At 66.3% G+C, this 57,671-nt stretch carries 49 protein-coding genes and 1 pseudogene; 19 read left to right on the forward strand and 31 right to left on the reverse strand.

Annotated elements, in window-relative coordinates:
- On the reverse strand, positions 1 to 907 hold a 907-nt coding region (locus NFW05_RS17245; protein WP_295309833.1), incomplete at its 3' end, for a ribonuclease E/G.
- A gap of 74 nt (positions 908 to 981) precedes the next feature.
- Between NFW05_RS17245 and yegQ the strand changes: the two genes are divergently transcribed.
- The 5 genes from yegQ to murB all read left to right on the forward strand — a co-directional run bounded on the left by yegQ (position 982) and on the right by murB (position 11,345).
- Positions 982 to 2,295, forward strand: a complete 1,314-nt coding sequence (gene yegQ / locus NFW05_RS17250; RefSeq protein ID WP_295309834.1) for a tRNA 5-hydroxyuridine modification protein YegQ — start codon at positions 982 to 984, stop codon at positions 2,293 to 2,295.
- 6 nt (positions 2,296 to 2,301) lie between these two features.
- Positions 2,302 to 3,435 carry a hypothetical protein gene (locus NFW05_RS17255; RefSeq protein WP_295309836.1) on the forward strand — a complete coding sequence of 378 codons (1,134 nt, stop codon included), beginning with the start codon at positions 2,302 to 2,304 and terminating at the stop codon, positions 3,433 to 3,435.
- A 226-nt stretch (positions 3,436 to 3,661) separates the two neighbouring features.
- Positions 3,662 to 6,514 carry a tetratricopeptide repeat protein gene (locus NFW05_RS17260; RefSeq protein WP_295309838.1) on the forward strand — a complete coding sequence of 951 codons (2,853 nt, stop codon included), beginning with the start codon at positions 3,662 to 3,664 and terminating at the stop codon, positions 6,512 to 6,514.
- A 64-nt stretch (positions 6,515 to 6,578) separates the two neighbouring features.
- Positions 6,579 to 10,286, forward strand: a complete 3,708-nt coding sequence (metH, locus tag NFW05_RS17265) for a methionine synthase (RefSeq protein WP_295309840.1) — start codon at positions 6,579 to 6,581, stop codon at positions 10,284 to 10,286.
- 21 nt (positions 10,287 to 10,307) lie between these two features.
- Entirely contained in the window at positions 10,308 to 11,345 is a 1,038-nt protein-coding gene (murB, locus tag NFW05_RS17270; protein WP_295309842.1) for a UDP-N-acetylmuramate dehydrogenase, read from the forward strand.
- Between the two features lie 25 nt (positions 11,346 to 11,370).
- On the opposite strand, the gene NFW05_RS17275 is transcribed toward murB, so the two are convergent.
- Both NFW05_RS17275 and NFW05_RS17280 read right to left on the reverse strand, forming a co-directional pair.
- The gene (locus NFW05_RS17275) at positions 11,371 to 12,318 is read right to left on the reverse strand and encodes a pseudouridine synthase (protein ID WP_366918274.1); all 948 of its coding nucleotides are present in this window, start codon (positions 12,316 to 12,318) and stop codon (positions 11,371 to 11,373) included.
- Positions 12,319 to 12,321: 3 nt separating this feature from the next.
- Positions 12,322 to 12,666: an FKBP-type peptidyl-prolyl cis-trans isomerase gene (locus NFW05_RS17280; RefSeq protein ID WP_295309843.1), complete on the reverse strand. Its 345-nt coding sequence runs from the start codon at positions 12,664 to 12,666 to the stop codon at positions 12,322 to 12,324.
- A gap of 265 nt (positions 12,667 to 12,931) precedes the next feature.
- Between NFW05_RS17280 and carA the strand changes: the two genes are divergently transcribed.
- From carA to NFW05_RS17300, 4 genes are all read left to right on the forward strand, one after another.
- A complete protein-coding gene (gene carA / locus NFW05_RS17285) occupies positions 12,932 to 14,089 on the forward strand; it encodes a glutamine-hydrolyzing carbamoyl-phosphate synthase small subunit (RefSeq protein ID WP_295309845.1) in 1,158 nt (385 codons plus the stop codon).
- A complete protein-coding gene (gene carB, locus NFW05_RS17290; protein ID WP_295309847.1) occupies positions 14,073 to 17,279 on the forward strand; it encodes a carbamoyl-phosphate synthase large subunit in 3,207 nt (1,068 codons plus the stop codon). Before carA ends, carB begins: the two co-directional genes overlap by 17 nt.
- 62 nt (positions 17,280 to 17,341) lie before the next feature.
- The gene (greA, locus tag NFW05_RS17295; protein ID WP_295309848.1) at positions 17,342 to 17,818 is read left to right on the forward strand and encodes a transcription elongation factor GreA; all 477 of its coding nucleotides are present in this window, start codon (positions 17,342 to 17,344) and stop codon (positions 17,816 to 17,818) included.
- A gap of 10 nt (positions 17,819 to 17,828) precedes the next feature.
- A complete protein-coding gene (locus tag NFW05_RS17300) occupies positions 17,829 to 18,290 on the forward strand; it encodes a DUF4149 domain-containing protein (protein WP_295309850.1) in 462 nt (153 codons plus the stop codon).
- Positions 18,291 to 18,344: 54 nt separating this feature from the next.
- Here the strand turns inward: NFW05_RS17300 and NFW05_RS17305 are convergent, their stop codons facing one another.
- Positions 18,345 to 18,731 carry a YhbY family RNA-binding protein gene (locus tag NFW05_RS17305; protein ID WP_295309851.1) on the reverse strand — a complete coding sequence of 129 codons (387 nt, stop codon included), beginning with the start codon at positions 18,729 to 18,731 and terminating at the stop codon, positions 18,345 to 18,347.
- Positions 18,732 to 18,752: 21 nt separating this feature from the next.
- Here NFW05_RS17305 and NFW05_RS17310 point away from each other — a divergent pair, with 21 nt between their 5' ends.
- The 4 genes from NFW05_RS17310 to glmM all read left to right on the forward strand — a co-directional run bounded on the left by NFW05_RS17310 (position 18,753) and on the right by glmM (position 23,756).
- On the forward strand, positions 18,753 to 19,373 hold the full coding sequence (locus NFW05_RS17310) for an RlmE family RNA methyltransferase (protein ID WP_295309853.1): 621 nt from the start codon (positions 18,753 to 18,755) through the stop codon (positions 19,371 to 19,373).
- 117 nt (positions 19,374 to 19,490) lie between these two features.
- Positions 19,491 to 21,374, forward strand: a complete 1,884-nt coding sequence (ftsH, locus tag NFW05_RS17315; RefSeq protein ID WP_295309854.1) for an ATP-dependent zinc metalloprotease FtsH — start codon at positions 19,491 to 19,493, stop codon at positions 21,372 to 21,374.
- Positions 21,375 to 21,441: 67 nt separating this feature from the next.
- Positions 21,442 to 22,284 (forward strand): dihydropteroate synthase, encoded by an 843-nt coding sequence (gene folP, locus NFW05_RS17320; RefSeq protein ID WP_295309855.1) that lies wholly within the window; start codon positions 21,442 to 21,444, stop codon positions 22,282 to 22,284.
- A gap of 104 nt (positions 22,285 to 22,388) precedes the next feature.
- Entirely contained in the window at positions 22,389 to 23,756 is a 1,368-nt protein-coding gene (gene glmM, locus NFW05_RS17325) for a phosphoglucosamine mutase (RefSeq protein WP_295309856.1), read from the forward strand.
- A 287-nt stretch (positions 23,757 to 24,043) separates the two neighbouring features.
- Here glmM and NFW05_RS17330 read toward each other — a convergent pair whose 3' ends face one another.
- The 3 genes from NFW05_RS17330 to NFW05_RS17340 all read right to left on the reverse strand — a co-directional run bounded on the left by NFW05_RS17330 (position 24,044) and on the right by NFW05_RS17340 (position 27,024).
- Positions 24,044 to 25,255: a DUF1343 domain-containing protein gene (locus tag NFW05_RS17330; protein ID WP_295309858.1), complete on the reverse strand. Its 1,212-nt coding sequence runs from the start codon at positions 25,253 to 25,255 to the stop codon at positions 24,044 to 24,046.
- A gap of 12 nt (positions 25,256 to 25,267) precedes the next feature.
- Positions 25,268 to 25,849: a DOMON-like domain-containing protein gene (locus NFW05_RS17335; protein ID WP_295309860.1), complete on the reverse strand. Its 582-nt coding sequence runs from the start codon at positions 25,847 to 25,849 to the stop codon at positions 25,268 to 25,270.
- An 83-nt stretch (positions 25,850 to 25,932) separates the two neighbouring features.
- On the reverse strand, positions 25,933 to 27,024 hold the full coding sequence (locus tag NFW05_RS17340; protein WP_295309862.1) for a GTP-binding protein: 1,092 nt from the start codon (positions 27,022 to 27,024) through the stop codon (positions 25,933 to 25,935).
- A 447-nt stretch (positions 27,025 to 27,471) separates the two neighbouring features.
- Between NFW05_RS17340 and msrB the strand changes: the two genes are divergently transcribed.
- Together msrB and msrA are read left to right on the forward strand one after the other, a co-directional pair.
- Positions 27,472 to 27,981: a peptide-methionine (R)-S-oxide reductase MsrB gene (gene msrB / locus NFW05_RS17345; RefSeq protein WP_295309863.1), complete on the forward strand. Its 510-nt coding sequence runs from the start codon at positions 27,472 to 27,474 to the stop codon at positions 27,979 to 27,981.
- A 23-nt stretch (positions 27,982 to 28,004) separates the two neighbouring features.
- Complete coding sequence (msrA, locus tag NFW05_RS17350) at positions 28,005 to 28,595, forward strand: peptide-methionine (S)-S-oxide reductase MsrA (RefSeq protein ID WP_295309864.1); 591 nt, start codon at positions 28,005 to 28,007, stop codon at positions 28,593 to 28,595.
- A gap of 116 nt (positions 28,596 to 28,711) precedes the next feature.
- Here the strand turns inward: msrA and NFW05_RS17355 are convergent, their stop codons facing one another.
- From NFW05_RS17355 to NFW05_RS18595, 3 genes and pseudogenes are all read right to left on the reverse strand, one after another.
- On the reverse strand, positions 28,712 to 29,902 hold the full coding sequence (locus tag NFW05_RS17355) for a class I SAM-dependent methyltransferase (protein ID WP_295309866.1): 1,191 nt from the start codon (positions 29,900 to 29,902) through the stop codon (positions 28,712 to 28,714).
- Between the two features lie 392 nt (positions 29,903 to 30,294).
- Entirely contained in the window at positions 30,295 to 30,996 is a 702-nt protein-coding gene (locus tag NFW05_RS17360; RefSeq protein WP_311104686.1) for an inorganic phosphate transporter, read from the reverse strand.
- A 58-nt stretch (positions 30,997 to 31,054) separates the two neighbouring features.
- Positions 31,055 to 31,495, reverse strand: a pseudogene (locus NFW05_RS18595) (inorganic phosphate transporter); the annotation flags it as partial.
- A 72-nt stretch (positions 31,496 to 31,567) separates the two neighbouring features.
- On the opposite strand from NFW05_RS18595, the gene NFW05_RS17365 reads away from it, so the two are divergent.
- The 3 genes from NFW05_RS17365 (at position 31,568) to NFW05_RS17375 (ending at position 33,652) form a co-directional block, all read left to right on the forward strand.
- Entirely contained in the window at positions 31,568 to 32,425 is an 858-nt protein-coding gene (locus NFW05_RS17365) for a neutral zinc metallopeptidase (RefSeq protein ID WP_295309868.1), read from the forward strand.
- 15 nt (positions 32,426 to 32,440) lie between these two features.
- On the forward strand, positions 32,441 to 33,298 hold the full coding sequence (locus NFW05_RS17370) for a peptidoglycan DD-metalloendopeptidase family protein (RefSeq protein WP_295309869.1): 858 nt from the start codon (positions 32,441 to 32,443) through the stop codon (positions 33,296 to 33,298).
- A 63-nt stretch (positions 33,299 to 33,361) separates the two neighbouring features.
- Complete coding sequence (locus NFW05_RS17375; RefSeq protein ID WP_295309871.1) at positions 33,362 to 33,652, forward strand: hypothetical protein; 291 nt, start codon at positions 33,362 to 33,364, stop codon at positions 33,650 to 33,652.
- Positions 33,653 to 33,672: 20 nt separating this feature from the next.
- On the opposite strand, the gene NFW05_RS17380 is transcribed toward NFW05_RS17375, so the two are convergent.
- From NFW05_RS17380 to aroC, 20 genes are all read right to left on the reverse strand, one after another.
- The gene (locus NFW05_RS17380) at positions 33,673 to 34,854 is read right to left on the reverse strand and encodes an O-succinylhomoserine sulfhydrylase (protein ID WP_295309873.1); all 1,182 of its coding nucleotides are present in this window, start codon (positions 34,852 to 34,854) and stop codon (positions 33,673 to 33,675) included.
- Positions 34,855 to 34,859: 5 nt separating this feature from the next.
- The gene (gene purF / locus NFW05_RS17385) at positions 34,860 to 36,386 is read right to left on the reverse strand and encodes an amidophosphoribosyltransferase (RefSeq protein WP_295309875.1); all 1,527 of its coding nucleotides are present in this window, start codon (positions 36,384 to 36,386) and stop codon (positions 34,860 to 34,862) included.
- A gap of 10 nt (positions 36,387 to 36,396) precedes the next feature.
- The gene (locus NFW05_RS17390) at positions 36,397 to 36,885 is read right to left on the reverse strand and encodes a CvpA family protein (RefSeq protein ID WP_295309877.1); all 489 of its coding nucleotides are present in this window, start codon (positions 36,883 to 36,885) and stop codon (positions 36,397 to 36,399) included.
- A complete protein-coding gene (locus tag NFW05_RS17395) occupies positions 36,882 to 37,916 on the reverse strand; it encodes an SPOR domain-containing protein (RefSeq protein ID WP_295309879.1) in 1,035 nt (344 codons plus the stop codon). The genes NFW05_RS17390 and NFW05_RS17395 overlap by 4 nt, the downstream gene beginning before the upstream one ends.
- Entirely contained in the window at positions 37,913 to 39,283 is a 1,371-nt protein-coding gene (gene folC / locus NFW05_RS17400; protein WP_295309880.1) for a bifunctional tetrahydrofolate synthase/dihydrofolate synthase, read from the reverse strand. The genes NFW05_RS17395 and folC overlap by 4 nt, the downstream gene beginning before the upstream one ends.
- 10 nt (positions 39,284 to 39,293) lie before the next feature.
- Positions 39,294 to 40,166 carry an acetyl-CoA carboxylase, carboxyltransferase subunit beta gene (gene accD, locus NFW05_RS17405; protein ID WP_295309882.1) on the reverse strand — a complete coding sequence of 291 codons (873 nt, stop codon included), beginning with the start codon at positions 40,164 to 40,166 and terminating at the stop codon, positions 39,294 to 39,296.
- Positions 40,154 to 40,987, reverse strand: a complete 834-nt coding sequence (gene trpA / locus NFW05_RS17410; protein ID WP_295309884.1) for a tryptophan synthase subunit alpha — start codon at positions 40,985 to 40,987, stop codon at positions 40,154 to 40,156. The genes accD and trpA overlap by 13 nt, the downstream gene beginning before the upstream one ends.
- 1 nt (position 40,988) lies before the next feature.
- The gene (gene trpB, locus NFW05_RS17415; protein WP_295309886.1) at positions 40,989 to 42,194 is read right to left on the reverse strand and encodes a tryptophan synthase subunit beta; all 1,206 of its coding nucleotides are present in this window, start codon (positions 42,192 to 42,194) and stop codon (positions 40,989 to 40,991) included.
- A 165-nt stretch (positions 42,195 to 42,359) separates the two neighbouring features.
- Positions 42,360 to 42,995 (reverse strand): phosphoribosylanthranilate isomerase, encoded by a 636-nt coding sequence (locus NFW05_RS17420; protein WP_295309888.1) that lies wholly within the window; start codon positions 42,993 to 42,995, stop codon positions 42,360 to 42,362.
- Positions 42,992 to 43,810 carry a tRNA pseudouridine(38-40) synthase TruA gene (truA, locus tag NFW05_RS17425; protein WP_295309890.1) on the reverse strand — a complete coding sequence of 273 codons (819 nt, stop codon included), beginning with the start codon at positions 43,808 to 43,810 and terminating at the stop codon, positions 42,992 to 42,994. Before truA ends, NFW05_RS17420 begins: the two co-directional genes overlap by 4 nt.
- Positions 43,807 to 44,409 carry a hypothetical protein gene (locus NFW05_RS17430; protein ID WP_295309892.1) on the reverse strand — a complete coding sequence of 201 codons (603 nt, stop codon included), beginning with the start codon at positions 44,407 to 44,409 and terminating at the stop codon, positions 43,807 to 43,809. Before NFW05_RS17430 ends, truA begins: the two co-directional genes overlap by 4 nt.
- An 88-nt stretch (positions 44,410 to 44,497) precedes the next feature.
- Positions 44,498 to 47,443, reverse strand: a complete 2,946-nt coding sequence (locus tag NFW05_RS17435; protein ID WP_295309893.1) for a FimV/HubP family polar landmark protein — start codon at positions 47,441 to 47,443, stop codon at positions 44,498 to 44,500.
- A 254-nt stretch (positions 47,444 to 47,697) separates the two neighbouring features.
- Complete coding sequence (asd, locus tag NFW05_RS17440; protein ID WP_295309895.1) at positions 47,698 to 48,828, reverse strand: aspartate-semialdehyde dehydrogenase; 1,131 nt, start codon at positions 48,826 to 48,828, stop codon at positions 47,698 to 47,700.
- Positions 48,829 to 48,990: 162 nt separating this feature from the next.
- Positions 48,991 to 49,629 carry a 3-isopropylmalate dehydratase small subunit gene (leuD, locus tag NFW05_RS17445; RefSeq protein ID WP_295309897.1) on the reverse strand — a complete coding sequence of 213 codons (639 nt, stop codon included), beginning with the start codon at positions 49,627 to 49,629 and terminating at the stop codon, positions 48,991 to 48,993.
- A gap of 20 nt (positions 49,630 to 49,649) precedes the next feature.
- A complete protein-coding gene (locus NFW05_RS17450) occupies positions 49,650 to 49,781 on the reverse strand; it encodes an entericidin A/B family lipoprotein (RefSeq protein WP_295309899.1) in 132 nt (43 codons plus the stop codon).
- On the reverse strand, positions 49,781 to 51,199 hold the full coding sequence (gene leuC, locus NFW05_RS17455) for a 3-isopropylmalate dehydratase large subunit (protein ID WP_295309900.1): 1,419 nt from the start codon (positions 51,197 to 51,199) through the stop codon (positions 49,781 to 49,783). The genes NFW05_RS17450 and leuC overlap by 1 nt, the downstream gene beginning before the upstream one ends.
- Positions 51,200 to 51,295: 96 nt before the next feature.
- A complete protein-coding gene (locus NFW05_RS17460) occupies positions 51,296 to 52,144 on the reverse strand; it encodes a M48 family metallopeptidase (RefSeq protein ID WP_295309902.1) in 849 nt (282 codons plus the stop codon).
- Positions 52,134 to 53,354: an MFS transporter gene (locus NFW05_RS17465; protein ID WP_295309904.1), complete on the reverse strand. Its 1,221-nt coding sequence runs from the start codon at positions 53,352 to 53,354 to the stop codon at positions 52,134 to 52,136. Before NFW05_RS17465 ends, NFW05_RS17460 begins: the two co-directional genes overlap by 11 nt.
- 48 nt (positions 53,355 to 53,402) lie before the next feature.
- Entirely contained in the window at positions 53,403 to 53,654 is a 252-nt protein-coding gene (locus NFW05_RS17470; RefSeq protein WP_295309906.1) for a DUF465 domain-containing protein, read from the reverse strand.
- A gap of 79 nt (positions 53,655 to 53,733) precedes the next feature.
- Positions 53,734 to 54,837 (reverse strand): chorismate synthase, encoded by a 1,104-nt coding sequence (gene aroC / locus NFW05_RS17475; protein WP_295309907.1) that lies wholly within the window; start codon positions 54,835 to 54,837, stop codon positions 53,734 to 53,736.
- Positions 54,838 to 55,375: 538 nt separating this feature from the next.
- Here aroC and NFW05_RS17480 point away from each other — a divergent pair.
- Entirely contained in the window at positions 55,376 to 56,236 is an 861-nt protein-coding gene (locus NFW05_RS17480; protein WP_295309909.1) for an alpha/beta hydrolase, read from the forward strand.
- Between the two features lie 91 nt (positions 56,237 to 56,327).
- Here NFW05_RS17480 and NFW05_RS17485 read toward each other — a convergent pair whose 3' ends face one another.
- Positions 56,328 to 57,554: a tetratricopeptide repeat protein gene (locus tag NFW05_RS17485; RefSeq protein WP_295309911.1), complete on the reverse strand. Its 1,227-nt coding sequence runs from the start codon at positions 57,552 to 57,554 to the stop codon at positions 56,328 to 56,330.
- Between the last annotated feature and the right edge of the window lie 117 nt (positions 57,555 to 57,671).

Below are 57,671 nucleotides of genomic sequence, written 5' to 3' on the forward strand. Positions count from 1 at the left end.
CGGTATTGACGTCGATCGTCGTCATCGCCTCGGTCTGGTCGATGATCAGGTAGCCCCCGGATTTCAGATCGACCCGGCGCGCCAGCGCCTTCTGCAGTTCGTCCTCGACGCTGTACAGGTCGAAGAGCGGCCGCTCGCCGACGTAGTGCTCGAGCAGCGGGGCGACCGTCGGCGTGTACTCGGCGGCAAAGGCCGTCAGCCTCTGGAAGTTCTCGCGGGAGTCGATGACGATGCGCGCCGTTTCGGGATTGACGAAATCGCGCAGGACTCGCTGGGCCAGCGACAGCTCCTGGTAGAGCAGCGCCGGAGGAGCTGCGGTCGTCGCCTGCTGCCGGATGTCGTGCCAGAGCTTGCGCAGATACTCGACGTCCTTGGCCAGTTCGGCTTCACTCGCCGTCTCGGCCATCGTCCGGACGATGAAGCCGCCGCACTCGTCGGCCGGTACGAGACGGCCGAGCTTTTCGCGCAGCGCTTCGCGTTCCGATTCGCGCTCGATCCGTTGCGAGATGCCGATATGCTTGTCCTGCGGCAGATAGACGAGCATCCGGCCGGCGACCGAGACCTGGGTGGACAGCCGCGCGCCCTTGCTGCCCATCGGGTCCTTGATCACCTGGACGAGGATGCTCTGTCCCTCGGCGAGCAGCCGTTCGATCGGCCGCACCGGCTCGTCGCTCGGCCGCGGCTCGCGGATGTCGGCGACGTGCAGGAAGGCCGTCCGCCCGAGGCCGATGTCGATGAACGCCGACTGCATTCCGGGAAGGATGCGCACGATCCGCCCGACATAGACGTTGCCGACGAAGCCACGGCTGGCACTGCGCTCGATGTGCAGTTCCTGGACGACGCCCTGGTGGATCACCGCGACGCGCGTTTCCTGCGGTGTGAAGTTGATCAGAATCTCTTCGGACATGGCGAAGCCGCCTGTTGAATGGGTTTAGAATCCCGCGTTGCCGCATTCTACCCCGTCGCCTGCCGTCGCTCCGCATGTCCCCCCGCCCGGTCATTCGTTCGCCCGAGCTGCTCGCTCCCGCCGGCTCGCTGGCCATGCTCCGTACCGCGCTGGCCTTCGGCGCCGATGCGATCTACGGCGGCCAGCCGCGCTACAGTCTGCGCGTGCGCAACAATGACTTCGGGGCCCTCGCCACGCTGCGCCGGGCGATCGACGAAGCACACGACGCCGGCCGCAAGTTCTACCTGGTCAGCAACGTCCTGCCACACAACGCCAAGGTGCGCAGCTACCTCACGGACATGGCGCCGGCGCTGGCGCTCGGCCCCGACGCGCTGATCATGGCCGACCCGGGGTTGATCGACCTCGCCCGCGGGAAGTGGCCGGACGTGCCGATCCATCTCTCGGTGCAGGCGAACACGGTGAACTTCGCCGCGGTGCGCTTCTGGCAGAAACTCGGGCTCGCGCGGGTGATCCTTTCGCGCGAGCTGTCGCTCGACGAGATCGCCGAGATCCGTCAGGAGTGTCCGGACGTCGAACTCGAGGTCTTCGTCCACGGCGCGCTGTGCATCGCCCATTCGGGCCGCTGCCTGCTCTCCGGCTACTTCAATCATCGCGAAGCCAACCAGGGCGCGTGCACCAACTCGTGCCGCTGGGATTATCGCCTGCACCGCGCCGAGGTCGACGACAGCGGCGACCTCCGACCGGTCGGCGCGTCTGCCGGCTGCGTGGTGGACGGGCAATGGCTCGTAGAGGAAGGACAGCGACCCGGCCAGCTGATGCCGATCGAGGAGGACAGACACGGCACCTACCTGCTGAACTCGAAGGATCTGCGAGCCGTCGAGCACGTCCGCCGGCTCACCGAGATCGGCGTCGATTCGCTGAAGATCGAAGGGCGAACGAAATCGGCGTACTACGTCGCGCGAACGACCCAGGTCTACCGCCGGGCGGTGGACGACGCCGTCGCCGGTCGTCCCTTCGACGCCGCGCTGCTCGGCGAACTCGACGGACTCGCCAACCGCGGCTATACCTCGGGCTTCTACCAGCGCCACCAGCCGCAGGACACCCAGAACTACCAGCGGGGCCACTCGGAATCCGGGCGCAGCCTCTACGTCGGCGAGGTCGTCGGCTGGGATCACGGGCAAAGCCTGGCGCTCGTCGAGGTGAAGAATCGTCTTGCGCTCGGCGACCGAATCGAGCTGATCCACCCCTCGGGAAACCGGCAGCTGTCGATCGACCGGATGCTCGATCTCGACGGCCACGAGACGCGGGTCGCGCCGGGCAGCGGCCACTGCGTGTGGATTCCGCTGCCCGCCGAGTTCCCCGGGGCGATGCTCGCCCGCTTCCTCTGACTGCCAATGGCCGGCGCGCACCTCTTCGTCGACATCTCGGCACACGGCTTCGGGCATCTCGCTCAGGCCGCGCCGGTGCTCAACACGCTGTCGAAGCGCCTGCCGTCGCTGCGCATCAGCGTGCGCAGCGGGCTGCCGGCGGAACGGCTGGCGACGCGCATCTCGGCCGGCTTCGTGCACATCGCCGGAACCACCGACTTCGGCTACGTGATGCACGACGCGACGCGCGTCGACCTCGCCGCTTCGGCGAGGGCCTACCGCGAGCAGCACGCGGACTGGGACGCGCGCGTCGAACGCGAAGCGCGCTTTCTCGGCGCACAGCGCCCGACTCTCGTCCTCACCGACGTCGCCTACCTGCCGCTGGCCGGGGCACAGCGAGCCGGAATTCCGTCGGTAGCCATGTGCTCGCTGAACTGGGCCGAGCTGTTTGCGCATTTCTACGGCCGGGAAAGCTGGGCGCCGGTGATCCATCGACAGATGCACGCCGCCTACGACGGCGCCGAGCGCTTCCTCCGCCTGACCCCGGGGATGGCGATGACCGGCCTGACGAACGTGCAGGAGATCGGACCGGTGGCCGCACTGGGCACCGATCGGCGGAGCGAGATCGCCGGACGACTGGGCAGCGCGAGGGACGAACGGCTCGTGCTCGTCGCCTTCGGCGGCATCGACAAGCCCCTGCCCGTCGCCGACTGGCCAGCCGCGCCGGGCATTCGCTGGCTGATCCCGGAGGCCTGGAAGATACGCCACGCCCGGGCGAGCACGATCGAAGGGCTGCAGCTGTCGATGCTCGATCTGCTCGGTTCGGTCGACGCGGTGATCGCCAAGCCCGGCTACGGCACCTTTGCCGAAGCGGCCTGCAACGGCACGCCGCTGCTCTACCTCCGCCGCGAGAACTGGCCCGAGCAGGACTGCCTGATCGACTGGCTGCAGCGCAACGACCGCTGTGCCGAGATCGGTGAGGAAGATCTGTACGCCGGAAGGCTGGTCGCCGCGCTCGATCGGCTATGGCGGCAGGCGCCCCCGCCCGTTCCGCATCCGTCGGGGGCGATCGAGGCGGCCGAGACCCTGCTCGGGTGGCTCGAATCGGCGACCGGGTCGGCCAGGGGTCGGGTCGCGGGCGATCCGGAAGCCCGGCGATAGATCCCGCACACCTCCGCAGGTCGGGCAGCCCAATTGCGCATTCCTTCACTGGAGGTGTCGGCGTCACTGCTTGACAATCGTGGCGTCCCGATCGTTCATTTCCGGAGCGGACGATCGGCTGACGAACCGCCCGGTGATCGACGGACTACCGTGCGGCCCGAAGCGCGAGGCACCGGATCCCGCCGGAGCCCAGACATCGATCTGAGCAAACCACATGCGCCGACACTTGAAAAAGGAGCCAGTTGGGCCAGGCACACTGGGCGTTCCCGAAGCGATCAAAGTGGCGCTGGCCCATCACCAGGCCGGACGGTTCGCTGAAGCCGACCTAGCCTATCAACGCCTGGTCCGCTCCCGCCCCGAGGATCCCGACGCCTGGCATCTCTGGGGCGTGCTGGCGGCCGAGAACGGGCAGTACGCGGTGGCCGTCGAGAGAATCCAGCGGGCGCTGGAACTGAGTCCGCGGCAAGCCGCCTTTCTCGGCAATCTGGGCCATGCTTTCCTGCAGCTCGCGCAAGCGGCGCAAGCGATCGCTTGCTATCGGGAGGTCGTCGAGCTCCAACCCGACGACAGCGAGTTCCGGGATCGGCTGAACCGGATATGCGAACGCCAACTCGATCTCGGCATCGAGCATCAGAAGGCCGGCCGGCTGACCGAGGCCGAGGACTGCTATCAGGATGTTTTGCGAGGCCAGCCGGAGCGAGCCGACGCCTGGCACCTGAAGGGCCTTATCGAAATGGAGCGCGGGCACCACGCCGCAGCGCTAGAGCACGTCTGTCGGGCCATCGACCGGGCTCCGGATACGGCCAGCTTCCACAACAGCCTCGCTAGCGTCCACGAACGGCTGCAACATTTCGAAGCAGCGATCGCGTGCTATCGCCATGCCATCACCCTGCGTCCCGACTACCCAGAGGCCCACCATAACCTCGGGAATCTCCTGTATCGACGCCGGCAACTCGGCGAAGCACTGGCCTGCTTCGAGCGGGTGTTGGCACTTGACCCCGACCACGCGTTTGCGCAGGGGATGGCCGCTGACTGCCGCGCCAGAATGGGACTGTGGGCAGACCACGAATCGACACGACAGCGCCTGGCGGAACGCGTGCGCGAGAACGCGCCTGTTGTTGAGCCCTTCATCTTCCTGAATTTCTGCGACGATCCCTCGGCGCAGCGCCAGTGCGCCGAACTGTTTGTCAGCAGCGAGCGTCGGGTTCGGAGTGCTCAAGCGTCTGCGACTGCACCGTTCTCCCACGAGCGAATCCGTCTCGCCTACATCTCGCCGGATTTCGGCGATCACCCCGTCGCCTACCTGATCGCCGACCTGATCGAGCAACACGACCGCCGCCGCTTCGAGGTATTCGGTGTGGCGATCGGCCGGCAAAGACAGGGCTCCAGGCACGAGCGGCTCAAGCGCGCCTTCGACCGTTTCCTGGACCTGCGCAGCGCATCGGACGCAGCCGCCGCGCAGCAGCTCGTCGATCTGGAAGTCGACATCGCCATCGACCTCGCCGGGTACACTGGCTCAAGCCGGCCAGGGATCTTTGCCGCCCGGGCCGCGCCGATCCAGGTCAACTACCTCGGTTTTCCCGGAACGATGGGCGCCGAGTCCATCGACTACATCCTGGCCGACCGTTTCGTGATCCCCGAGGCGCACGAGCCATTCTACGCGGAGAAGGTGGTTCGGCTGCCGGACACCTTCCAGTGCTGCCCGCCTCGGCCTGTTGCGGACGCAACCCCGGCGCGCCGCGAAGCGGGGTTGCCGGAGAAAGGGTTTGTCTTCTGCTGCTTCAACAACTCCTACAAGATCAACCCGCAGATGTTCGACATCTGGATGCGGCTGCTCAAACAGGTCGAGGGAAGCGTGCTTTGGCTGTCGAAGGCCAATCAGGAGGTTGTTGGGAACCTGCGTCGCGAAGCGCAGGGTCGCGGCGTAGACGCTGATCGCCTCGTGTTTGCCAGCCGGGTGACCGGTCTCGATGAACACCTGGCACGCCAGCGCCTGGCGGACCTGTTCCTCGACACCTTGCCCTACAACGCCCACACCACAGCGGGCGACGCGCTGTGGGCAGGCCTTCCGGTGCTGACCTGCCTGGGCAATGCCTTCGCCGGACGGGTGGCCGCCAGCCTGCTCCACGCCGTGGGCCTGCCCGAACTGGTCACCGACAGCCTCGCCGACTACGAGGCGCTCGCCCAGCGCCTCGCCACCCGGCCCGACGATTACGCGGCGATCCGCGAGAAGCTCGAGCGCAACCGGCTCAGCGCACCGCTCTTCGACGTCGATCGCTTCCGCCGGCACATCGAGGCGGCGTACCAGCGCATGTGGGAGATCGCCCAGCGCGGCGAAGCGCCCACGGCGTTTTCGATCGCCCCGATCGAGGAGGACGCGAGGCCCGCACCCTCACCGCTCGCGGCAACTCCCCGAGACGACTCGCCGGCGAGGAGCGCAGCCCGAGCATCGGAACCCGGCACCGCCAAGGAAAGACCGCCTCGGCAGAAAGTCCTCCACGTCGGCTGCGGGCCGGCCAACCCCGAGAAGCTGCCGGCGTTGTTCCGCACCGACCCGTGGCAGGAGGTCCGCCTGGACATCGATCCGGCCTGCCAGCCGGACATCGTCGGCAGCATCACCGCGATGTCCGCCGTCGACACGGGATCGTGCGCGGCGATCTTCTCGTCGCACAACCTCGAACACCTCTATCCGCACGAGGTGCCGCTGGCGCTCAAGGAATTCGTCCGCGTCCTCGCCCCCGACGGCTTCGCCTTCGTCACCCTCCCGGACCTCCAGCAGGTCGCCGGACTCGTCGCCGAGGACCGGCTCGACGACCCCGCGTACCATTCTCCGGCCGGACCGATCGCCCCGCTCGACATGCTCTACGGACACCGGCCCTCGCTCGCCCGCGGCAACCTGTTCATGGCCCATCGCACCGGCTTTACGGCGAAGACCCTGAGCAGAGCGCTGCTCGAGGCCGGCTTCGTCCAGGTCGGTGTCAGACGCGACAGGCGCTTCGGCCTCTGGGCGATCGCCTATCGCCAGACGCGGACCGCAGAGCAACTCGCCGAGATGGAACGGGCGCTGTTTCCATCCTGAGGCGATTTCGGTACAGTCCCGCCCTTGGCTCAACCCGAGCGCCCCGCGCAGATACCAGGGACCCATGACGCAAGCCGATCGCAGCTCCGAAATCCGGGCGCTCCTCGAAGAGCGCATTCTCGTCCTCGACGGCGCGATGGGGACGATGATCCAGCGCCTCGGGTTGAGGGAAGCCGACTACCGGGGGCGACGCTTCGCTGCCCATCCGTACGACCTCAAGGGCAACAACGACCTGCTGCTGCTGACCCGTCCCGAGGCCATCCGCGAAATCCATGCGCAGTACCTCGACGCCGGTGCGGACATCATTGAAACGAACACTTTCAACTCGACGCGCGTCTCGCAGGCCGACTACCACCTCGAGGCGATCGTTTACGAACTCAACTTCGCCGGCGCGCAACTCGCGCGCAGCGTCTGCGACGAATTCACCGTCCGCAATCCGGCGAAGCCGCGTTTCGTCGCCGGCGTCCTCGGTCCGACCTCGCGCACCGCGTCGATCTCGCCCGACGTCAATGACCCCGGCTATCGGAATACGAGCTTCGACGAACTCGTCGACGCCTACACGGAAGCGGTTCGCGGCCTCTGCGAGGGGGGCGCCGACCTGCTGCTCGTCGAGACGGTCTTCGACACGCTGAACGCCAAGGCGGCGCTGTTCGCGATCTCGCGGCATTTCGACGAGACCGGTCGCCGCTGGCCGGTGATGATCTCCGGGACGATCACCGACGCTTCGGGACGCACGCTGTCGGGGCAGACGGCCGAAGCCTTCTGGAATTCGCTGAGACACATCGGCCCGCTGAGCTTTGGCCTCAACTGTGCGCTCGGGGCAGCGGAGTTGCGCCAGCACGTCGAAGAACTGTCGCGGCTGTGCGACTGCTTCGTCTCGGCGCATCCGAACGCCGGACTGCCCAACGCGCTCGGCGGCTACGATGAAACCCCGGCGCAACTCGCGGCGGAGATCGGCGACTGGGCCACCATGGGTTTGGTCAACATCGTCGGCGGGTGCTGCGGGACGACACCCGAGCACATCGCGGCGATCGCGCGGAGCGTTGCCACAACGAGACCGCGCCCCATCCCGCAGATCGAGACGAAGCTCCGGCTGTCCGGCCTCGAAGCGCTCAACGTCGGCCGCGACTCGCTGTTCGTCAATGTCGGCGAACGAACCAACGTCACCGGTTCGCGGGCCTTTGCGCGGATGATCCTCGAAGGCCGCTTCGACGACGCGCTGGCCGTCGCCCGCCAGCAGGTCGACAACGGCGCGCAGGTGATCGACGTCAACATGGACGAAGCGATGCTCGATTCCCGCGCGGCGATGGAGCGCTTTCTCAAGCTGATCGCCAGCGAGCCGGACATTTCGCGCGTCCCGGTGATGATCGACTCGTCGAAATGGGAGGTCATCGAGGCCGGCCTCAAGTGCATCCAGGGCAAGGGCGTGGTCAACTCGATCTCGATGAAGGAGGGCGAGACCGAGTTCCTGCGCCAGGCGCGGCTTGCCCGGCGCTACGGCGCCGCGGTCGTGGTCATGGCTTTCGACGAAAGCGGACAGGCCGACAGCCATTCGCGCCGGATCGCCGTCTGCGAGCGTGCCTACCGCCTGCTTACCGAACAGGCCGACTTTCCGCCCGAAGACATCATCTTCGATCCGAACGTTTTCGCCATCGGCACCGGAATCGACCAGCACAACGACTACGCCGTCGACTTCATCCGGGCGACCGGGTGGATTCGCGCGCACCTGCCCGGCGTGCAGGTCTCCGGCGGCATTTCGAACGTCTCGTTCTCGTTCCGTGGCAACGACGCGGTCCGCGAGGCGATCCACACGGTCTTCCTGTACCACGCGATCCGCGCCGGACTGTCGATGGGCATCGTCAATGCCGGGATGCTCGGTGTCTACGACGAACTCGACCCGCTGCTCCGCGAGAAGGTCGAAGACGTCGTCCTCAATCGCCGGCCGGACGCCGGCGAAGCGCTCGTCGAATTCGCCCAGACGATCCGCGAAGGCAAGGCCCGCGAGTCGGGCACCGACCTCGCCTGGCGTGACCTGCCCGTCGAAGAGCGCCTGAGCCACGCTCTGGTCAAGGGGATCAACGACTTCGTCGTCGCCGACACCGAGGAGTGCCGGGCGGCGCTCGCCGCCGCCGGCAAGCCACCGCTGGCGGTCATCGAGGGACCGCTGATGAACGGCATGAACGTCGTCGGCGACCTCTTCGGCGCCGGGAAGATGTTCCTGCCGCAGGTCGTCAAATCGGCACGGGTGATGAAGCAGGCGGTCGCGCACCTGATCCCGTTCATCGAGGCCGAGAAGCAGAGGACCGGAGCAGGCAGCAAGGGCAGAATCGTCGTCGCTACGGTCAAGGGCGACGTGCACGACATCGGCAAGAACATCGTCGGCGTCGTCCTCGGCTGCAACGGCTACGAGGTGATCGACCTCGGCGTGATGGTCCCGTGCGAGCGCATCCTCCACGCCGCGCGCGAGCATGGCGCGCAGGTGGTCGGTCTGTCGGGGCTGATCACCCCGTCGCTCGAGGAAATGAGCCATGTCGCCGCCGAAATGGAGCGTCTCGGCTTCGCCGGAGGCGGCGACACGGCGGCGGTGCCGCTGCTCATCGGCGGCGCGACGACGAGCCGCACGCACACGGCGATCCGCATTGCCCCGAAGTATTCGGGACCGGTGGTCTATGTTCCCGACGCCTCGCGCGCCGTCGGCGTCGTGACCCGCCTGCTCTCGGCCGATCAGGCGGCCGGATTCAGTGCCGAAGTCGCCGCGGACTACGCCCGGATCCGCAGGCAGCATGCGGCGAAGACCGGGATCCGGCTGGTCGGTCTCGACGTCGCGCGCGGCAACCGCTTTGCCTGGAACGCCGACCCCGCATACCGTCCCGAAGCGCCGCGCCGGCCCGGACTGCACGTGTTGCCGGAGGTCGATCTGCGCGCGCTCGTCCGCTACATCGACTGGGGCCCCTTCTTCCAGACCTGGGATCTCGCCGGCAGCTACCCGGCGATCCTCGACGACGCGGTCGTCGGCAGCACGGCGCGCGCCGTTTTCGCCGACGCCCGGACGATGCTCGCGACAATCGTCAGCGAAAACTGGCTGCGCGCCCGCGCGGTCTTCGGGCTGTTCCCGGCGAACTCGATCGGCGACGACATCGAAATCTACGCCGACGAATCGCGCAGCCGGAACCTGATGACCTGGCACAACCTGCGCCAGCAACACGAGCGCCCGCCAGGCAAGCCGCACTACTGCCTCAGCGACTTCGTCGCCGAGCGCGGGACCGACGACTGGATCGGCGCCTTCGCCGTCGGCGCCGGCTTCGGCATCGAGGAGCGGCTGGCGCACTTCGCCGAGACGCACGACGACTATCACGCGATCCTGCTCAAGGCGCTCGCCGATCGCCTCGCCGAGGCCTGCGCCGAATGGCTGCACGAGCAGGTGAGACGCGACTACTGGGGTTACGCGGCCGGCGAGAATCTCGACGCGGACGAACTGATCGGCGAAGCCTACCGCGGAATCCGGCCGGCTCCGGGCTACCCGGCGTGTCCCGACCACACCGCCAAGGGCGCCCTGTTCCGCCTGCTCGAGGCGCCGGCCCACGCGGGAATGGCGCTGACCGAATCGTTCGCGATGATCCCGGCGGCTTCGGTCTCGGGCTTCTATCTGGCTCACCCGCAAGCGCGCTACTTCGCGGTCAGCCGAATTGGCCGCGATCAGCTCGAGGACTGGGCGCGGCGCGCCGGGTTCAGCGTGGCCGAAGCCGAGCGCTGGCTCGCCCCGGTGCTCTGAACGGCAGCGCGAAACCGGTCGATGACCCCGGCAGGATTGCCCGAGTTCGTCCGGCACGACGTCGACCTCAGCCGGCACACGACGCTCGCGTTGCCCGGGAGAGCCGCGCTGTTCGCCGAGATCCGGCAGGTCGAACAGCTGGCCCGGCTTGCCGGCAGCCGACTTGCGCGTCGCTTCGTGCTCGGAGGCGGAAGCAACGTCGTGTTCAGCGGCGACTTCGACGGACTCGTGCTGCACATCGCCATCCGCGGCCGGGAACTGATCGGCGAGGATCAGGACTCGTGGATCGTCCGCGCCGGCGCCGGCGAAGGCTGGCACGAGTTCGTCGGCTGGACGCTGGAAAATGGCTGGCCGGGGCTCGAGAACCTGGCGCTGATCCCGGGAACCGTCGGAGCGGCGCCGATCCAGAACATCGGCGCCTACGGGATCGAAGTCGCCGAGCGCTTCCTCGCGCTCGAGGCCTTCGACCTGCGCAGCGGAACGATCCGGCGGCTCGACCACGCGGCCTGCCGCTTTGGCTATCGCGACAGCGTGTTCAAGCAGCAGGGGTGGCACCGCGAAGGCCGGCTGGCGATCACTCATGTGAGCTTTCGTCTGCCCAAGGCGTGGCGTGCGCGAACGGCCTACGCGGACCTGGCCGCCGAACTCGCCGGACGGCGCATCGTTGCGCCGACGGCCAGCGAAGTCGCTGATGCGGTCGTCGCCGTTCGCCGGCGCAAACTGCCCGACCCGGGAGTCCTGCCGAACGCCGGCAGCTTCTTCGAGAACCCGGTGGTCAGCGCGGCCCTCGCCGACCGGCTCGGCCGCGAGCATCCGGACCTGCCGACCTACCCGCAGACCGACGGGCGAGTCAAGCTGGCCGCCGGCTGGCTGATCGAGCACAGCGGCTGGAAAGGCCGCGATCTCGGCCGGGCCGGGATGTACGAGAACCAGGCGCTGGTCCTGGTCAACCGCGGTGGAGCGAGCGGCAGCGAGGTGCTCGCGCTGGCGCGTGCGGTTCAGGCCGACGTCCGCGAGCGCTTCGCGGTCGAGCTGTCGCCCGAACCGGTCATCGTCTGAACGTCCGCGGCGACGCTCCGGGAGTTCAGAAGGTCTCGTGCGGGCGCAGGAAGCGCCATCGACCGAGCGGCAGGTCGCCGAGGCGAACCGCGCCGATGCGCACGCGCTTGAGCCCGCTGACGCGCAGGCCGACGAGTTCGCACATCCGCCGGATCTGCCGCTTCCTGCCCTCGCGCAGGACGAAGCGAAGCTGATCGTCGTTGATCCACTCGACGCGCGCTGGCCTGAGCCGGCGGCCGTCGAGACTCAGACCGTCGTTGAGTAGCGCCAGACCGCGCGCATCGAGGCGCCCATCGACGCGCACGAGATACTCCTTCTCGATCGTCGATTCGTCGCCGATCAGTTGCCGAGCGATTCGCCCATCCTGGGTGAGGACGAGCAGACCGCTCGAATCGATGTCCAGGCGGCCGGCCGGCGCAAGCCCCTGCAGGCACGACGCAGCAAAGACCGGAGTATCCGGCGTGCGCACCTGGTTCTCGGGGCGGATCAGCGTCACCGCGGCGACGAAGCCGGGCTCGGGCTGGCCCGATACGTAGCCGACCGGCTTGTGCAGCAGGATCGTCCGCTGGCTCTGCTGCTCGTCCCGGGCGCGGCGGTCGAGGACGATCAGCGCATCGGGCCGGGCGCGTGTCCCGAGTTGGCTGATCCGCTGGCCATCGACGAAAACCCAGCCGCGCGCGATGTAGGCATCGGCGTCGCGTCGGGAGCACAGACCGCGCTCGGCCATCAGTCGCGAAACGCGAATGCCCTCGGCGGGGATCTCCGGCTCGACCGGATCGCCTGAGGAGCGGTCCGACTGCCGGCCCGGCTGACGCCGGGCCGTCCCCGATGGCGGAACCGCCCCGGGAGTCTCGCGCGCTAGACCCTCGGCCAGCCGAGGGATTCTGCGAACGAGGCGAGGATGGCGCTCGTCGCTTTCGGCCGCGCGCGCCCCGGATTGCGCGATCAGGGACTTGCGCGGGCGATCGGGCATGGATCAGGCGATATCGAGCAGTTCGATCTCGAAGACGAGCTTGGCGTTTGGCGGAATCATCTTGCCCGCTCCGCGTGCGCCGTAGCCGAGTTCGGGCGGGATGGTCAGGCGGCGAACTCCACCGACGCTCATTCCGGGCACGCCCTCTTCCCAACCGGCGATGACGTGGCGGCCGTCGAGCGGAAAGCGGAAGGGCTCGTTGCGGTCGACGCTCGAGTCGAACTTCTTGCCATCGGCGAGCCAGCCCGTGTAATGGACAATGACGTGCTGGCCAGAGCAGGCTGTCGGGCCGCTGCCCACGATGATGTCTTCGATCTGCAGTCCGCTGGGGGTGGTGACCTTGGGCATATGGTTTCCTCTCCAAAATGAAGCCGCAAGTTTAGCCCAGCAGGGCCACGCGCGGCGAGAGGAAGCGCGACTGAGGCTCGATGCCGGCGAGCTTCCCCGCGGCGCGCCCCGACGGCAGTCCGCATGTCGAAAATGTGCCCCTTCTCCGGTATAATCCCGCCGATGGCAAGGATCCGAGCGGGAGGGCTGAATGTCCATCCCGCTTTTGCGTATCTGCAGCCGGTGCCCCGGCGACATTCCAGGGCAGTCTCGAGGGGAGTCTTTCGTGTCCTTGTTACCCGCACTTCCGCCCGCCATCCTGGCTCTCGCCGATGGCACGATCTTCCGAGGCCTGGCGGCAGGGGCCGGAGGCATCACCAGCGGCGAGGTGGTCTTCAACACCGCGATGACCGGGTATCAGGAGATCCTTACCGACCCCTCGTACAGCCGGCAGATCGTCACGCTGACCTATCCGCACATCGGCAACGTCGGCTGCAACGACGAGGACTTCGAGTCGCGGGGCAATCATGCCGCCGGGCTGGTCATCCGCGATCTGCCCGTCCGGGCGGAGAACTGGCGACTGCAGGAATCGCTCGGCGACTACCTGCGCCGACACGGGATCGTCGCCATCGCCGGCATCGACACGCGCCGGCTGACGCGCATCCTGCGCGAAAAGGGCGCCCAGTCGGGCTGCATCCTCGCCGGTGAGGTCGAAGAGTCGCGCGCTCTGGCCGAAGCGCGCGCGTTCCCGGGGCTGGCGGGAATGGATCTGGCAAAGGTGGTCAGCGTCAAGGCGCCCTACGACTGGTCGGAAGGGCAATGGAGCCTGAGCGGCTACCGGCCGGGCCCGGCAGGCCGCTACCACGTCGTGGCCTACGATTTCGGAATCAAGCACAACATCCTGCGCATGCTCGCGACACGTGGCTGCCGGCTGACCGTCGTTCCCGCGGAGACGCCCGCGGCCAGGGTCTTCGATCTCCGGCCGGACGGTGTCCTGCTGTCGAACGGACCCGGTGACCCCGAGCCGTGTGACTACGCGATTGCGGCGATCCGCGAGATTCTCGACAGGAAGCTGCCGACTCTCGGCATCTGCCTTGGTCACCAGCTGCTCGCGCTGGCCTCGGGCGCGAAGACCGTCAAGATGAAGTTCGGGCATCACGGGGCCAATCACCCGGTCAAGGATCTGCACACCGGTCAGGTTCTGATCACCAGCCAGAATCATGGCTTTGCCGTCGATGTCGAGACTCTGCCCGAAAATCTCCAGGCCACCCACGTGTCGCTGTTCGATGGCTCGCTGCAGGGAATCGCGCGCACGGACGTGCCGGCCTTCTCCTTCCAGGGGCACCCGGAGGCCAGCCCCGGCCCGCACGACATCGGATACCTTTTCGACCGCTTCGTCAGGATGATGCACGACCGGAATTTCCAAGATGCCCAAGCGCACTGACCTGAAGAGCATTCTGATCATCGGTGCGGGACCGATCGTCATCGGTCAGGCGTGCGAGTTCGACTATTCCGGCGCACAGGCCTGCAAGGCACTGCGCGAGGAAGGCTATCGGGTCATCCTGGTCAACTCGAATCCGGCGACGATCATGACCGACCCGGAGATGGCCGACGTCACGTACATCGAGCCGATCACCTGGAGGGTGCTCGAAAAGATCATTCTCCGCGAACGGCCCGACGCCCTGCTGCCGACGATGGGCGGGCAGACGGCTCTGAACTGCGCACTCGACCTCGCCCGGCACGGCGTTCTCGAACGGTACGGCGTGGAAATGATCGGCGCGACGCGCGACGCGATCGACAAGGCCGAGGATCGCGAGAAGTTCAAGGCGGCGATGACCCGGATCGGCCTCGGATCGGCCCGTTCAGCCGTCGCCCATTCGATCGAGGAAGCCCTGCAGGTGCAGGCGATGATCGGCTATCCGGCGATCATCAGGCCGTCGTTCACGATGGGCGGCTCGGGCGGCGGGATCGCCTACAACCACGAGGAATTCGTCGAAATCTGCAAGCGCGGCCTCGAGGCGAGCCCGACGCGCGAACTGCTGATCGAGGAATCGCTGATCGGCTGGAAAGAATTCGAGATGGAGGTCGTTCGCGACCGCAACGACAACTGCATCATCGTCTGCTCGATCGAGAACTTCGATCCGATGGGCGTGCATACCGGCGACTCGATCACCGTCGCGCCGGTGCAGACGCTGACCGACAAGGAGTACCAGATCATGCGCGATGCCGCGGTGGCGGTGCTGCGCGAGATCGGCGTCGATACCGGCGGTTCGAATGTCCAGTTCGCGATCAACCCCCACGACGGGCGGATGATCGTCATCGAGATGAATCCGCGCGTCTCGCGCTCGTCGGCACTGGCCTCGAAGGCAACCGGCTTTCCAATCGCCAAGGTTGCGGCGAAACTGGCCGTCGGCTACACGCTCGACGAACTGGCCAACGAGATCACCGGGGGCCGGACGCCCGCGTCGTTCGAGCCGTCGATCGACTACGTGGTCACCAAGGTTCCGCGCTTCGCCTTCGAGAAGTTTCCCGAAGCCGATTCCCGCCTGACGACGCAGATGAAGTCGGTCGGTGAAGTGATGGCCATCGGGCGCACCTTTCAGGAGTCTCTGCACAAGGCGTTGCGTGGACTCGAAGTCGGCGTCGATGGCTTCGACGAGAAAAGTGCCGATCGCGAGGAAATCGAGATGGCGCTCAGCGAGGCGCGGCCAGAGCGCATCTGGTACCTCGCCGACGCCTTCCGGATCGGCCTGTCGATCGAGGACGTCCACCGCCTGACGGCGATCGACCGCTGGTTCCTCGCCCAGATCAAGGACCTCCATCAGAAGGCCGAGCGGGTTCGCGGCCGACCGCTCGAATCGTTGTCCAGAGACGAACTCTGGCAACTCAAACGTGCCGGATTCTCGGACAAGCGCCTCGCCGTGCTGATGCGCTCATCGCAGAGCGAAGTGCGCCAGTTGCGGCACACGCTCGGCATCCGTCCCGTGTACAAGCGCGTCGATACCTGCGCCGCTGAATTCGCCACCGACACGGCGTACATGTACTCGACCTACGAGGAGGAGTGCGAAGCGAACCCGAGCGATCGGCGGAAGATCATCGTCCTCGGCGGCGGACCCAACCGGATCGGTCAGGGAATCGAGTTTGACTACTGCTGCGTACACGCGGCACTCGCCCTGCGTGAAGACGGTTACGAGACGATCATGGTCAACTGCAATCCGGAAACCGTGTCGACCGACTACGACACCTCGGATCGCCTTTACTTCGAGCCGCTGACGCTCGAAGACGTACTCGAGATCGTCGCCGTCGAGAAACCCTTTGGGGTGATCGTCCAGTACGGCGGACAGACCCCGCTCAAGCTGGCGCGCGACCTGGCGGCCAACGGCGTGCCGATCATCGGTACGAGCCCGGACATGATCGACGCCGCCGAGGACCGCGAGCGCTTTCAGAGACTGCTCCACGACCTCGGCCTCAGACAGCCGTCGAACCGCACCGCCCGAAACGAAAGCGAAGCGCTGCGCATGGCCGCGGAGATCGGCTACCCGCTGGTCGTCCGCCCCTCGTACGTGCTCGGCGGTCGGGCGATGGAGATCGTCCATGAGGAGCGCGACCTCGAGCGCTACATGCGCGAGGCCGTCAAGGTGTCGAATGATTCCCCGGTCCTCCTCGACCGCTTCCTCAACGACGCCTGTGAAGTCGATGTCGATGCACTGAGTGATGGCGAACAGGTGTTCATCGGGGGGGTGATGGAGCACATCGAACAGGCCGGGGTCCACTCGGGCGACTCGGCGTGCTCGCTGCCTCCCTACTCGCTGTCCGCGGACATCCAGGACGAACTCCGCCGGCAGACGCGTCTGATGGCTCGTGGCCTGAAGGTCTGCGGGTTGATGAACGTCCAGTTCGCGATCCAGAACGGTGTCGTCTTCGTGCTCGAGGTCAACCCGCGGGCCTCGCGCACCGTGCCCTTCGTGTCCAAGGCGACGGGCCTGCCGCTGGCCAAGATCGCCGCGCGCTGCATGGTCGGCAAGTCGCTGGCCAGCCAGGGAATCACCCACGAGGTGATCCCGACCTACTATTCGGTCAAGGAGGCGGTTTTTCCGTTCATCAAGTTCCGCGGCGTGGACACCATCCTCGGCCCCGAGATGAAGTCCACCGGCGAAGTGATGGGCGTCGGGCGGAGCTTTTCGGAAGCCTTCGTCAAGAGCCAGATGGCCGCCAGCGTGCGGCTGCCGACGTCAGGACAGGTTTTCGTCAGCGTCAAGGAGTCGGACAAGCAGAGGGCTGTCGGCATCGCGCGCCAGCTCGAAGCTGCGGGCTTCACGATCCTCGCCACCCGAGGAACCGCGGCGGCGATCGCTGCGGCTGGCGTGGCGGTCACCACCGTCAACAAGGTGACCGAGGGCCGCCCACACGTCGTCGACATGATCAAGAACAACGAGATCGTCCTGATCATCAACACCGTCGACGAGAAGCGCAAGGCAATCAACGACTCGCGGTCGATCCGGACGTCCGGTCTCGCCGCACGGGTGACCATCTACACGACCATCTGGGGTGCAGAGGCGGCCACAGCCGGGATCAGGAATCGCGGCGAGCTGGTCGTCTATCCGCTCCAGGACTTGCACGCGCAGCTGAACTAGTCAACACCGTCGAACCGGTCCCCTGGCAGGCATCGGCGGCTTTTTTCGCGGCAGCAGACGATATGAGCAAGGTACCTGTGACCGTCAGGGGCGCCGAGAAGCTTCGCGCCGAACTGCATCATCTGAAGACGATCGAGCGGCCGCAAGCGATTGCGGCGATTGCCGAAGCGCGTTCGCACGGCGATCTGTCGGAGAACGCCGAGTACGATGCCGCCAAGGAAAGGCAGGGCTTCATCGAGGGACGAATCAAGGACATGGAGAACAAGCTGGCCAACGCGCAGATCATCGACCCGAAGCTGCTCGACGCCGACGGCCGCTGTGTCTTCGGAGCGACCATCGAACTCGAAGACCAGGAGAGCGGCGCCCGCGTAAGCTACCAGATCGTCGGCGAGGATGAGGCGGACATCAAGGCCGGAAAGATCTCGATCAATTCGCCGATGGCCCGGGCGTTGATCGGCAAGTTTGCCGGGGACATCGCCGAGGTCCAGGCCCCGGGCGGACTGCGCGAGTACGAAGTCATCGAAGTCCGCTACGAGTAGGGATGTGTTCATGCGACGCGTTGCCGATGCGCTGTGTGATGTCGCGCTGACGCTGTGGATCGGCGGCCTGTGGACGACCGGGCTGGTGGTCGCACCCGCCCTGTTTGCCGAACTGCGCGGCAACCGGCCGCTCGCCGGGACTCTGGCCGGCGCGATATTCGAACTTGCTGGCTGGGTGGGACTGGCCTGCGCGACTTACCTGGTTGCCTTCCTGATCTACCGCTGGCGTGGCGCCGCCCTGCGCCGCGGCAGTTTCTGGCTGATTCTGGTCATGCTGCTGCTCACCGCGGTGAGCCTGTTCGGCATTCAGCCGCTGCTTGCGCAGCTCAAGGCCGACGCCCTGCCTCGCGAAGTCATGGAGAGCGTCCTGCGTGACCGCTTTTCTGCCTGGCACGGCATCTCGAGCCTGCTCTACGTCGTTCAGAGCCTGCTCGGTCTGCTGCTCGTGACCACCTTCCGTGGCGCGCGCTGAACCACCCGGTCGCCGAACTGGCCCGCGCCAGGCGGCAAGACACGGCTCGGCCGATCAGCGGCCCGTTCCACTCCCCTGGAAGCTGCGCTTGCTGCGCCGCCCTTCGTCGCGCCGCGCTGCCGGCGTCGCCGATCCGGAATGCTGGTCGGTCTGCGGGCGCCAGATGATCAGCAGTTTGCCGATGTGTTGGACCGGCGCAGCCTCGAGTTTCTCGCACAGTGTCACGAGCAAACCTTCGCGCGCCTCGCGGTCATCGCTATCGACGCGGATCTTGATCAATCCGTGACTCGCCAGGCTGACGGCAATCTCCCTGAGCACCGAGTCGCTGAGGCCGTTGTGACTGATCGCGACGACCGGACTCAGCGGATGAGCCCGGGCGCGCAACCGGCATCGCTCTGCGGAAGTGATCGCCAGCATGCTGGTTACCTCTCGTGAAAACACGATTCTAACGGCTTTCAGCTGATGAAACGAAGCCGGTCGAGCAACGCCTGGTTGCGCGAGCACATGAGCGACAGCTACGTGCGGCGCGCACAGATCGAGGGCTACCGCTCGCGCGCCGCCTACAAGCTCGCCGAGATCGACGACCGGGACCATCTGATCCGCCCTGGCAGTCTGATCATCGACCTCGGCGCGGCGCCGGGCGGCTGGTCGCAGCTTGCCAGCGAGCGGCTCAAGGGCCACGGGAGGATCATCGCCGTCGACCTCCTCGACATGCCGCCGCTGCCTGAGGTGCTCTTCGTGCGCGGCGACTTCGCCGATCCGGGTGTCCTCCGCCAGATCGAAACGCTGCTCGCCGGACAGCGTGTGGACCTTGTCCTTTCGGACATGTCGCCCAATATCTCGGGTATAGCAATCCGCGACCAGGCGCTCGCCGCTGATCTCGCCGCCCGCGCTCTCGATTTCGCGCGACGCTGGCTGAAACCCGACGGTGCTTTGCTGGTCAAAGTTTTTCAGGGTTGTGAATTCGCGAAATTGCTCACCGAAATGCGCAAGGGCTTCGGCGCCGTTCTGACGCGCAAGCCGGGTGCGTCGCGCGACCGGAGTGCTGAGCTCTATCTGCTGGGCAGGATGCCGAAAAGCTGATCCGTGGCACCGGCCGGTTTGCTTTGCTGACTGCGAATCAGTTTAGAATGTGGTTTGATCGTCGGGTGAAGTTACCAAAGCGCATCCGGCACCGGACGAGAGGGAAAAGGTGACAGGTTGAATAACATGTTCAAGAATCTGGCGATCTGGCTGGTCATCGGACTCGTGCTGATGACCGTATTCAACCAGTTCAACAATCGCCAGGTCGCCCAGTCTTCGATGGAGTACTCGCAATTCATCGAGGAAGTCGGCAAGGGGACGATCGCCAAGGTGGTCATCGAAGGCCGGGTGCTCAAGGCAACGACGACTGACGGACGGAAGCTGACGACCTATGCGCCACCCGATCTGTGGATGGTCTCCGACCTGCTGAAGCACGGCGTCAAGATCGAGGCCAAGCCCGAGGAAGAACAGTCGTTCCTGATGAGTGTCTTCGTCAGCTGGTTCCCGATGCTGCTGCTGATCGGAGTCTGGATCTTCTTCATGCGTCAGATGCAGGGCGGGGGACGCGGTGGGGCGTTCTCATTCGGCAAGAGCAAGGCTCGGCTGCTCGACGAGTCGTCGAATACCGTGACTTTCTCTGACGTCGCGGGCTGCGACGAGGCCAAGGAGGAAGTGGCGGAACTCGTCGACTTCCTCCGCGACCCGTCGAAGTTCCAGAAGCTCGGCGGACGAATCCCGAAGGGCGTGCTGCTCGTCGGCAACCCGGGAACCGGCAAGACCTTGCTCGCCAAGGCGATTGCCGGCGAAGCCAAGGTGCCGTTCTTCTCGATTTCGGGATCGGACTTCGTCGAAATGTTCGTCGGAGTCGGCGCGGCGCGCGTTCGGGACATGTTCGAGAACGCCAAGAAACACGCCCCGTGCATCGTGTTCATCGACGAACTCGACGCGGTCGGGCGCCAGCGCGGCGCCGGCCTCGGCGGCGGCAACGACGAGCGCGAGCAGACGCTGAACCAGATGCTCGTCGAGATGGACGGATTCGAGGGTAGCGTCGGAGTGATCGTCATCGCGGCGACGAACCGCCCGGATGTGCTCGATCCGGCGCTGATGCGTCCGGGGCGCTTCGATCGCCAGGTCGTCGTCCCGCTGCCGGACATCCGCGGACGCGAGCAGATTCTCATCGTGCACATGCGCAAGGTGCCGCTGTCGCCCGACGTCAAGGCCGACATCATCGCCCGTGGAACGCCCGGCTTTTCGGGCGCAGACCTGGCCAACCTGGTCAACGAGGCGGCGCTTTTTGCGGCTCGCGGCAACAAGCGTCTGGTCGACATGGAGGACTTCGAGAAGGCCAAGGACAAGATCATGATGGGCGCCGAGCGGCGCAGCATGGTGATGAGCGAAGAGGAGCGGCGCAACACGGCGTTTCACGAGTCTGGCCACGCGGTCGTCGCCAAACTGCTGCCGAAGTCCGACCCGGTGCACAAGGTGACGATCATCCCGCGCGGTCGGGCACTCGGTGTGACCATGCAGTTGCCCGAGGAAGACCGGTATGCGTACGACCGCGTCTACCTGTTGAGCCGGATCGCGGTGCTTTTCGGGGGACGGATCGCCGAAGAACTGTTCATGAATCAGATGACCACCGGCGCCTCGAACGACTTCGAGCGGGCTACCCAGATGGCCCGCGACATGGTCACGCGCTACGGGATGTCCGACGCACTCGGCCCGATGGTCTATGGCGAGAATGAAGGCGAGGTTTTCCTCGGCCGGTCGGTGACCACCCACAAGAACCTGTCAGAGGCGACGATGGAAAAGGTCGACGCCGAAATCCGCCGGATCATCGACGAGCAGTACGGTCTTGCGCGGCGCCTGCTCGAACAACACCGTGACAAGGTCGAAGCGATGGCCAGCGCGCTTCTCGAACTCGAGACGGTCGACGCCGACCAGGTCAACGACATCATGGAGGGCAAGCCGCCGCGCCCGCCAAGGCAGCCCCAGGTACAGTCGCCGAGCCCTGGTGACCGCAACACGCCCGATGCCGCGCCGAGCGCCACGGCGCCGGCCTGAGGCGCGCTGAAGAAGCAGCCGCTGCGCCGCTAGCCAAGCGCGGCAGATCACGCTTGCCGGCGAGCCGATGACTGCGACGATTTGGCGCTGCGGGAAGTTCGTCCTTCCCGGCCATCGCCCGCTGATCATGGGGGTGGTCAACCTGACGCCGGATTCGTTTTCCGGCGACGGTGTGGCAAGCGACGTCACCCGCGCGGCCCGCCACGCGCGACGGCTGATCGGCGAGGGTGCCGACATCATCGATCTCGGCGCCGAGTCTTCGCGCCCCGGCGCCATTCCCGCTCCGACCGACGAAGAACTTGGCCGCCTCATCCCCATCCTCGCCGAGCTCAGCGGCTGCGGCGTTCCGCTTTCCGTGGACACCTACAAGCCCGAGGTGATGGCGGCAGCACTGGCCCACGGCGCGTCGATGATCAACGACATCTACGCGCTGCGCATGCCGGGAGCCCTGCGCGCGGTAGCCGACAGCGACTGCGCGGTCTGCCTGATGCACATGCAGGGGGAACCGCGAACCATGCAGACCGACCCGCGGTACGACGACGTCGTCACCGAGGTACGCGACTTCCTCGCCGATCGTCTGGCAGCGGCCAAAGCGACCGGAGTCTCGATCGAGCGCGTCGTGCTCGATCCTGGTTTCGGTTTTGGCAAGACCCTGCGACACAACCTCGAACTGCTGCGGCACCTGGACGAACTGGCTCTCGAAGGGCTGCCGGTGCTGGCCGGCATTTCGCGCAAGTCGATGCTCGGGGCGATCACCGGCCGCCGGGTGGAGGATCGCCTGGCGGCGAGTGTCGCTGCGGCGGTCATCGCCGCCGAGCACGGCGCAGCGATCTTGCGCGTGCACGACGTCGCGGCGACTCGCGACGCCCTGGCCGTCTGGCGCGCAGTCGAACGATCCGGCGCGGAGTGAGCGACGAAAGGTGTCCTTGTTGGCAGATCCCGGTCGACGATTCGCATAGAATGAGGCTTTGAAGGACCGCCATCAGAGGTCCACCGCACTGGGGAGAAAGCACCGTGGCAAGGAAGCATTTTGGCACCGACGGGATTCGCGGCCGGGTCGGCGAGACCCCGATCACCCCCGATTTCGTGATGCATCTGGGTCATTCCACCGGAAAGGTGCTCGCCGCCCATGACCTGAGTCGCGCGCACGCCAAGGCTGGCGAGCGGCCGGCCGTGCTGATCGGGAAGGACACCCGGATCTCCGGGTACATGCTCGAAGCCGCGCTCGAGGCCGGTTTTTCGGCCGCCGGCGTCGATGTCTGTCTCGTCGGACCGATGCCGACGCCGGCGATCGCCTACCTGACCCGTGCGCTGCGCCTGCAGGCCGGAATCGTCATCTCCGCGTCGCACAATCCGTACTACGACAATGGGATCAAGTTCTTCTCTGCCCGAGGAACCAAGCTGCCCGACGAGGTCGAAGAGGAAATCGAAGCCGCGCTCGACGAGCCACTGACCTGCGTGCCGTCGGCCGGCCTCGGTCGCGCACGGCGAATCGACGACGCCGACGGGCGCTACATCGAGTTCTGCAAGAGCACCGTCCCCTTCGACATGGACCTGCGCGGCCTGAAGATGGTCATCGACTGCGCGAACGGCGCCGCGTACCACATCGCACCGCACGTTTTCCATGAACTCGGTGCCGAGGTGACGAGCATCGGTACGGAACCCAATGGCCTGAACATCAACCAGGAGGTCGGGGCGACCGCCCCTGGGGCGCTCTGTCAGGCGGTGGTCGAGCAGTGCGCCGACCTCGGCATCGCTCTCGACGGCGACGGTGACCGGGTGATCATGGTCGATGCCCAGGGCCAGGTCTACGACGGAGACCAGTTGCTGTTCGCCCTCGTGCGCAGTCGCCTGCGCCAAGGGCCGGTCGCCGGTGTCGTCGGGACGCTGATGAGCAACCTCGCGCTCGAGCACGCTCTCGGCGAATGCAACGTGCCCTTCGCTCGCGCGGCGGTCGGCGACCGCTACGTCATGGACATGCTGCGCCAGAAGGGCTGGCTGTATGGCGGCGAGAATTCCGGGCACATTCTCTGCTTGGATCGCCATACGACCGGTGACGGCATCGTCTCCGCGCTGCAGGTCCTTTGCGCGCTCCGCGAAGAGGGATGTGATCTGCAGCAGCTCCTCGGTGGTCTCAAGCTGTACCCGCAGAGACTGATCAACGTTGCGCTGAGCAAGGGCTTCCCGTGGAAGGATCACCCGCTGATCGGCGCAGCGCAGAGCGAAGTGGAACACGAACTCGAGGGCTGCGGACGCGTGCTTCTGCGCGCGTCAGGAACCGAGCCGCTGTTGCGGGTGATGGTCGAAGGCCAGGACGCGGCGAGCGTGGCCCGCGCGGCCGAGAGGCTGGCCGACGCGGTTCGCGAAGCGGTATCCTCCTGAGCGGTGGTCAGCAGAATTCCCGAGAGCGGTCGAGGAACGAGAGAAAACGCCAGGGCGGTTCAGGAATGCACGAAACGGCCGCGTGAGCCAGGCAGCCGATTGGCAGCGCAGGAAATCGATCCCCGACCTTCGCCATCAGCCCGCTTGGGAATCCGCCCACGCGACCTGCCGGAGCGTCGATTCGACGCCCAAGAGCGGCTCGACGGCTTCGCCACGTCGGCTGGCGGGTTGGCCTCGAACGGCCAACCTGACGCACTGCGACCTGACCCAGACCGGATGCGCCACGCTCAGTAAAGAAGAAACTCCCTGCGTTCGAGTTCCCAGCGCTGCTCGTCGATCCGGCTGATCGCCTCGAGATCGGCTACCGAAGCTTCCGGGTCGTCGACCCACTCACGCAGGATCGGCGAGCCGTTGATCAGGTCGATCGCCAGACGCTCGTACTCGTACTCGTAGGCAAAGTCCCGCCAGAGCGGATACGCCGGATCGATCTGGCGCACCGCCTTGAAAGCCAGCGCTTGGAGCCTCCAGGGACGGAAAGCGTCATGGCGGTAGTGCGGCCCATCGACGTGGACCTGTACCCCGTTGCACAGTCTGCCGACGTGCTTGTGAAAGGTGGGCTCGAACCAGCACTCACGCAGGCTGCAGCCGGCAAGCCACTCCGGGGCCAGCGCGTGCATCGTGCGGATCACCTGGCCGGCAGGAAGGTCAGGCGCCCCAAAAATCTCGAGCGGGCGGGTCGTACCCCGCCCTTCGGACAAGGTCGTCCCCTCGAGCAGCACGGTGCCGGGGTAACAGCGCGCCATCGACAGATTCGGGGCGTTCGGGCTCGGATTGATCCAGCTCCTCTCGCCGGCTGGCCAGCCGTAGCCTGGTGCCTCTTCGGGCAGCCAGCCGTGCATCCGGATCACCGTACAATCCAGATCGAGAGCGAGCGCGCTGACGAACCAGCAGGCGAGTTCGCCCAAAGTCAGACCATGGCGCATCGGCAGCGACCCGCTGCCGACGAAGCTCTCCCAGCCGGGCCGCAACAGCAGGCCCTCGATCGGCCGTCCAAGGGGGTTGGGGCGATCGAGTATCCACACCGCCTTGCCGGTCGCCGCCGCAGCCTCGAGCAGGTAGCGCAACGTGGTGACGAACGTGTAGATGCGACAACCGAGATCCTGCAAGTCGACGATCAGAACGTCGAAGCCATCGAGCATGCTTCGGGTCGGGCGACGCACCGCCCCATACAGGCTGAAGACCGGGATACCATGGACACGGTCGAGAAAGTCGTCTGACTCGACCATGTTGTCCTGCTTTTCGCCGCGCAGTCCGTGCTGAGGGCCGAAGGCGGCGGTGAGCCGGAGATCCGGAAGCGCAGCCAGCGCATCGAGCGCATGCGTCAGATTCGCCGTGACCGACGCCGGGTGTGCGAGAAGGGCAAGGCGCTGGCCGCGCAGCGGTTCGCGGAGCTTCGCGTCAGCAACCAGGCGGTCGAGTCCGAATTCGCAAGCGGGCATGGCCAGTTCCTTTCAGGCAACAGGTCCGGACGGCGGCAGTTCGAGAGCGAAGCCGCCGCGGTGATGGAAATCGGGCAGCGCGACGGGATGGCGCAATGCCCAGTAGCTGTGGCGACCATCGACGAGGTCGGCAGCCTCGATGACCGCGCAGAGCCCGATCTGCCAGGTCACCGCAACCGGCAGCGCCGGCAGCAGCGAAGTGGGGATCAGCACTTCGAGTTCGAATCTGCCTGCCGACAGTCGGGCGGCGAGTTCCGGAGCGGCGAGCAGCGTCCGCCGATCGTCACGCCGGCGGTAACCAGCGAAGGCATAGGCCGCCCAGGCACCCGACGGCGAGAAATTGAACTCGTGGTAGGCCGGTTCCCCGGCGACTGCCACGAAGGCCTCGAAGCAGGTGTGTTCCCATAGGCCGTCGCTGTGGCCTGGCTGCTGCGGGCCGGGAATCCGCAGCCGGGCGATGTCTCCACGCAGCCGGTAAGCGAGCTCGAGCCCACCCCCGGCGGTACGCTCGGCATGGACCTCGATCGTCCTTACGGCTGGCCCGGGCGTCGCCGGGTGACAGGTCAGAAACTGCGTGAAATCGGTCGGCCACATCGCTGCCGTTCACCCGGAGGCGATGAATGAATCCGCTGGACGGCCCCCGGCGGCGTCGCTCATCACGCTTTGCTGGCCAGTTGTCATCGACCAGCCGCCGGCGACGAAACCCGCGGATTGCCGGCCGCAAGCGGGTCGCGCGACACGGTCACGCCGCAGAAAGCGGCGAACGCGCCGTCGACGATCTCACGGGCCAGGGCATCCACGATCAGGACGAGTCGGCTCCTCCGGTCGGCGTCAGGCCAGGCGGGAAGGCTCCACTCGGGGTAGCGGACGTGCTGCACGCACTGCACCACTCGCGGCCCGGGCTCGCCGGTCACCGCGACGAGCCCCTTGAGGCGCAGGATGCGCGGACCACAGGTGTCGAGCAAGAGATCGATCGCCTCGGTAAAATCGGCCCAGGCCACCGGCTCGGCGAAACGAATGACGAAAGCGCGCACCTGCGCGTCGTGGCGTGTCGCACGCGCGTCAGGGCGAAAGCCATCGCTGGCCAGCAGTTCGGCGACCCTCTGTTCGGCGAGCCAGGGAACGACCCTCGCCGCCTCTTCCGCGCGATCGTAGAATCCATTCGCGAAGATGTCACTCGCCGCAGCCAACTGGCCTGCACGGACTTCGATCTGCCTCGCGCCGGGGTTGATCCGCTGCAGACGACGGCCGACGTCCGAGATCTGCTCGTCCGTCGCCAGATCACACTTGGTCAGCAGCAGATCATCGGCCAGGGCGACTTGGCGGAGCACCTCGCGATGGCGATCGAGCTGATCGACGAAATGGGTCACCGCGACGGCCGTGAGAACGGCGTCCATCCGATAGCGATCGGCGAGGAAAAAGTCCTCGCGGAGGGTATGGATGGTCGGCGCCGGATCGGCCAGTCCGCTCGTCTCGATCAGCACGCGCGAGAACGATGGAATCTCGCGCCGCAAGCGCCGCATGAACAGGTCGCGCAGGCTGGTCGCCATTTCACCGCGAACGCTGCAACACAGACAGCCCGAATCGAGGACGACGATCGCCTCGTCGATCTTCTGCACCAGATGGTGGTCGACGGCCACCGCGCCGAACTCGTTGATCAGCACCGCCGCATCGGCAAGAACCGGCTGCCCGAGCAGACGGTTGAGCAAGGTCGTCTTGCCCGCCCCAAGGAAGCCGGTCAGAATCGTCACCGGAATCTTCGCGCTCATCGCCATCGCATGGCCCCGCCAGCCCGCGCCACTCTCCCGCGCGTCGATCTAATCCTGCGCGCAACCCAACGCCCCCCGCCGGATCATGCATGACCGGCCTGCGCCCCAGGGCGCCCCGGCACCGGTCAGCAGTCCTGATCGCCGATCATTTAAGCACAGTTGGCCGACCGATGGAACGAAGTCGCCCGGGCCGGTGTCTCGGACACATCGGCGCCTCTCCGGTGCACGACGATGTAAGGTTGACCGGACGTCTTCGACTACTCGCAGAGCGGCTGGACGGCCGGCTGACTGCAGGCACCGCCGCCCTGGCGCACTGAGGAGCCGTTCGAGACGCTGGCGCCGAAGGCGTCCGCCCGACGACCGGGCAAGAGCACGACCGAACCGGTTGCCATCGCCCAGCCGGGCGGCAAGGCCGGCATGGCGAATCGCTTCGATGGAGGAAGGACTATGGATCGCAGACAGACACTGAGATGGCTGACCGGAATTCCGGCGCTGATCATTCCGGCCGTGGCTCCGGGTCCGGCGGCGGCCGGGGACCCGGACGGCAGGCTCAACAAATCGAAGGCCGAATGGGCGGCCCTGCTGCCGGCAGATGCATTCCACGTCCTCTTCGACGAGGGAACCGAGCGCGCCGGAAGCAGCCCGCTGAATCATGAGAAGCGTGACGGCACGTTCATCTGCGCGGCCTGCTACTGGCCGCTGTTCGACAGTTCGACGAAGTACGAGAGCGGGACCGGCTGGCCAAGTTTCTGGGAACCACTGCCGCGAGCGTTGGCCACGAAAACCGACTTCAGGCTGATCTATCCGCGCACCGAGTACCACTGCGCGCGCTGCGGAGGGCATCAGGGTCACGTGTTCAACGATGGACCGAAGCCGACCGGCAAGCGTTACTGCAACAACGGCGTGGCCCTGCTGTTCGTTCCGCGCAGCGAGAAGCTGCCAGACCTGCGCACATGAGAACCGGCGCAGGAGGATTGGCGTTGATCCTCGGCCTCTGTTCGGTGACCGCCGGCGCAGCCGGCGATCCGCCGCGCGCCGCGCCGCGCACGGCGATCTTCGCAGGCGGCTGCTTCTGGTGCCTCGAGGCCGATTTCGAAAAGCTCCCGGGAGTGCTCGCCGCAGAATCGGGCTACACTGCCGGGCAGACCAGGAATCCGACTTACGAGCAGGTCAGTTCGGGGAAGACCGGTCACGCCGAAGCCGTGCGGGTGACCTATGATCCGCAGAAGCTGAGCTACGCACAACTGCTCGACTATTTCTGGCGGCACATCGATCCGACCGTCCGGAACCGCCAGTTCTGCGACGTCGGCACGCAATACCGTACCGGCATCTACTGGCAGAGCGAAGACGAACGGCTGGCCGCAGAGTCGAGCCGTGACGCACTGCTCAAGGCTGGCAAGCTGCCGCGCATCGAGACCGAGATCGTCGCCACGTCGGCCTTCTACCCGGCCGAAGAGTATCACCAAGACTATTACCGCAAGAACCCGCTGCGCTACGCCTACTATCGCCAGTCCTGCGGCCGTGACCAGCGAATCGAGGAGATCTGGGGAAAGCCCCCGGCACATCGCTGAGCAGGCGGCGACCTTCGCTCAGAGGTTGTGCATGGATCTACTCGGCGACCAATCTGCGGCGTTGCTCAGTCGCTCCTGTCCGATCGGCCTGCTCGTGACGATTTCTGCACAACCTCTCAGTCGGCTTCGCAGAGCAGCCCCTTGAGGTACTCGCCTTCGCTGAAGCTGAGCAGGACGGGGTGGTCGAGCGATGCCGCGAGCCGCCTCCGAATGCGCACTTCACGCCCCGAATCGACGGCCGCCTCGGCGACGATCTGCTGAAAATGCTCGCGGCGAATACCGCCCGAGCACGAAAAGCTCATCAACAGCCCGCCGGGATTGAGCAGACGCAAGCCGAGCACATTGATGTCGCGGTAGGCTCGCGCAGCGCGCTCGGCATGAGCTATCGACGGAGCGAACTTCGGCGGATCGAGAATGACCAGATCGAAGCGCCGGCCCTGGCTCCTCAGCGCCCGCATTTCTTCGAACACGTCGGCCTCGCGCCACTCGACACAATCGGAGCGAAGTTCGGGATTCATCGCCAGGTTCTCCTCGGCCATGCGCAGCGCCGGCGCCGATGAATCGATCGACAGGACGTGCCTTGCGCCGCCAGCGAGCGCCTGAAGCGAGAAGCCCCCGGTGTAGCAGAAACAGTTGAGGACCAGCCTGCCGCGCGCGAGTTCGCGTGTCAACAGACGGTTTTCGCGCTGATCGAGGTAGAAACCTGTCTTGTGTCCGGCAACGACGTCGACGCGCATGCGCACGCCGTACTCGACGATCGAAAGCGGCGCATCGGGCGCTTCGCCGAGTGCCCAACCGGTCACCGGTTCGAGCCCTTCGAGCCGGCGAACTTCGGAATCGGAACGGTCGAAGATCCTCGCGCAGCCCGTCGCCAGCTGGACGGCGCGAACGATCGCCTTGCGCCACTTGTCAGCCCCGGCCGAGGTCAACTGAACGACGACGGTGTCCCGATAACCATCGGCGATCACCCCGGGCAAGCCATCGGACTCGCCGTGGACGAGGCGCAAACCCTCCTGGCCACGGAGTTCCGGCATCAGCCGACGACGCTGGACCGCAGCCTCGACGCGGCGCTTGAAGAAAGCGTCGTCGATGACCTCCTGAGGATCGAAAGTCCACACCCGGCCGCGGATTTTCGATTGCGGGCTCCACGCCGCCCGGGCAAGCGGTCTGCCGTTGGCAGCCAGTACGTCGACCGTGTCACCCGGTCGGGCGCGGCCAACCAGGCGGTCCACTGCTGCGGCAAAGATCCACGGATGGCGGTGCGTGAGCGGGCGATCCCTGCCCGGCATCAGTACGATTTGGGCCATGCTCGGTGTTCCTTGCGAGGAGCCCGCCTCCGGGCCTCCGCCGGGCGACCCGCTCGTCGCTCCTTCACCCGACGGACGGGCCAGACGGGCCGCCTGGACGGCCGTCCGGCCGGATCTACCGAACTGCGCGGCAGAACTGCGGATCGGCAAACGCGAGATTCTGACGCTGAAACGAACAGGCTGGAGCGAGCGCGTCTGCGAGCGCTCGCGACACCTTCAGCGGCGGCCACGGCGGGCGGGGCGACACGCGCCAGCCCCGGACGACGCGCCCCGGCAGCCCCCGCGACGTTCAGCAGAGCTTGACGACGATATTGTCGAGCGAGTGCGCGGCGTCAGCGACCCGGTCGGCCGCGTTCGAAAGGTGGCGATAGGTTTCGCGACGCTTGAGTCACTCATGGTTCATCTCCTTTGGTGGTCCGGCCTACGATGATCTTCGCTACGGCAAGAACGACGATGGAGGTCAGCGCCGAAGCGGGAATCGTATACAGCCAGGTCTTGCCGACTTCCTTGGCCTTCTTCCAGCGGACGGTGCGCGACCGCTCGGAATGGCCGGTACCCATGATCGACGTGGAAACGACGTGCGTCACCGACACCGGCGCACCGAGATACGACGCCGAGAAGATCAGCAATGCGGAAGTCATTTGCGAGTCGAAGGCGTGCAGCGGCCGGACGCGATAGATCGCGACGCCGAGCGTGCGCACGACCCACCAGCCGCCCGAGAGGATGCCGAGTGTGATCGCGATCGCACAGGCGAGAATGACCCAAAACGGAACCGCGAACTTCGGGATGAAGCCGCAGAGCAACAGCACCATGGTCAGCATGCCCATGCTCTTCTGCGCGTCGTTGGCGCCGTGCGAGAAGACCAGACCGGCGGCGGTGAAGAACTGCAGCCGGCGCAGGGTCACCTTCACGGTCGGCTTGGCGCCCGTGAGCAGACGTCGTCCGGGGCGGTGGATCAGGAACCCGCCCCATAAGCCGAGGATCGGCGAAAGGAAGAGCGAGACGACGACCTTCATCACGCCGAGCAGCTTGCCCTGCGCAAACAGCGCGTCCCATCCCCAGATCACGTACTGCGAGCCCGCTGCGGCGACCACCGCCCCCGGCGACGCCCCCGACGAGCGCGTGCGACGAAGACGATGGAATGCCGAACCACCAGGTCGCCAGGTTCCAGGCGATCGCCCCGAGCAAAGCGCAGAACAGGACCAGCAGCGCCGCCTGTTTGTCGAGAGTGGACAGATCGACGAACTTGCCGATCGTGTTGGCCACCGCCGTACCGCCGAGCAACGGGCCAAGGAACTCGAACACGCCGACGACGACCACGGCGTGGACGGGCGCCATCGCCCGTGTGGCGATCACCGTCGCGACGATGTTCGCCGCGTCGTGGAAACCATTCGTGTAGTCGAAGAACAGGACAATCACTACGGTGGCTACCGCCAGATAGCAAACAGTATCCATACGCCCCCTTCCTAGGACGGGGCATCTCCGGCCCGGCTCTTGTAAGAATTGCGCGGAGTATGCATCAAAACGAGAACGTGTACACGGGCCGCCGGATTTCCGGGCGATTCGCGGCCCGGTGGTGTACGAAACATGCATCGATCGAGGTCGGGCGCCCGGCTGACCAATCTGCTAAGATTGCCGGCCACCTGAACAGGAACGGGACGGATCATGCAGCTGGACGATCAGGAGGCGAGTCAAAACGTCGAGGACCGGCGAAGCGGCGGGGTCGGTGTCGGCGGCATCGGCATCGGCGCGCTGGTGATTGCCCTCGCTGCGGGCTATTTCCTCGGCGTCGACCCGGCGCTGGTTCTCGGCCTGGTGTCGGGTGGCAACCACGGGCCCGCCGCATCCCGGCAACCGGCCCCGCGGCCGCCGACCAGCGACGAGATGGCCACTTTCGTCGCCAAGGTTCTCGGCAGCACCGAAACGACCTGGCATTCGATCTTCAGCGAAGCCGGGCACCACTACCAGGAACCGAGGCTCGTGCTGTTCGCCGGAGCGACACCGACCGCCTGCGGGACCGGACACTCGGCGACCGGACCGTTCTACTGCCCGGCCGACCGCAAGGTATACATCGACCTCGCCTTCTATCGCGATCTCCGGGAGCGGTTCCATGCACCGGGCGAGTTTGCCCAGGCTTACGTCATCGCTCACGAGGTCGGACATCACGTGCAGAACCTGCTTGGCATCTCGGACAAGGTCCACGCTGCCCAGCAGCGCAGCGGCGACCGGACAGCGGCCAACGCGCTGTCGGTCCGGCTCGAGCTGCAGGCCGACTGCTTCGCCGGCGTCTGGGGGCACTACGCGGATAGCGTGCAGAAGCTCCTCGAACCCGGCGAGATCGAGCAGGCGCTAACCGCCGCATCGGCGATCGGCGATGACCGGTTACAGCGACAGGCGCGGGGGCAGGTCGTGCCGGAATCCTTTACCCACGGGACGTCCGACCAGCGCGTGCGCTGGTTCAGGCGGGGAATGGAAACCGGCGACCTTCGTCAGTGCGACACGTTCAACACGGCTTCGCTCTAGGGAGAGCCGTCAGCCATGAAGCGAGGTCTGGCAATCGCCCTGCTCAGCGCGACGTTGCTGGTCATCGCGACCTGGTCTTCCCCCGGCCGTGCGGCATTGCCTCGGGCTGCGAACGTTCCCGGCGGTGTCGCGCTGATCCCGCTGGGCAGTGCTTCAGCGGACGCGCCGCGACCACGCGCCTGGCTCGACGACCAGCAGGTGCTCGTCGTTGCCGAAGGTGGGCGGTGGCTGGCGATCGTCGGGCTGGCGCTCGAAACTGTGCCCGGCACGCATCAGTTGCGCGTCGAGACGGGAATTGAAACACTGCGGGTGAGCTTCAGCGTCGATCCGAAGCACTACCCCGAGCAGCACATCCACCTCAGGGACACGAGCAAGGTCCAGCTGTCGGCCAGCGATCTCGCCCGCGTGGAAAAAGAGGTCGCCGCGATCAGGAGCCTGAAGCGCCACTGGCGCGAGGCCGACGAGACGGACACCGCCTTCGTCGTTCCGGCAGACGGAAGAATGACCGGGCGCTTCGGAGTTCGCCGCTTCTTCAACGGCGAAGCGCGAGCGCCGCACGCGGGCTTCGACATCGCCGCGCCCCGCGGATCGGTCGTCCGGGCGAGCGCGAGCGGCGTCGTGCTGGCGACCGACGACTATTTCTTCAACGGCCGGACGATCTTCGTCGATCACGGAAACGGCCTGATCAGCATGTACTGCCACCTCGACCGGATCGACGTGCAAGCCGGTGAGCCGGTGGCCAGGGGCCAGCACCTCGGTCTTTCGGGGATGACCGGGCGGGCAACCGGGCCACACCTGCACTGGAGCGTCGTGCTCAACGGCGCGATGGTCGATCCGGAACTGTTCGTGCCGCACAGCGGCCGGGATCGCTGACGCGAGACTTCGCCGGCGAATTCCCGAGCACCGCCTACCGTTTTAATCCGCCACCTGGAGGGAATGATGAAAATCGTGATCTGGGTACTCTGGCCCGCCTTCATCTCGGCAGGCATCGCCGAGGCGATCTTCTTCACGCTCATCGATCCGGCGCAGTTGTACTTTTTTGGGCAGCCGGTCGAGTGGTCGGCAACGGCGACCTATTCGACCGGTTTTCTGCTTTTCTGGCTGGTGTGCATCGGTTCGAGCCTGATGACCTACTTCATGATGCCCAACGAGGTCAAGGCAGCGCTCAGGAAAGCGGCCGGCGAGCGTGAAGACCTCGCCCGGCCGAAGCGTCGAGAGCCGGTCTAAGCGCGTCGCACCCCAGCCGGTCAGATCAGCGACAGCCCGGCGTCGAGGTCGTTCTCGAGGTCTTCGACCGCTTCGAGACCGACTGCGATGCGCAGCAGGTTTTCGCCGATCCCTGCGGCAGATCTCTGTTCGGGAGTGATCCGGCCGTGCGTCGTCGACGCCGGATGCGTCAATGTCGTGCGCGTATCGCCTAGGTTCGCGGTGATCGAGAGCAGGCGGCAGCTGTCGACGATCTTCCAGGCTTCGGCACGGCCGCCGTTGACGACGAACGAGACGATCGCGCCACCGCTCTTCTGCTGGCGCCTGGCCAGTTCGAACTGCGGGTGCGACGCGAGGCCGGGATAATAGACACGTGCCACTTTCGGGTGCGCCTCAAGCCAGCTTGCCAGTTCGAGCGCCTTTGCCGACTGCGCATCGAGACGGATCTTCAGCGTCTCGAGTCCCTTCAGCAAGACCCAGGCATTGAAAGGCGAAAGCGCCGGCCCGGCCGTGCGCAGGAACTTGAACACTTCGTCGGTCAACTGCCGGCGGCCAGCGACGGCCCCGCCGAGGACGCGCCCCTGTCCATCGAGGAACTTGGTCGCCGAGTGAACGACCAGGTCGGCACCCAGATCGAGCGGCCTCTGCAGAATCGGCGTGCAGAAGCAGTTGTCGACGACCAACAGCGCGCCACGCACGTGGGCGACATCGGCGAGCGCAGCGATATCGGCGATCTCGGTCAGCGGGTTCGACGGCGTTTCGAGAAAGAGCAATCGGGTCTCGGGACGGATGGCCGCCTGCCAGGCGCCGACGTCGGTCTGCGCCACGAAACTCGTGGTGACGCCAAAGCGCGGCATGATCGTGCCAAGCAGCTGCTGCGTGGCACCGAACAGGCCCGTCGAGGCGACGACATGGTCGCCACTGCTGCACAACGCCATGATCAGCGAGAGAATCGCCGACATTCCCGAGCCGGTGGCGATGCACGCCTCGGTGCCTTCGAGGGCTGCCAGGCGCTCCTGGAACACCGAGACGGTCGGGTTGGTGAACCTCGAGTAGACGTTTCCCTCCTCCTCGCCCGAGAAACGCGCCGCCGCCTGCGCCGCGCTCGAGAAGACGAAGCTCGAAGTCAGGTAGAGCGCTTCGCTGTGCTCGCCAAACTGGCTGCGTTCCTGGCCGGCGCGCACAGCGAGCGTCTCCGGTGAGTAATTGTCACGTCTGTCCATCGCCTTCACTTCGCCGTCAGGAGGTTCAGCTGGAGTTGCTTCGACGCCCAGCGACTCTCCCGTGACAGGCCATGCCGCCCGTCCCGGGCAAGTTCGAGTGCCGCCAGGTAATCCTCGTCGACGTCGCCAGTCACGTACGATCCATCGAAACACGAGGTGTCGAAGCAGTGCAGGTCTGGCCGCAACTCGCTGATCGACGCCCTGAGTTCGTCCAGGTCCTGATAGACGAGCGCATCGGCACCGATCTCGCGGGCGATGTCCTCTGCGCTGCGTCCCGTGGCGATCAGCTCGGCCCGCGTCGGCATGTCGATTCCGTAGACGTTCGGATAGCGCACCGGCGGAGACGCCGAAGCAAAATAGACTTTCAGCGCACCCGCTGCCCGAGCCATTTCGACGATCTCCCGACTCGTCGTGCCGCGGACGATCGAGTCGTCGACGAGCAGGACGCGCTTGCCCCTGAACTCCTGCGCCACGGTGTTCAGTTTCTGACGGACCGACCGCTTGCGCGTCGCCTGCCCGGGCATGATGAAGGTCCGGCCGATGTAGCGGTTCTTGACGAAGCCTTCGCGATAGGGCACGGCAATCCGCTCGGCCAGCTGCATCGCCGACGGACGACTCGAATCGGGGATCGGAATGACGACGTCGATTTCTTCGACGGGAATGTAGCGAACCAGTTTGTCGGCCAGATGCTCGCCCATGCGCAGCCGGGCTTCGTAGACCGAGACACCGTCGATCACCGAATCAGGTCTGGCCAGGTAGACGAACTCGAAGATGCACGGCGAGAGCACCGCCCGACTGGCGCATTGCCGCTGATGAAGGCGGTGCTCGAGGTCGATGAAGATCGCCTCCCCCGGAGCGACATCGCGCAGTACCCGGAAACCGAGCGTGTCGAGGGCCACTGATTCGGAAGCGAACAGGTACTCGGGGCCAGCTGTCGTCTCGTTGATTCCGAAAACCAGCGGCCTGATCCCGAAAGGGTCACGGAAGGCAAGCATGCCGTGACCGGCGATCATCGCCACCACCGCGTAGGCGCCCCGGCAACGGCGGTGGACTGCGGCCACCGCCGAAAAGATCGTGTCGAGGTTCAGGTGGCAGCCCTTTGCCGAGGACTGCAGTTCGTGCGCCAGTGTGTTGAGCAGCACCTCGGAGTCGGAGGTGGTGTTGATGTGCCGCAGATCCAGGCGATACATCTCCTCCTTGAGTTGTTCGGTATTGGTCAGGTTGCCGTTGTGTCCGAGAACTATTCCGAACGGCGAGTTGACGTAGAAGGGCTGCGAGAGTGCCGCATCGAACGCCGATCCGGCAGTCGGATAGCGGCAGTGAGCGATGCCCATCTGCCCGGGGAGGGCGCGCATGTTGCGCGTCCGGAAGACGTCACGAACCAGCCCGGGCCCCTTGTGCATATGGAAGGCATCGCTCTCGGCAGTGACGATTCCCGCAGCGTCCTGACCGCGGTGCTGGAGAACCATCAGGCCATCGTACAGCAACTGGTTGACCGCCGTCGTCGCGACAACTCCGAGAATCCCGCACATAGCTGTCTTCCTACCCGAACCTGATCCGCCTGGCCACCTCTGATGGCAGCCAGGGCCTGCTCGCCAGAACGGCTGTTTCGAGTGGCGGCGCGAAGTACGCCTGGCTCCACCACTTCTCCTTTGGCAAGGTCGTCATGCCGCCGATGGCGACCAGTGTCAGGACGATCAGCAGGCCTCTCGCGAAACCGAAGACAACCCCGAGCAGCCGATCGCTCAGCGTCATGCCCAGGGCCCTGAGCAAGCTGCGCACGGCCAGGCGAAGCAGCGCCATGGCCACGAGCACGAGGAAGAAGACGGTTACCCAGCCAGCAACCAGGCGCAAGTCCGGGTCGGCGATACCGACGAACGATGCGGCGATCTGTCCCCCCCACCACTTGCCGGCAAAGAATGCCAGGATCCAGGCGACCAGCGCGATGATCTCGCCGAGCACGCCACGCCACATGCCGAGCAGCAATGAAGCGCCGACGATCGCGATGACCCCGTAGTCGAAAACTGTCATTGCCTGCCGGCGACGACTCCGCTGACCCCCGCCTTGCGCAGTTTCTCGAGCGCCTTTTCGGCGGCCTCCCGATTCGGAAATGGCCCTGCCCGAACGCGGATCTTCTTGCCTTCGGGCGAATCGAGCACCTCCGTATAGCTGCTCACCCCGGCTCCGCTGATCTTCGCCTGCACCTGCCTGGCGTTCTCCGGGTTGGCGAACGCGCCGACGAGGATCACCTGCTGGCCCCCGGCTTTCGCCGGTGTCGCGTCTGCCGACTTCGTGCTGTGCCCGGCAGAGTGGGCAGCGTCGTCGGCCACCGGTTTCGCGGCGTCGTCGGCGCCCGCGTCAGGCAACTTCTCGGCCTTGTCGGCCGGCTTCTCGGTCTTCCGTGCCGCCGCCGCATCTGCTGACGCCTTGGCCGCCCTGCTCTCGAGCGCTTTCTTCTCGGCGGCCTTCTTCTCGGCCGCCGACTTCTCGGCGGACGCTTTCTCGGCCGCCGCCTTTTTCTCCGCCGCAGCCTTTTCCGCGGCCTTCTTCTCGGCGGCAGCCTTCTCCGCCGCCTTCCTGTCTGCAACCGCCTTCTCTGCCACCTTCTTCTCCGCCGCAGCCTTTTCCGCGGCCTTCCTTTCGGCCGCAGCTCGTTCGGCGGCCTTCTTGTCGGCCGCCGCCCTGTCGGCAGCGGGCTTCTCCGCCGGCGCCTCTGCAGGTCTGCCCGATTGCTCCGCACCCTCGCGAATCGCGGCTGCTTCGGTGCCGACCGTCGCCGCCTTCGCTGGCGACTCGCCGCCGGCCTTGAGCGCCTCCCGCGCACCCGAGACGGTCGATGACTCGGCGGGCGACTCGCCGCGGGCAACCACTTCCCTCGCTCGCAACGGCGCCTGATCCTGTCCCGGAATGCGGATCTCGACGTCCTGTGCGGGCTGCTTCGGCTCCTCATCCATGACCATCGGCAGGACGACGGCAGCCAGTCCGGCAAATGCCACGGCGCCGACGAGTCGCCGTCGGGCCTTCTTCTTCAACTGCAATTGCGGATCAGCTGAGTCGGTCATTGCTGTGAGAAATGGCCATCGCTTCGCGCCGCGCAACGGCCGCGCTGCAAGCTGCGCATCACCGCGGCGACGGTATGGAACGATCCAAAAACCAGAATTCTATCATTTTCATCAGCCAGCTCGGCCGCACGCGCAAAGGCTGCTGCCGGGTCGCTCAGGCACTCGATGCGACCACCGAGGGCGCCCTTTTCTATGGCCGACACGAGTTCCGCGGACGGCGCGCCGCGGGCGACGGCAAGATCAGCCAGCAACCAGACGTCCACCCTGCCGGACAATGGAGCCAGCGAACTGGCGATGTCCTTGTCGGCCAACATCCCGGCAACCGCCAGGGTCCGCGCGCAATAGGGCATCCCGGCCAGGCTGTTGGCCAAGCTCGAGACGGCCTGCGGGTTGTGCGCGACGTCCAGAACGACCGCCGGACGACCCGGCAGGACCTGACACCGCCCCGGCAACTCAACTTCGACGATCGCCCGGCGGACCGCCGCCATCGTCAGCGGCAGACGCGGCCTGAGCACCTCGACGGCGGCCAGTGCAACCGACGCGTTGCGCAGCTGGCCAGCACCGCGCAGCGCGGGCGCGGCCAGGCCGCCGCGGCGACGCCCGTCGCGCGCCCAGAAGGTCCATTGCCCGCGGTCTCCGAAATAACCGAAGTCGCGACCAAGCAGCCAGAGATCGGCGCCCACCTTTCCGGCGTGGTCGACGAGCGAGCGCGGTGGATCGGGGTCGGCGCAGAGCGCCGGTTTGCCCGCTCTGAAGATGCCCGCTTTCTCGAAACCGATCGCCTCCCGCGTGCTGCCAAGCCAGTCGGTGTGATCGAGCGCAACGCCGGTGACGATCGCACAATCGCCGTCGTAGGCATTGACCGCATCGAGACGGCCACCAAGGCCAACTTCGAGGATCATCACCTCGACCTGACGCGCCGCGAAGGCCTCGACCGCAGCCAGCGTTCCAAACTCGAAATAGGTCAGCGGAACGTCGCCAGCCGCCCTGCGCGCTTCGTCGACGGCGGCAAACGCGGCGCACAGACCCAGATCGTCGATCGGCTGGCGATCGATGCGCACCCGTTCGTTGTAGGCCAGCAGGTGAGGAGACGTGTAGCAGCCGACGCGATAGCCGGAGAAACGATACACCGCTTCGAGATAGGCGCAGGTCGATCCCTTGCCGTTGGTTCCGCCGACGACGATCACCGGGCAGCGAGGGTCGCCAGACAGCTCACGCCTGACCCTCTGGACGCGATCGAGCCCGAGCTCGATTCCCGCCTGGCCGCGCGGATGCAGGTCTTCGAGATACTCCAGCCAGCGGTCGACGGAGGGATCGGAAGGGGTTCGCGCGTCTGCTCGCCGCCGTGGCCACTCCGCGGCGCTCACGCCCCTGGGCTCACGATATCCGGGGCCGCTGCTGTAGAAGCGCCAGCAGGCGCGCCACGCGCTCGCGCATTTCGCGCCGGTCGACGATCAGATCGATCGCGCCCTTTTCGAGCAGGAACTCGGAACGCTGAAAGCCGGGCGGCAAGGTCTCTCTGACCGTCTGCTCGATCACCCGCGGGCCGGCAAAACCGATCAGCGCACCGGGCTCGGCGATGACCACGTCGCCGATGAAGGCAAAGGACGCCGACACGCCGCCCATCGTCGGATCGGTAAGGATCGAGACGAACGGCAGTCGAGCCTCGGCGAGGCGTGTCAGGATCGCCGCTGTCTTGGCCATCTGCATCAGCGAGAACAGGCCCTCCTGCATGCGCGCGCCCCCCGAAGCACTGACGCAGATGAACGGCGCGCGCTGCTCGATCGCCGTCTGCACGCCACGCACGAAGCGCTCGCCAAGCACCGACCCCATCGAGCCACCCATGAAGTCGAACTCGAAGACCGCGACGACTACCGGAATGCTCCGGATCGAGCCCCGCACGACGACCAGCGCGTCAGTCTCCCCGGTTGTCTCGGTCGCTTCCCGAAGTCGCTCGGGGTACGGTCTGCTGTCCGTGAACGACAGCGAGTCGACTGGCAGAACCTCGTCACCAATGGCCGAACGGCCGTCGGTGTCGAGCAGGACGTCGAGCCGGCCTCTTGCGTCGATGCGCTTGTGGTGCCCGCATTTCGGACAGACGTTGGAATTCCTGGCCAGGTCGGTCGCGTAGAGCACGGCGTCGCACGCTCGGCACTTGCTCCACAGGCCTTCGGGCAGCGGCGACTTGCGCGTCTCGCCGTTCTCGTGGCGCTTGATCTTTGGCGGCAGGAGTTTGTTCAGCCAGCCCATTTGGCTCCTTTCCCACCCGCTGTCACACTGTCCACGCCGCAGCGAAGTTCCGCGAGCAGCACGGCGACCCTGTCGCAGACGGTCTCCCGCGCCGAGTGTTCGATCTCCTCGATGATCCGGCTGCCGACGACGACCGCATCGGCCACCTCGGCAACCGCTGCGGCGGTCGCTGCGTCGCGGATCCCGAAGCCGACGCCGACGGGGACGCCGGTGCGTGCCCGAATTCCGGGAATCCGGGCGGCAACCGCGGCGACATCGAGAGCAGCCGACCCGGTGACCCCTTTCAGTGACACGTAATAGATATAGCCGCTGGCCAGCGTGCCGACCTGCGCGATGCGCTCTTCGCTCGACGTCGGTGCGAGCAGGAAGATCGGATCGAGCGAGTGTGCGCGCAGCACGCTGACGAAGGCCCGGCTTTCCTCGGGCGGATAGTCGACGACCAGAACGCCGTCCACTCCGGCTGCGGCCGCTGCCGCAGCAAATTCGTCGAGGCCCATCGCCTCGACCGGGTTTGCATAACCCATCAGGACGACCGGTGTCTCTCGATCATCGTGGCGAAACGAAGCGACCAATGCGAGAACCTGTCGCAGGCTCACGCCATTGGCGAGCGCTCGCTCGGAGGCCCGCTGAATGATCGGCCCGTCGGCCATCGGGTCCGAGAAAGGTACGCCGAGTTCGATGATGTCGGCACCGGCCTGGACCAGTGCGTGCATCAGCGGCACGGTCAGCGCCGGATCGGGATCCCCGGCGGTAATGAACGGAATCAGCGCCTTGCGCTGCTGCGCGCGCAGCTTTCCGAAGAGACCCGCTATCCTTGTCATCTCAGAACCTGATTCCCGAACGCTCGGCGACCGTGTGGATGTCCTTGTCGCCGCGCCCCGACAGGTTGACCAGCAGAATGGCGTCGCGGGCCAGCTTCGGGGCGAGGCTGGCAGCGTAAGCCAGAGCATGGCTCGACTCGAGTGCCGGAATGATGCCCTCGAGACGGCAGAGATCGTGAAACGCCTGCAGCGCCTCGCCATCGCTGACGCTGACGTACTCGGCCCGGCCGCAGTCCTTGAGCCAGGCGTGTTCCGGCCCGACTCCCGGGTAGTCGAGGCCCGCCGAAATCGAATGCGTCTCGCTGATCTGACCGTTCTCGTCCTGGAGAAGGTACGTGCGGTTGCCGTGCAGGACACCGGGACGGCCAGCGGTCAGCGAGGCGGCATGACGCCCCGAGCCCAGGCCCTCACCTGCAGCCTCGACGCCGATCAGGCGAACGCCACCGACCGGGATGTACGGATGAAAGATCCCCATCGCATTCGATCCGCCGCCGACACAGGCGATCACCGCGTCTGGCTGACGCCCGCATTGCTCCTGCATCTGGGCGATCGCCTCGCGACCGATCACCGACTGGAAGTCGCGAACCATCATCGGATAGGGATGGGGTCCGGCGACCGTGCCGATGATGTAGAAGGTATCCGAGACGTTGGTCACCCAGTCGCGCATCGCCTCGTTCAGCGCGTCCTTGAGGGTTCGTGACCCGCTGTCCACCGGAACCACACGGGCACCGAGCAGTTTCATCCGGTAGACGTTCGCCGCCTGGCGCCGCATGTCTTCCGACCCCATGTAAACGACGCAGGTCATGCCATAGCGCGCGGCGACCGTCGCGGTTGCCACCCCATGCTGGCCAGCCCCCGTCTCGGCGATCACCCTCGCCTTGCCCATCCGCCGGGCGAGCAGCGCCTGCCCGATGCAGTTGTTGATCTTGTGCGCCCCGGTATGGTTGAGGTCTTCGCGCTTGAGGAAGATCTGCGCGCCGCCGAGGACGGCAGACCAGTGTCGCGCGTGATACAGCGGGCTCGGCCGGCCGACGTAGTGCTTGAGTTCGTGCTCGAATTCGGCGATGAACTGCGCGTCGCGCTGGGCTGCCGCGTAGGCTTCCTTGAGTTCGTCGAGCGCCGCGATCAGCGTCTCGGCGACGAACACGCCGCCATACTGGCCGAAATGACCGCTGGCGTCGGGCAGGTCGTATTCAGGCAAGGCCATCAGCAATCTCCTGGGTGGGGTGACGAAATCGTGTTTGTCCAGCCTGCACGAGTGCAGGCGGTCGCTCCCACCTCAGCGATGTCGGGCCAAGTGGCGTCGCCAGCTAATTCGAGTGCGTCCGCCGGAATCCCTGCGCATGAAAGAGTCCCGTGACCACCGCGCGCGTCAAGCCCACCCCCGCCCTGCAGTCGCCCGCACGGCGGCGACGAAGGCGCGCATCCTTTCGGCGTCCTTGACGCCCTTGCCGACCTCCACGCCCGACGAGACGTCGACCGCATCAGGACGAAGGCGGCGTATCGCCTCGCCGACATTGCCGGCATCGAGTCCGCCGGAGAGGATCACCGGCTTGCCAAGCGACGCGGGCACGAGCGACCAGTCGAATACTCTGCCCGCGCCTCCGTAGCCGTCGACGAAGGCATCCAGAAGTATCGCCTGAGCCGAAGGAAAGGACGCCGCGTATTGTAACAAATCCATCCCCGGCCTGACTCGCGCAGCCTTGATGTACGGCCGGTCGAACTGTCGACAGTACGCTTCGTCCTCTTCACCGTGGAACTGCAGCAGATGGATCGGCACCGCGGTGAGAGTGGCCCGCACTTCGGCAGCCGGGGCATTGACGAACAGCCCGACGATGGTCACCAACGGCGGGACGGCGCTCGCCAGACAGGCAGCGGTGTGCAGATCGACGTAGCGGGGGCTCGGCCTATAGAAGACCAGTCCGACTGCGTCGGCACCAGCCGCGACCGCGCCGACCACGTCTTCGATCCGGGTCAGCCCGCAGATCTTGATGCGCGGTGTGCTCACGACGCCCCTCCCGGATGGTCGCTGGTTGCCCGGAACAGCGGCAGAATTTCCGTCTCCCCGTCGACCGGCAGACCCCATTCCGGCGCGTAGCTCACCGAGAGGAGATAGAGACCGGCGGCGCTGAAGGTCGGCGCAGCCAGGCGGCGATCGCCACTGGCCAGCAGGTCGGCGATCCATTCAGCCGGGTACCTGCCCTGCCCGACGGCGACGAGACTGCCGACCAGATTGCGAACCATGTGGTGAAGGAACGCCGAAGCTTCGAAATCGAAAACGATCATCTCACCCAGACGCCGCACGTCGGCGCGGTGCATGACCTTGACCGGCGAGGCGGCCTGACATTCGGCTGCCCGAAAAGCCGAAAAATCGCGCTCGCCGCGAAGCAGCGTCGCTGCCGCCTGCATGGCTGGGAGATCAAGGGGATGATGATACCACCCCACCCGGCCGTGCCAGACGCCCGGGCGATGCTTCCGGTTGACCAACAGATAGCGGTAGTGACGCGACCGGGCCGAAAACCGGGCATGGAAACTCGCTGGAACCGGGTACGCCCAGCGCACGGCCACTGCCGATGGCAGGAAGGTGTTCGCACCGCGAACCCAGGCAAACATCGAACGGTCGAGCGGCGTGTCGAAATGCACGACCTGGCCGAGGGCATGGACGTTGGCATCGGTGCGCCCAGCGCAGACGACATCCACCGGCATCGCCGCGAATTGCCCGAGCGCATGCTGCAGCGCGTCCTGCACCGTGCCGCCACCCGGTTGCCGCTGCCAGCCGCGGAATCGGCTTCCGTCGTACTCGACCGCCAGAGCGACCCTCATGCATACCCTCGCCCGAACCAGGCGAGGACCCCGAGGCATGCGAAAACCAGCGCGATCGTCAGCCGATCGGCGTTCGAGAACGGCGGATCGCGAAGCTCGAACACCTCTCCGGCGCTGCTCTCCGGCATGTCGATCAGCTCGTGCCAGACGGCCGGCCGGGGCGCCTGATCGAGATACTCGAGGACCAGCAGCAGACGAACGACGCCGCGGTCCGGATTCAGGCCGAGAGGCCGCAATGACCCGAGCAGCCGGTGAATCCCGGTCATCAGCTCGGGCAAGGCCATCGTCTGGCGCAGCACGGCCACGCTGAAGAGCAGCAGTGCAATGCGCGCAAGTTGCACGGACGCATCGAAGACTCCCTCGCGGCTCGGCGACAGCGGAGCGTCCCATATCGCTTCGCCCGGCACGCCCCAGGCGAGAATCAGCCAGAGCGAGGCGAGGAGCCAACGCGAACGCGCGACGAGTTGCCCGCAGCGGCGCAGCGCCGCCCTTCCGAAAAGCGGGATGACCGGCACGAGGAGCCAGAGAAAGCGGCCGTCGAGTGACTGGATCGCGACCACGGCCAGCAGCCACACGAGCAGCCGGGCACTGGGGTGCATCAGCGTCCTTTCCGTTCAGCGGCCTGGCCGCTCCAGCCCGACCGCAGCCCCCACGGTGGCTCGGCCCGAACGTTTCAGCTGTGGATGGTCAGTCGCGCAACTGGCCGAGCAAGACCATTGCCGACTCGCGCTGCTTCGCGTCACCTTCGTTGATCACTTCCTGCAGCAGTTCGCGAGCACCTTCGAGGTCGCCCATTTCCTGATACGCCCGGGCGAGGTCGAGTTTGGTGGCCACCTCTTCGCTGGAAGTGATCTCGGGTCCAGGCGATTCGGCCGTAAACTGGGGATTCACCTCGGTGTCCATGTGCATCACCGAGAAATCCGGATTGACGACCGTGTCCTGCTCGTCGCTGGCAAACGAGAAATCGACGAGCGGCGCGGCGGCAGCCGGCTTGTCCAGTGTCCGCGACGTATCAGGCTCACTCAGGTCCAGGCTGATCGATGCCAGGTCGAAAGAGGGAAGCTGCAGACCTTCGCCGAGGACCGTCGACTCGGTGAGCTTGACATCGAACTCCAGCGCGTCGCCCGCAGACTCGCCGAACTTCGAAGCATCCGCCGACGCACCCTGGGTGAGCGTGATGGACTGCCAGTCAGGCTCGCGTGGCGCTTCAGGGCTCAGCTCGAAGTCGAAGCCGAGCACCGCGCCTGCACCGGGCGCTTCCTTCTCCGGCTCGGGGGGTAGCAGCACCGTATGCTCGAAGGAGCTGATATCCTCGACGTAACGCAGGCCTCCCTTCTGCCCGGCGGATGTCGCCTCGCCGGAGACCGGAGTCCCGACATCGAAGTCCAGGGCCGTGGCGTCCGCCGTGTTGGCGAATGCGAGGGTCGTCTCGAGAAACGCGTCGGTCGCCGAATCCGGTCGGTTTTCGTTCCGGTCGATCTCGAATTCCAGTTCGGCGAGATTGGCCGGCTCGGCCCCCGCCTCCGCATGCCTCGCCGCCTGGGCGCCTGCCGCCGGCCACGCAGCGCTCACGCCGGCCGCAGCCGCAGCCTGGAGCAATGACTCGGGCCGGGTCAACGTGTCTTCCAGAGACTGCAGATCGCCGCCCGGCGGTGCCGGCTGATCCACGGCCGCCAGTGCCGTCGGCGGAACGGGCGGCGGAACGGCCGCACCGAACAGCGGATTCGTGGGATCGACCTGGATCCCCATGGCCACCGCTTTCTCCCAGTCGAGACCGACGCCACCGGTCGCGTTGAACAGTTCGGTGGCCGTCGTGCGGAAAGGCCTGAGGTCCTGTCTGCCGTGATAAATCTCGAGCAGCTTGAGGTAAATCGCGAAGCGACGTGGATCCTTCTGTTTGGCCTCGAGAAGAATCTCTTCGGCCTGGGCATCCCGTCCGTAAGCCATGTAGACATCGGCCTCGGCCACCGGATCCACTTCGTCGGTATCGATGCTCTCTGGCCCGGCCTGACTGAAGTCGGTCTGCCCCAGCGAGTGTGAGGTATCGACGCTCTGCCCCCCGGTACTGCGGAACACCGAAGCCGTGGCCATGCTGTCGGGGACCGATTCCAGCGTACTGCTGGGTTCCAGCTGAGGAGCCTCGACACTGGCTTCGCGGCGCCGCCTGATGAACCAGTAAGCGCCGAGAAGAGCCGCGACCGCTCCGGCAGCGAGCAGCGTACCACCGCCGAACCGATCGCCAGACGATCCGGATTCCTCTGAAACTGGCGGAGGAGGGACGACTTTCGGTTTCGGCGGCTCCACCGGCTGGGCCGCCGGGCCTTCCGGCCTGGCAGCGCCGGAGTCCACTTCCGGCTTGGCCACTGGTTCCGGGACTGGCGGCTCGACTGGCTTCGCTGGAGCACCTGCCGTCGGCGGTGTTTCAGCGGCGACTGGCGCCGGAGCTGTGACCGGCGCCGGAATCGCTGCCACGCCACCGGCCGGGGCCGGCGCAGCAGCGCCAGCCTTGGCCTCTCCGGCTACGCGTCCTGGCTCTACAGGCGGCGCACCCCGGCTGGTCGCCTGTCGCTCGATCTCGGCGAGCGTCTGGCTCTTCATTTCAACCAGCCTCTGCAACTCGGCGACGTTGCGTTCGAGGCTGGCCAGCCTTTCGTTCGCCTCCCTGAGCGCCTTCTCCTTGGCGATCAGGTCTTCATCGCCTCGCCGCGAACCCGCCTCCGGCCTGGTGCCTGAGGCGTCCGTCCTGGACACCCGAAGCTGGTCCTTGGGCTCGGCTGCCAGGCCACCTCGATCCTCGACGCGAGCCGCGACCCGGCCGCCCGCGCGTTGCGCCTCGCCTTCGTCCTTGGCCGGCGACTCGGCAGCCAGTCCGGCCAGTTTCCGCCGGTAACCGCCCCAGTCAGCAGACTGGGCAACGACAGTGGTCCTCGCCTCACCTCGGGGAATCGCTGCGAGCGACGCCTGGTCGGGGATCGAAAGAATCTTCCCGGCCTTCAGTCGATTGATGTTCCCCTGGTCAAAGGCATGCGGATTGGCCTGGAAAAGCCCCAACAGCATCTGGTCCAGAGAAATTCCTTCAGGACGCAGTTCGCTGGCAATCCGGGTCAGCGTGTCACCGGGCTTGACCTCGTAGCTCGCGCCTCCCTCGGCAGGTTGTCGCTCGACGCGCGCCCGCCGTGCCGGTCCTCTGGGTGGCCGCTCTTCATCCGCGCGACCCTCGACGGACGCCCTGCCGCTCACCGTTGGCCTGCTGACCACCGGTGCACCGCCAGTGATCTTCGCCGAGAACTCGGGCGGGTCGAGCAGGAAAGTGTACTCGCGGACCAGGCGGCCCGACGACCAGTTCAGCTCGACCAGCAGATCGATGAAAGGATCATTGAGCGGGCGACTCGAGGTCAGGCGGATGACCGGCTGGCCGTTCGGGCGCTTGTCGATGTTCAGGCTGATCCCCGACAAGCTCGGCACATAGTCCACACCAGCCTGCCGAAAGGCCTCGGGAGAAGCCAGTTGCGCGCGCATCCCGGAGAGTTCCTCGCGCGTCGCAAAGACCTCGAGCTCTGCCCGCAGCGGCTGGCCGAGAGCCGAATAGACGGTGATCTTGCCCAGACCAGCCGCTTCGGTGCCTAACGGCAACGCCCCCAGCGCCAGTGCTGACGCAACCGCCCACACCGACTTCCGCAGCCGGACAATTCCTTGTTTCGGATACAGTTTTCTGGTCACGCCGCCACCCCGAGCGTCGAAATCTGAATAACTAAAATAACATCATGAGGTTACGCATGCAAGCCGAAGATTCCCGGCCTCTGGCCCAAGCGGCGACCGGGGTCCGGAGCTGACGCTGACCCAATCCGCCAATCTCGACCTGCTCTCGACGATTTCTCCAGCCCATCTCAGTCCTCGAGCAGGATGCGCAGCATCCGGCGAAGCGGTTCGGCTGCACCCCAGAGCAACTGGTCACCAACGGTGAAGGCGCCGACGTATTCGGGCCCCATGGCCAGCTTGTGCAGGCGACCAACCGGAACGACGAGCGTGCCGGTCACCGCAGCCGGTGTCAGCTCGCGCTCGCTGGCCTCGCGTTCATTGGCCACGACCTTCACCCACTGATTACCCTGCGCGATGATCTCGCTGAGTTCATCTATCGGCAGGTCCCGCTTCAGCTTGATGGTCAGCCCCTGCGAATGGCAGCGCATCGCACCGATGCGCACGCAGAGACCATCGACCGGGATGCTGCCTGCGCTGCGGAACGGCGGACGACCGAGAATCTTGTTGCACTCCGCGCCACCCTTCCATTCCTCTTTCGACTGCCCCCCTTCGACCGGGACATCGATCCACGGGATCAGGCTGCCGGCGAGCGCGGTGTTGCGGAACTGGCTTGTCGGGAAGTCGGCGGCGCGCATCGTCTCCGAGACCTTGCGGTCGATTTCGAGAATCGCCGACGCCGGGTCGGCAAGGTCGGTGCTGACCGCTTCGTACAGTCTGCCCATCTGCTGCAACAGTTCGCGCATGTTCTGCGCCCCGGCGCCTGACGCCGCCTGGTAGGTCATCGCGCTGATCCACTCCACCAGGTCGTGCCGAAACAGTCCGCCCAGGCCCATGAGCATCAGCGAGACCGTGCAGTTCCCGCCAATCCAGTTGCGCCCGCCCGAACCCAGCGCCTTCCTGATCACCTCGAGATTGACCGGATCGAGGATGATCACCGAATCATCGCGCATGCGCAACGTCGAGGCGGCGTCGATCCAGTGGCCCCGCCAGCCCGAGGCACGCAGCCGGGGGAAGACTTCGCGAGTGTAGTCGCCTCCCTGACAGGTGACGACGATGTCCATCGCGGCGAGAGCCTCGACCGACAACGCATCCTGCAGGACCCCGCCATCCCTGCCGGCGAACGCGGGCCCCCGATTGCCCACCGACGAGGTCGAGAAATAGAGCGGCTCGATGTGCTCGAAATCCCCCTCTTCGACCATTCGCTGCATCAGCACGGAGCCCACCATGCCGCGCCAGCCAACCAGACCGACCTTCTTCATCAACCCTTCCTTTCTCGTCACCACTGCCGGCAGGTCGACCGGCCGCATCGACCACTACCCCGGTTGCCCATTTACGGCTGTCGCCAGCACTCGCCTGCATTCGACTCGCGGCGCGACCGCCCGGTCTGGTCCCGGCAGAAACCGCTCAGGTGTGGCGCCGCATCAGGCGAACAGCCATGGCTGTTCGCTCCGCCGCTTCTCCTCGAAGGCCCTGATCCGGTCAGCCTGGCGCAGCGTCAGTCCGATGTCGTCCCAGCCGTTGAGCAGGCATTCCTTGCGGAAGGCATCGACGGCAAACGGCAGTTCTTCCCCGTCTGCACGGCGCACCCGCTGCGCTGCGAGGTCGATCGTCAGCCGGTAGCCGGGCGTCGCCTCGACCGCAGCGAACAACTCGTCGATCTGCGCAGCGGGCAGGGTCAGCGGCAGGATGCCGTTCTTGAAGCAATTGCTGTAGAAGATGTCGGCAAAACTCTCGGCGACCAGCGCGCGAAAGCCGAAGTCAGCCAGCGCCCACGGAGCATGTTCGCGCGAACTGCCACAGCCGAAATTCCGGCGCGTGAGCAGAATCGTCGCCCCCTGGTAAGGAGGCTGGTTGAGCACGAACTCCGGCTTCACCGGCCGCTGCGAATTGTCCATTCCCGGCTCGCCGACATCCTCGTAGCGCCATTCGTCGAACAGATTTCCCCCGAATCCGGAACGCTGGATCGACTTCAGGAACTGCTTGGGAATGATTGCGTCGGTATCGACGTTCGACCGGTCGAGCGGCGCGACGATTCCTTCCAGGCGCACAAACTTTTCCATTGTCTTCCTTTCCGAAAGCTCTAGCGAGCCGCCTTCTCGATGACCTGACCACCCTTCTGGATATCCTTGCCCAGACCCTGAACGGTATTGCACGCGCCGAGCGAGCATGCCAAGAGGCCGAGCAGGACAATCCGGCGAAGATTGCGCTTCATCACTTCTCCTGCCCGAGCCACTCGCGCACATCGACGAAGTGCCCGGCGATCGCAGCCGCCGCGGCCATTTCCGGACTGACCAGGTGCGTCCGCCCGCCAGCACCCTGGCGACCCTCGAAATTGCGGTTCGAGGTCGACGCACAGCGCTCGCCGGCCTCGAGGCGGTCGGCGTTCATCGCCAGACACATCGAGCAACCCGGTTCCCGCCAGGCAAAGCCGGCGTCGCGGAAGACGGCGTCCAGCCCTTCGCGCTCGGCCTGCTGCTTGACCCGCCCCGAACCCGGGACGACCATCGCGAGCCTTATGCTCGGCGCCACCTTGCGCCCCCTGACGACCGCTGCCGCGGCCCGCAGATCCTCGATCCGCGAGTTGGTACAGGAGCCGATGAACACCTTGTCGACCCAGATCTCGCTGACCGGCTGCGCGGCCTTCAGGTCCATGTAACGCAGCGCTCGCTCGATCGCTTCGCGCCGCGCCGGGTCCGCCTCGGCGGCCGGGTCAGGGACCCGCCCGTCTACCGAAACGACCATTTCCGGCGAGGTTCCCCAAGTCACCTGAGGCTTGATTGCCGAGGCCGAAAGCTCGACGACCCGGTCGAACGAAGCGCCCTGGTCGCTGTGCAGTCGTTGCCAGGCGACCACTGCACGGTCCCAATCCGCTCCGCTGGGCGCCAGCGGACGCCCGCGCAGGTAGTCCAGAGTGATCTCATCCACGGCGACCAAGCCGGTGCGCGCCCCGGCCTCGATGGCCATGTTGCACAGCGTCATGCGCCCTTCCATCGACAGGCTGCGCACCGCGCTGCCGGCGAACTCGATCGCGTAGCCAGTCCCCCCGGCCGTGCCGATCCTGCCGATGATCGCCAGCGCGAGGTCCTTGGCCGTCACTCCCGCACCGAGAACCCCGTCGACCCTGACGAGCATGTTCTTCGACTTCTTCTGCAGCAGACATTGTGTCGCCAGAACGTGTTCGACCTCGGAGGTACCGATGCCCTGGGCAAGGCAGCCGAACGCACCGTGCGTGCTGGTGTGCGAATCTCCGCAAACGACGGTCATCCCGGGCAGCGTCGCCCCGCTCTCCGGACCGATCACATGCACGATGCCCTGGCCCGGGTCGCGGAACGGAAGATAGACGAGCGCGCCGAACTCGCGGATGTTGGCATCGAGCGTTTCGACCTGCAGCCGTGAAACCGGATCGGGTATCCCGCGATCCCAGTCGCTGGTCGGCGTGTTGTGGTCGGCAGTGGCGACGATCGACGACGCCCGCCAGGGTTTCCGTCCGGCCAGGCGCAGGCCCTCGAAGGCCTGGGGGCTGGTCACTTCGTGAACGAGATGGCGGTCGATGTAGATCAGCGCCGTGCCATCGGCTTCTTCGTGGACCACATGGTCCTGCCAGAGCTTGTCGTAAAGGGTTTGCGGCATGGCTTGACTCGTCCTGCTTCGTTGAGCCCGTGCGGGCAGGAGGGGCGATTATGTCACAGCGCCGTGGTCAGCGGCACCAGCTGCCGCCGGCGATGCTCAACGAGTCTTCTGCGACGCCTCGTACAGAGGCTGGACACGCTGCCCATAGGCGCGCAGATCGGCGATCCGCGACTCGTGCGACGGATGCGTTGACAGCCACTGCGGCGGCTGCCCCTTGGCGGCCTGACTCATCTTCGCCCACAGGCTGATCGCCGCATCGGGATCGTAGCCGGCACGCGCGGCCAGTTCGATGCCGACGCGGTCTGCCTCCTGCTCCATCTCCCGGGAGTTCGGACGCATGAACGCCAGATCGCCGACCGTCCCGATCACCGTCCTGCCGAGCCCCGAATCGACGCCGAAATACGCGCCGAGCAGAGCCCCGCCGATCGCCGCCACGGCGCCCACGCCGGCCGCCTGGCCAGCCTTCTCCCGGCCATGCTCGCGCAGCGCGTGGGCAATCTCGTGCGCCATCACCGCGGCAAGTTCGTCGTCGGTCAGGCGCAGCTGGTCGAGCAGTCCCGAATAGACCATGATCTTGCCTCCGGGCATGCACCAGGCGTTGAGTTCCTTCGAGGTCAGGACGTTGACCTCCCAGTTCCAGCCCGGTGCGTCGCTGCGAAAGACCACCGTCACCGGGATCAGCCGCCGGGCGACCTGCCTGACCCGGGCAACCTCGTCGGCGTCGCGATTCAGCAAACCCCGGCGCTGTGCGTCGCGCAGCGTCTGCTGGTACGCCTTCGCTGCCGAGCGATTGACCTCGGCCGACGAGACCAGCATCGTCTGCTCGCGATCGACACCGACCGCGCCACTGCTCGTCGTGCGCGTCGTCGCGCAACCGATGACCAGCAGCGCCGCGACGAACAGCGGCCACAGCCTGACAATGCCTGACTGACGATCATTTCCCATCGACGAACCCCTGCCGCCATACCCGCTCAGCAACGCGCGAGGACGGAGTTCCGCTGACCGGGTCGAGCGGCGCATCGTCGATGCGCAGCGCGACGAGACAGAGTCCGGCCAGAGCAAACACCGAACTCAGCGTGAAGCTGGCCTCCGCCCCCCAGTTTCCCCAGGTCCAGCCGCTCAGCAACCCGCCGGCGAGCCCGCCGGCGCCGAAGGAGACCGCCGAATACAGCGCCTGGCCACGCGCCTGGCAGCGTCCCGGAAACCAGCGGTTGACCGCGGCGATCGCCGCCGCGTGGTAGGCGCCGAAAGTCAGCCCGTGCAGGAGTTGCGCGAAGATCAGCAGTCCGGGGTTCCCGACCCCCCAGCCAATGATCAGGAAGCGCAACACTGCTGCGGCAAAGCTCGCCAGCAGCACTCCGCGCAGCGCGAAACGCCGCAATATCCCGCCGATGAACCAGAAGACGACGATCTCGGCGATGACCCCGAGCGACCAGAGCGAGCCGACGACCAGCGTGTCGTAGCCGTGCTCGGCAAGGTGGATCGAGTAGAAGACGTACAGCGCACCATGCGCCGCTGACATCGCAAAGCAGGCGGCAAACAGGGCCCTGACCCGCGGCTGCCCAACGATCGCCCCGATCGGCACCGGCCCGCCTTCCGCAGACCGATGCGCCGGCGCCTGGGGAAGGACCATCGCGCAAGCGAGAAGGCCGAGCAGCGTGCCGGCGATCGCCCACAACAGCCCGACCAGCGGCACTGCGTCGAGCAGCAGCCCGGTGCCCATCACCGCGACGATGAAACCGATCGAACCCCAGAGCCGGATCCGACTGTAACGCGCCGGATCTTCGCGCAGATGATCGAAGGTCAGCGTCTCGACGAGCGGCAGCGCCGCGCTCCAGAAGAAGGCCAGCAGGGCCATCCCCGCGAGCATCGCGGCGAAGCCACGGGCGGCAAAAAAACCGAGGAAGGCGAGCAGCCCCAGCACGGCGGCAATGCGCACCACGCTGACCCGACTCGCCGTCCGGTCAGCGAATGCCCCCCACGCGTAAGGTGCAAAAAGGCGCATCAACTGCATCTGCGACATCAGGAAACCGATGTCCCAGGCGGAGAAGGACAGCGACTGCAGGTAGAGGCCGAAATAGGGCGAGAACGCCCCGATGAACGCGAAGTAGAAGAAGTAGTAACCCGACAGGCGCCAATAGGGCAGCGCATGCATCCGGAATGCTGGCGGATGCACCGGGCCGAAGCGCGGCGAGGGGCGGGCTCAGCCGCCGTTCTTCGAAGCGAGCAGCATTCGGTACATCTGGTCCTTCAGCCAGACGCGCTGCTTCTTCATGTTCTCGATGGTGAAGTCGTGAACCGGCACATCCTCCTCCTCGAGCCGCTCGACTTCCCGGGTCAGCTGTTCGTACTGGTCAAAGAAATGACCAAACTTCTCGTTCGAGGCTTTCAGCGTGACGATGATGTCCAGGTACTCGGGAAACTCGTGCGGAAGATCGTGGTGCTCGACTTGCATGCTCGTGGCCTCGTGCGGAACCCGGCGCGCCCTCTGCGCGACCAGACGGCGCGATTATAACCATTGCCCGGCTAAGCCGTCACCCGGCAGCCGACGCCGGCAGACGGGGCGTCGCACAATTCACGTCCCCGCACTGGGCACGGTGGCGCAGCGCGAGATCGATCAGCACGAGGGCGAGCATCGCTTCGGCGATCGGCGTCGCGCGAATCCCGACGCAGGGGTCGTGCCGGCCATGCGTCTCGACGATCGTCGCCTCGCCGGCGGCGGTCACCGACCGTCGCGGCAGGCGGATGCTCGAGGTCGGCTTGATCGCCAGACTGACGACGATGTCCTGACCGCTCGAAATGCCACCGAGTACGCCACCCGCCTGATTGCCGAGGAAACCCTGCGGGCTCATCTCGTCGCCGTGTTCGCTGCCTTTCTGGGCGACGCTGGCGAAGCCGGCCCCGATCTCGACGCCCTTGACGGCGTTGATGCTCATCATCGCATAAGCGATCTCGGCGTCCAGCCGGTCGTAAACCGGTTGGCCCCAGCCGGGCGGCACGCCCGTGGCGACGACGGTAATCCTCGCGCCGGCCGAATCTCCCGACTTGCGCAACCGGTCCATGTACGCCTCGAGTTCCGGCACCAGCGACGCGTTCGGCGCAAAGAAGGGATTGCCATCGATCTCGTCGGCGGCAACGAAGGGGATCTCGATCGTCCCGAGCTGGCTCATCCAGCCGCGAATGCGGATGCCATGACGCTCAGCGAGCCACTTGCGGGCGATCGCCCCGGCGGCGACGCGAACGGCGGTCTCTCGGGCCGACGAACGACCGCCGCCGCGGTGGTCGCGAAAGCCGTACTTCTGCGTATAGACGTAGTCCGCGTGCCCCGGGCGGAACGCATCGACGAGATTCCCGTAATCCCGGCTGCGCTGGTCCTGGTTGCGGATCAGCAGGGCGATCGGCGTCCCGGTCGTCCGGCCCTCGAAGACACCGGAGAGGATCTCGACGCGATCGGGCTCGCGCCGCTGGGTGACGTGGCGAGACGTCCCCGGCCGACGACGGTCGAGTTCGACCTGGATGTCGGCCTCGCCGAGGGCCAGGCCCGGCGGGCAACCATCGACCACACAGCCGATCGCCGGGCCATGCGATTCGCCAAAGGACGTCACGGCGAACAGCGTGCCGAAAGTGTTGCCGGACATGTCTGCCTCTCGAGATCTACAATGGCCGGGAAGTCTAACACAGCGCCAGAATGCCTCCCGGAGCCTGCCGAGATGCCGAAAAGACCACCGCCACGCCAGCCAGCGCCCACGACTGGACGGCCGTCGCCGCCGCAGCCGGGGCCGCCGGGCAGTACCTCGCGCGATTCTGCGACGCACTGGCAGCGCACGGTGCGCTACGTCTGGGACAAGGGTGGCAGCAAGGGAGGCCGCTAGACGCCTGCCCCGGCGAGCCGCGACGGTCCGCGGATCCGTCGCCGCATCGCCGATCGCCGCTTCGCGCCTTTTGAAAAAAGAGCCCGTGCGTCGCGCCGCGACGGAATCCAGGCCGGTTCTTGCTTCGCCCGTCCCTTTCGACGGAACGGGAAGCGCCGATTGGCGCGTCGGACGACGTGCACGGAGCACAGAGTTGAGAGACAGGGTCAATGTCACCAGAATGTCCGTCTGCCGGATCCGGCTGCAGCGGCGACGACAGGTCGAGACCTTTCTCCGGAAATTCTCGCAGAGCGGGAGCGGATCGATGAACGACAGGGCGGCTTCGCAAACCGTTGCACACGACACGGCCCTTGCGCAACCATCGCTCGTAGATCCCGCGCTGCTCAAGATCGGCGGCCAAGTCTTCGAGTACCAGTCGATCCCGCCCTCACGAGCCGCCCTCCCGACCCTCGTCCTGCTCCACGAGGCGCTGGGCAGCGTCGCGCTCTGGCGCGATTTCCCCGAGCGCATCGCCCTGGCCACCGGCTGCCAGGTGCTCAGCTGGTCACGCCAGGGTTACGGGCACTCGTCACCGCTCGCCGGACCCCGGACCCCGCGCTACCTGCACGACGAAGCGATCGAGCAGATGCCGGCGGTTCTCGCCGCCCTGCAGATCGACCAGCCGGTCCTGATCGGCCACAGCGACGGTGGCTCGATCGCGCTGATCCACGCTGCCGCGTTCCCCGACCGCGTAGCCGGACTCGTCGTCATCGCACCGCACGAGTTCGTGGAGCACGAGGCCCTCGCCGGAATCCGCCGCGCCGGCGAGGCTTACGCGAGCGGCCGGTTGCGCAACCGGCTGGCCGCCTTCCATCGCGACGCAGACCGCGTGTTCGATGCGTGGCACGACACCTGGCTTTCCGAGAATTTCCGCGACTGGGACATCCGCGACTGCCTGCCGGCGATTCGCTGTCCGATCCTGGCGATCCAGGGCGAAGACGACGAATACGCGACGATGCGCCAGATCGAATGCATCGCCGAATCCTGTGCCGACGTCGAACTGCTCAAGCTTGCCGACTGCCGGCATTCGCCACATCGCGACCAGCCGGAGCGGGTGATTGCGGCCATCGTGCGCTTTGTCGATCGACTGAGTACTCGAGGCGACAAAGCGCCTGAAGCCTGCTGACCGCGCACGGGGCCACTGGTCAGACGTCGGGTCGACCGCGGTCCGGTGTCCAGGCCAAGCCAGGCGGACTCGCGGCGAATCGGTGCGCGCGCTAGTTCTTCGGCAGCGGGAAAACCGCGCTGAACATCAGCCCCGCCGTGCCGAGAAAACCGACCTCGCCATAGACGTACTTGTTGAACTGGTAACCGATGAGCGGAATGAAGCCCGGGGAAAAGCCGTTGTGATTGAACGGAACCTTGTCCTCGTACTTGCCGACATAGCCGTAGAGCAACCCGGCGGTCCACTGCACGTACCAGTTCTCGAAGCCGAAGGGATTGACGTAGCGCTGGCCGCCATAGACATAGACGCTCGGCTGGCCGAAGGAATTGGAGAAGACGACGCCGCCGGCGAGCCAGTTGCCCCCGAGTCCCTTTTCGGCACCAAGCAGGACGACCCACTTGTGCTCGTCCGAAGGATGGTAATGAACCGTGTAGGGGCTGAACCTGACGTCCCAGCCGCCAGCCGCGACGCCGCGATCCGGCTCCCTGAGCACTTCGCTCTCCTCGCCGGCAGAGGCGATTTCAGGCCGTGGGGTACCACCAGTCGGGGCCACGCCCTCGGCCGCGACTCCGGTGGGTTCCTCGGCAACTTTGCCGGGCACTGCCGGCGCAGCGGCAATCGCTGCCGGTTCGGCCTGCGGTTGCGCCGCCGGTACCGGTGCCGCCGCCGGCCGCCCAGCCTGGCGAGCCGTCCCCGTCCCTGCGGGTGTCGCCGCAGGGCGAGCTGGCGAGCCTGCCGCCTGCGCTGTTGCGGCGCCGCCGGTGGCCACCACGCTTCCCCCCTCGCGGTAGCGGGCCAGCTTGGCCTGCATCGCTCGGTTGCCGGGATCGAGCTTGAGGGCCTGATCGTACGACTGGCTGGCCAGCCTGGCGTAAACGTCGCCGAGGTTCTCACGCGCCAACGCGTAATCCGGGTTGGTCCTGATCGCCATGTCGAGCGCCCGGCGCGCCTTCTCGTACTCGCCCTGCCGCGCGTAAAGGACGGCGAGGTTGTTATACGGCTCGGACAACTCCGGAAAGTCTTCGGCGAGCGTCGTGAACACGGCCAGAGCCTCGTCGTCGCGGCCCAGATCGACGAGAATCACGCCTTTGAGAAACGCGCCCTGAGGCTGCCGTGGTTTGGTTGCCAGATAGGCGTCGATCTTGGCCAGCGCGGCTGCGGTCTGCCCTTTCCTGAGCAACCGCTCGGCGTCGGAAACCTCGTCGCCCCTGGCCACGAGCGTGATGCCGCCGAGCAGGAGGCCGACGATGACTATGAAAGAAGGCGCAGGCAGGGACATCGGCGGTTTCTGGCGCTTGTCCCGGCGACTCGTCTCCGGCCGCCGGGTAATCGGAAAGGCTCCGATTCTAGCAAGAAGTCGGCAGGCAAGCCAAAGCGCCTGCCGCCGCAACGCGGC

Source organism: Accumulibacter sp., assembly GCF_023806625.1.
Classification (GTDB): domain Bacteria; phylum Pseudomonadota; class Gammaproteobacteria; order Burkholderiales; family Rhodocyclaceae; genus Accumulibacter.

What these genes read in the sequence shown, in the direction of transcription:
- NFW05_RS17380 (WP_295309873.1), bottom strand. Translation starts at nt 34,854, where the DNA reads ATGGACAGACGTGACAATTACTCACCGGAGACGCTCGCTGTGCGCGCC.
- NFW05_RS17255 (WP_295309836.1), top strand. Translation starts at nt 2,302, where the DNA reads ATGGCCGGCGCGCACCTCTTCGTCGACATCTCGGCACACGGCTTCGGG.
- purF (WP_295309875.1), bottom strand. Translation starts at nt 36,386, where the DNA reads ATGTGCGGGATTCTCGGAGTTGTCGCGACGACGGCGGTCAACCAGTTG.
- yegQ (WP_295309834.1), top strand. Translation starts at nt 982, where the DNA reads ATGTCCCCCCGCCCGGTCATTCGTTCGCCCGAGCTGCTCGCTCCCGCC.
- NFW05_RS17485 (WP_295309911.1), bottom strand. Translation starts at nt 57,554, where the DNA reads ATGTCCCTGCCTGCGCCTTCTTTCATAGTCATCGTCGGCCTCCTGCTC.
- leuD (WP_295309897.1), bottom strand. Translation starts at nt 49,629, where the DNA reads ATGGAAAAGTTTGTGCGCCTGGAAGGAATCGTCGCGCCGCTCGACCGG.
- NFW05_RS17470 (WP_295309906.1), bottom strand. Translation starts at nt 53,654, where the DNA reads ATGCAAGTCGAGCACCACGATCTTCCGCACGAGTTTCCCGAGTACCTG.
- NFW05_RS17430 (WP_295309892.1), bottom strand. Translation starts at nt 44,409, where the DNA reads ATGCACCCCAGTGCCCGGCTGCTCGTGTGGCTGCTGGCCGTGGTCGCG.
- NFW05_RS17395 (WP_295309879.1), bottom strand. Translation starts at nt 37,916, where the DNA reads ATGACCGACTCAGCTGATCCGCAATTGCAGTTGAAGAAGAAGGCCCGA.
- murB (WP_295309842.1), top strand. Translation starts at nt 10,308, where the DNA reads ATGACCCCGGCAGGATTGCCCGAGTTCGTCCGGCACGACGTCGACCTC.
- NFW05_RS17450 (WP_295309899.1), bottom strand. Translation starts at nt 49,781, where the DNA reads ATGAAGCGCAATCTTCGCCGGATTGTCCTGCTCGGCCTCTTGGCATGC.
- leuC (WP_295309900.1), bottom strand. Translation starts at nt 51,199, where the DNA reads ATGCCGCAAACCCTTTACGACAAGCTCTGGCAGGACCATGTGGTCCAC.
- NFW05_RS17355 (WP_295309866.1), bottom strand. Translation starts at nt 29,902, where the DNA reads ATGGCCCAAATCGTACTGATGCCGGGCAGGGATCGCCCGCTCACGCAC.
- msrB (WP_295309863.1), top strand. Translation starts at nt 27,472, where the DNA reads ATGGATCGCAGACAGACACTGAGATGGCTGACCGGAATTCCGGCGCTG.
- asd (WP_295309895.1), bottom strand. Translation starts at nt 48,828, where the DNA reads ATGAAGAAGGTCGGTCTGGTTGGCTGGCGCGGCATGGTGGGCTCCGTG.
- NFW05_RS17280 (WP_295309843.1), bottom strand. Translation starts at nt 12,666, where the DNA reads ATGCCCAAGGTCACCACCCCCAGCGGACTGCAGATCGAAGACATCATC.
- metH (WP_295309840.1), top strand. Translation starts at nt 6,579, where the DNA reads ATGACGCAAGCCGATCGCAGCTCCGAAATCCGGGCGCTCCTCGAAGAG.
- NFW05_RS17310 (WP_295309853.1), top strand. Translation starts at nt 18,753, where the DNA reads ATGAAACGAAGCCGGTCGAGCAACGCCTGGTTGCGCGAGCACATGAGC.
- NFW05_RS17365 (WP_295309868.1), top strand. Translation starts at nt 31,568, where the DNA reads ATGCAGCTGGACGATCAGGAGGCGAGTCAAAACGTCGAGGACCGGCGA.
- NFW05_RS17370 (WP_295309869.1), top strand. Translation starts at nt 32,441, where the DNA reads ATGAAGCGAGGTCTGGCAATCGCCCTGCTCAGCGCGACGTTGCTGGTC.
- NFW05_RS17460 (WP_295309902.1), bottom strand. Translation starts at nt 52,144, where the DNA reads ATGGGAAATGATCGTCAGTCAGGCATTGTCAGGCTGTGGCCGCTGTTC.
- NFW05_RS17330 (WP_295309858.1), bottom strand. Translation starts at nt 25,255, where the DNA reads ATGCCCGCTTGCGAATTCGGACTCGACCGCCTGGTTGCTGACGCGAAG.
- NFW05_RS17275 (WP_366918274.1), bottom strand. Translation starts at nt 12,318, where the DNA reads ATGCCCGATCGCCCGCGCAAGTCCCTGATCGCGCAATCCGGGGCGCGC.
- folP (WP_295309855.1), top strand. Translation starts at nt 21,442, where the DNA reads ATGACTGCGACGATTTGGCGCTGCGGGAAGTTCGTCCTTCCCGGCCAT.
- NFW05_RS17480 (WP_295309909.1), top strand. Translation starts at nt 55,376, where the DNA reads ATGAACGACAGGGCGGCTTCGCAAACCGTTGCACACGACACGGCCCTT.
- NFW05_RS17465 (WP_295309904.1), bottom strand. Translation starts at nt 53,354, where the DNA reads ATGCATGCGCTGCCCTATTGGCGCCTGTCGGGTTACTACTTCTTCTAC.
- NFW05_RS17375 (WP_295309871.1), top strand. Translation starts at nt 33,362, where the DNA reads ATGATGAAAATCGTGATCTGGGTACTCTGGCCCGCCTTCATCTCGGCA.
- NFW05_RS17335 (WP_295309860.1), bottom strand. Translation starts at nt 25,849, where the DNA reads ATGTGGCCGACCGATTTCACGCAGTTTCTGACCTGTCACCCGGCGACG.
- carB (WP_295309847.1), top strand. Translation starts at nt 14,073, where the DNA reads ATGCCCAAGCGCACTGACCTGAAGAGCATTCTGATCATCGGTGCGGGA.
- NFW05_RS17390 (WP_295309877.1), bottom strand. Translation starts at nt 36,885, where the DNA reads ATGACAGTTTTCGACTACGGGGTCATCGCGATCGTCGGCGCTTCATTG.
- greA (WP_295309848.1), top strand. Translation starts at nt 17,342, where the DNA reads ATGAGCAAGGTACCTGTGACCGTCAGGGGCGCCGAGAAGCTTCGCGCC.
- trpA (WP_295309884.1), bottom strand. Translation starts at nt 40,987, where the DNA reads ATGACAAGGATAGCGGGTCTCTTCGGAAAGCTGCGCGCGCAGCAGCGC.
- accD (WP_295309882.1), bottom strand. Translation starts at nt 40,166, where the DNA reads ATGGGCTGGCTGAACAAACTCCTGCCGCCAAAGATCAAGCGCCACGAG.
- NFW05_RS17340 (WP_295309862.1), bottom strand. Translation starts at nt 27,024, where the DNA reads ATGAGCGCGAAGATTCCGGTGACGATTCTGACCGGCTTCCTTGGGGCG.
- aroC (WP_295309907.1), bottom strand. Translation starts at nt 54,837, where the DNA reads ATGTCCGGCAACACTTTCGGCACGCTGTTCGCCGTGACGTCCTTTGGC.
- NFW05_RS17300 (WP_295309850.1), top strand. Translation starts at nt 17,829, where the DNA reads ATGCGACGCGTTGCCGATGCGCTGTGTGATGTCGCGCTGACGCTGTGG.
- truA (WP_295309890.1), bottom strand. Translation starts at nt 43,810, where the DNA reads ATGAGGGTCGCTCTGGCGGTCGAGTACGACGGAAGCCGATTCCGCGGC.
- trpB (WP_295309886.1), bottom strand. Translation starts at nt 42,194, where the DNA reads ATGGCCTTGCCTGAATACGACCTGCCCGACGCCAGCGGTCATTTCGGC.